52 protein-coding genes and 2 pseudogenes (1 of these 54 running past the window's edge) are annotated in these 57,671 nt (G+C 40.8%); 16 read left to right on the plus strand and 38 right to left on the minus strand.

From position 1 onward, the window contains the following. A pseudogene (locus BT147_RS15455) lies at positions 1-669 on the plus strand (hypothetical protein); the annotation flags it as partial. Between the two features lie 142 nt (positions 670-811). Here BT147_RS15455 and BT147_RS06265 read toward each other — a convergent pair. Continuing rightward, positions 812-1,714: a winged helix-turn-helix domain-containing protein gene (locus BT147_RS06265; RefSeq protein WP_072332349.1), complete on the minus strand. Its 903-nt coding sequence runs from the start codon at positions 1,712-1,714 to the stop codon at positions 812-814. 219 nt (positions 1,715-1,933) lie between these two features. On the opposite strand from BT147_RS06265, the gene BT147_RS06270 reads away from it, so the two are divergent. Further along, complete coding sequence (locus BT147_RS06270; RefSeq protein WP_072332352.1) at positions 1,934-3,721, plus strand: M3 family metallopeptidase; 1,788 nt, start codon at positions 1,934-1,936, stop codon at positions 3,719-3,721. A 167-nt stretch (positions 3,722-3,888) separates the two neighbouring features. On the opposite strand, the gene BT147_RS06275 is transcribed toward BT147_RS06270, so the two are convergent. Next, positions 3,889-5,340 carry a SulP family inorganic anion transporter gene (locus BT147_RS06275; RefSeq protein WP_072332355.1) on the minus strand — a complete coding sequence of 484 codons (1,452 nt, stop codon included), beginning with the start codon at positions 5,338-5,340 and terminating at the stop codon, positions 3,889-3,891. 130 nt (positions 5,341-5,470) lie between these two features. Here BT147_RS06275 and BT147_RS06280 point away from each other — a divergent pair, with 130 nt between their 5' ends. After that, positions 5,471-6,013, plus strand: a complete 543-nt coding sequence (locus tag BT147_RS06280) for a recombinase family protein (RefSeq protein WP_072332358.1) — start codon at positions 5,471-5,473, stop codon at positions 6,011-6,013. A gap of 51 nt (positions 6,014-6,064) precedes the next feature. On the opposite strand, the gene BT147_RS06285 is transcribed toward BT147_RS06280, so the two are convergent. The 7 genes from BT147_RS06285 to BT147_RS06315 all read right to left on the minus strand — a co-directional run bounded on the left by BT147_RS06285 (position 6,065) and on the right by BT147_RS06315 (position 14,123). Beyond that, the gene (locus BT147_RS06285; protein ID WP_072332360.1) at positions 6,065-6,481 is read right to left on the minus strand and encodes a pyrophosphohydrolase domain-containing protein; all 417 of its coding nucleotides are present in this window, start codon (positions 6,479-6,481) and stop codon (positions 6,065-6,067) included. Between the two features lie 20 nt (positions 6,482-6,501). After that, complete coding sequence (locus tag BT147_RS06290) at positions 6,502-6,888, minus strand: globin family protein (protein WP_072332363.1); 387 nt, start codon at positions 6,886-6,888, stop codon at positions 6,502-6,504. A gap of 235 nt (positions 6,889-7,123) precedes the next feature. Next, positions 7,124-8,155, minus strand: a complete 1,032-nt coding sequence (locus tag BT147_RS06295) for a ribonucleotide-diphosphate reductase subunit beta (protein ID WP_072332366.1) — start codon at positions 8,153-8,155, stop codon at positions 7,124-7,126. Positions 8,156-8,173: 18 nt separating this feature from the next. Continuing rightward, entirely contained in the window at positions 8,174-10,387 is a 2,214-nt protein-coding gene (locus BT147_RS06300) for a ribonucleoside-diphosphate reductase subunit alpha (protein WP_072332369.1), read from the minus strand. A 384-nt stretch (positions 10,388-10,771) separates the two neighbouring features. Next, the gene (gene trxB, locus BT147_RS06305) at positions 10,772-11,719 is read right to left on the minus strand and encodes a thioredoxin-disulfide reductase (protein WP_072332372.1); all 948 of its coding nucleotides are present in this window, start codon (positions 11,717-11,719) and stop codon (positions 10,772-10,774) included. A gap of 245 nt (positions 11,720-11,964) precedes the next feature. After that, positions 11,965-12,714, minus strand: coding sequence for a YheC/YheD family protein (locus BT147_RS06310; protein WP_072332376.1), 750 nt, complete (start codon positions 12,712-12,714; stop codon positions 11,965-11,967). A gap of 194 nt (positions 12,715-12,908) precedes the next feature. Next, positions 12,909-14,123, minus strand: coding sequence for a phenylacetate--CoA ligase family protein (locus BT147_RS06315; RefSeq protein ID WP_072332379.1), 1,215 nt, complete (start codon positions 14,121-14,123; stop codon positions 12,909-12,911). 124 nt (positions 14,124-14,247) lie between these two features. Here BT147_RS06315 and BT147_RS06320 point away from each other — a divergent pair, with 124 nt between their 5' ends. Further along, positions 14,248-15,009 (plus strand): YheC/YheD family protein, encoded by a 762-nt coding sequence (locus BT147_RS06320; RefSeq protein ID WP_072332382.1) that lies wholly within the window; start codon positions 14,248-14,250, stop codon positions 15,007-15,009. Between the two features lie 76 nt (positions 15,010-15,085). Here BT147_RS06320 and BT147_RS15055 read toward each other — a convergent pair whose 3' ends face one another. The 5 genes from BT147_RS15055 to BT147_RS06345 form a co-directional block, all read right to left on the minus strand. Next, positions 15,086-17,236, minus strand: coding sequence for an OmpL47-type beta-barrel domain-containing protein (locus BT147_RS15055; protein ID WP_072332385.1), 2,151 nt, complete (start codon positions 17,234-17,236; stop codon positions 15,086-15,088). Positions 17,237-17,448: 212 nt separating this feature from the next. Then, positions 17,449-19,107 (minus strand): glycerol-3-phosphate dehydrogenase/oxidase, encoded by a 1,659-nt coding sequence (locus BT147_RS06330; protein WP_072332388.1) that lies wholly within the window; start codon positions 19,105-19,107, stop codon positions 17,449-17,451. A 123-nt stretch (positions 19,108-19,230) separates the two neighbouring features. Then, complete coding sequence (gene glpK, locus BT147_RS06335) at positions 19,231-20,724, minus strand: glycerol kinase GlpK (RefSeq protein WP_072332391.1); 1,494 nt, start codon at positions 20,722-20,724, stop codon at positions 19,231-19,233. A gap of 55 nt (positions 20,725-20,779) precedes the next feature. Next, positions 20,780-21,490 (minus strand): MIP/aquaporin family protein, encoded by a 711-nt coding sequence (locus BT147_RS06340; RefSeq protein WP_072332393.1) that lies wholly within the window; start codon positions 21,488-21,490, stop codon positions 20,780-20,782. A 229-nt stretch (positions 21,491-21,719) separates the two neighbouring features. Further along, positions 21,720-22,280, minus strand: coding sequence for a glycerol-3-phosphate responsive antiterminator (locus BT147_RS06345; RefSeq protein ID WP_072332396.1), 561 nt, complete (start codon positions 22,278-22,280; stop codon positions 21,720-21,722). A 274-nt stretch (positions 22,281-22,554) separates the two neighbouring features. On the opposite strand from BT147_RS06345, the gene BT147_RS06350 reads away from it, so the two are divergent. Then, the gene (locus BT147_RS06350) at positions 22,555-23,958 is read left to right on the plus strand and encodes a protein kinase domain-containing protein (protein ID WP_072332398.1); all 1,404 of its coding nucleotides are present in this window, start codon (positions 22,555-22,557) and stop codon (positions 23,956-23,958) included. A gap of 55 nt (positions 23,959-24,013) precedes the next feature. Here BT147_RS06350 and BT147_RS06355 read toward each other — a convergent pair whose 3' ends face one another. The 4 genes from BT147_RS06355 to aceB all read right to left on the minus strand — a co-directional run bounded on the left by BT147_RS06355 (position 24,014) and on the right by aceB (position 29,138). Beyond that, entirely contained in the window at positions 24,014-24,691 is a 678-nt protein-coding gene (locus tag BT147_RS06355) for a uracil-DNA glycosylase (protein ID WP_286119130.1), read from the minus strand. 112 nt (positions 24,692-24,803) lie between these two features. Continuing rightward, positions 24,804-26,075 carry a M14 family metallopeptidase gene (locus BT147_RS06360; protein WP_143187935.1) on the minus strand — a complete coding sequence of 424 codons (1,272 nt, stop codon included), beginning with the start codon at positions 26,073-26,075 and terminating at the stop codon, positions 24,804-24,806. A gap of 145 nt (positions 26,076-26,220) precedes the next feature. Then, positions 26,221-27,507, minus strand: coding sequence for an isocitrate lyase (aceA, locus tag BT147_RS06365; protein ID WP_072332676.1), 1,287 nt, complete (start codon positions 27,505-27,507; stop codon positions 26,221-26,223). Positions 27,508-27,533: 26 nt separating this feature from the next. Continuing rightward, positions 27,534-29,138 (minus strand): malate synthase A, encoded by a 1,605-nt coding sequence (aceB, locus tag BT147_RS06370; protein WP_072332404.1) that lies wholly within the window; start codon positions 29,136-29,138, stop codon positions 27,534-27,536. Positions 29,139-29,363: 225 nt separating this feature from the next. Here aceB and BT147_RS06375 point away from each other — a divergent pair, with 225 nt between their 5' ends. The 4 genes and pseudogenes from BT147_RS06375 to BT147_RS06390 all read left to right on the plus strand — a co-directional run bounded on the left by BT147_RS06375 (position 29,364) and on the right by BT147_RS06390 (position 32,387). Beyond that, positions 29,364-29,690 carry an ArsR/SmtB family transcription factor gene (locus BT147_RS06375; RefSeq protein WP_072332407.1) on the plus strand — a complete coding sequence of 109 codons (327 nt, stop codon included), beginning with the start codon at positions 29,364-29,366 and terminating at the stop codon, positions 29,688-29,690. 64 nt (positions 29,691-29,754) lie between these two features. Continuing rightward, entirely contained in the window at positions 29,755-30,789 is a 1,035-nt protein-coding gene (gene arsB / locus BT147_RS06380) for an ACR3 family arsenite efflux transporter (RefSeq protein ID WP_143187936.1), read from the plus strand. A gap of 22 nt (positions 30,790-30,811) precedes the next feature. Continuing rightward, positions 30,812-31,231 (plus strand): arsenate reductase (thioredoxin), encoded by a 420-nt coding sequence (arsC, locus tag BT147_RS06385; RefSeq protein WP_072332413.1) that lies wholly within the window; start codon positions 30,812-30,814, stop codon positions 31,229-31,231. After that, positions 31,228-32,387, plus strand: a pseudogene (locus BT147_RS06390) (chromate transporter). Before arsC ends, BT147_RS06390 begins: the two are co-directional and overlap by 4 nt. A gap of 204 nt (positions 32,388-32,591) precedes the next feature. Here BT147_RS06390 and BT147_RS06395 read toward each other — a convergent pair. Continuing rightward, positions 32,592-32,963: an iron chaperone gene (locus tag BT147_RS06395; RefSeq protein WP_072332416.1), complete on the minus strand. Its 372-nt coding sequence runs from the start codon at positions 32,961-32,963 to the stop codon at positions 32,592-32,594. 185 nt (positions 32,964-33,148) lie between these two features. Here BT147_RS06395 and BT147_RS06400 point away from each other — a divergent pair, with 185 nt between their 5' ends. Genes BT147_RS06400 through queF form a run of 4 tightly spaced genes read left to right on the plus strand, consistent with a single transcriptional unit; the run spans position 33,149 to position 35,470 of the window. Then, a complete protein-coding gene (locus BT147_RS06400) occupies positions 33,149-33,853 on the plus strand; it encodes a radical SAM protein (RefSeq protein WP_353640706.1) in 705 nt (234 codons plus the stop codon). Between the two features lie 14 nt (positions 33,854-33,867). Next, positions 33,868-34,569, plus strand: coding sequence for a 7-cyano-7-deazaguanine synthase QueC (gene queC, locus BT147_RS06405; protein WP_072332419.1), 702 nt, complete (start codon positions 33,868-33,870; stop codon positions 34,567-34,569). A 4-nt stretch (positions 34,570-34,573) separates the two neighbouring features. Then, complete coding sequence (locus tag BT147_RS06410) at positions 34,574-34,960, plus strand: 6-pyruvoyl trahydropterin synthase family protein (protein WP_072332422.1); 387 nt, start codon at positions 34,574-34,576, stop codon at positions 34,958-34,960. Between the two features lie 27 nt (positions 34,961-34,987). Next, complete coding sequence (gene queF / locus BT147_RS06415; protein WP_072332425.1) at positions 34,988-35,470, plus strand: preQ(1) synthase; 483 nt, start codon at positions 34,988-34,990, stop codon at positions 35,468-35,470. A gap of 30 nt (positions 35,471-35,500) precedes the next feature. Here the strand turns inward: queF and BT147_RS06420 are convergent, their stop codons facing one another. The 4 genes from BT147_RS06420 to BT147_RS15235 form a co-directional block, all read right to left on the minus strand. Beyond that, entirely contained in the window at positions 35,501-36,211 is a 711-nt protein-coding gene (locus BT147_RS06420; RefSeq protein ID WP_072332428.1) for a 4'-phosphopantetheinyl transferase family protein, read from the minus strand. After that, on the minus strand, positions 36,208-36,891 hold the full coding sequence (locus BT147_RS06425; RefSeq protein WP_072332431.1) for a 3'-5' exonuclease: 684 nt from the start codon (positions 36,889-36,891) through the stop codon (positions 36,208-36,210). Before BT147_RS06425 ends, BT147_RS06420 begins: the two co-directional genes overlap by 4 nt. A 175-nt stretch (positions 36,892-37,066) precedes the next feature. Further along, positions 37,067-37,879 (minus strand): YitT family protein, encoded by an 813-nt coding sequence (locus BT147_RS06430; protein ID WP_083426441.1) that lies wholly within the window; start codon positions 37,877-37,879, stop codon positions 37,067-37,069. Between the two features lie 187 nt (positions 37,880-38,066). Next, positions 38,067-38,219, minus strand: coding sequence for a hypothetical protein (locus tag BT147_RS15235; RefSeq protein WP_143187937.1), 153 nt, complete (start codon positions 38,217-38,219; stop codon positions 38,067-38,069). Between the two features lie 237 nt (positions 38,220-38,456). Between BT147_RS15235 and BT147_RS06435 the strand changes: the two genes are divergently transcribed. Then, on the plus strand, positions 38,457-39,311 hold the full coding sequence (locus BT147_RS06435) for a cupin domain-containing protein (protein ID WP_177239711.1): 855 nt from the start codon (positions 38,457-38,459) through the stop codon (positions 39,309-39,311). Between the two features lie 101 nt (positions 39,312-39,412). Here BT147_RS06435 and BT147_RS06440 read toward each other — a convergent pair whose 3' ends face one another. Further along, positions 39,413-40,591, minus strand: coding sequence for a glycine C-acetyltransferase (locus BT147_RS06440; RefSeq protein WP_072332440.1), 1,179 nt, complete (start codon positions 40,589-40,591; stop codon positions 39,413-39,415). Between the two features lie 36 nt (positions 40,592-40,627). Further along, a complete protein-coding gene (gene tdh / locus BT147_RS06445; protein WP_177239713.1) occupies positions 40,628-41,668 on the minus strand; it encodes an L-threonine 3-dehydrogenase in 1,041 nt (346 codons plus the stop codon). Positions 41,669-41,888: 220 nt separating this feature from the next. Here tdh and BT147_RS06450 point away from each other — a divergent pair, with 220 nt between their 5' ends. After that, positions 41,889-43,427, plus strand: coding sequence for a DHA2 family efflux MFS transporter permease subunit (locus BT147_RS06450; RefSeq protein ID WP_286119136.1), 1,539 nt, complete (start codon positions 41,889-41,891; stop codon positions 43,425-43,427). A 264-nt stretch (positions 43,428-43,691) separates the two neighbouring features. Here BT147_RS06450 and BT147_RS06455 read toward each other — a convergent pair whose 3' ends face one another. The 12 genes from BT147_RS06455 to recA all read right to left on the minus strand — a co-directional run bounded on the left by BT147_RS06455 (position 43,692) and on the right by recA (position 55,759). Then, complete coding sequence (locus tag BT147_RS06455; RefSeq protein WP_072332443.1) at positions 43,692-44,558, minus strand: 2-oxoacid:ferredoxin oxidoreductase subunit beta; 867 nt, start codon at positions 44,556-44,558, stop codon at positions 43,692-43,694. Next, a complete protein-coding gene (locus BT147_RS06460) occupies positions 44,545-46,305 on the minus strand; it encodes a 2-oxoacid:acceptor oxidoreductase subunit alpha (protein WP_072332446.1) in 1,761 nt (586 codons plus the stop codon). Before BT147_RS06460 ends, BT147_RS06455 begins: the two co-directional genes overlap by 14 nt. A 254-nt stretch (positions 46,306-46,559) precedes the next feature. Continuing rightward, entirely contained in the window at positions 46,560-47,525 is a 966-nt protein-coding gene (locus tag BT147_RS06465) for a dipeptidase (protein ID WP_072332449.1), read from the minus strand. Positions 47,526-47,606: 81 nt separating this feature from the next. Continuing rightward, complete coding sequence (locus BT147_RS06470) at positions 47,607-47,867, minus strand: stage V sporulation protein S (RefSeq protein WP_072332452.1); 261 nt, start codon at positions 47,865-47,867, stop codon at positions 47,607-47,609. Positions 47,868-47,999: 132 nt separating this feature from the next. Then, positions 48,000-48,800, minus strand: a complete 801-nt coding sequence (locus BT147_RS06475) for a TIGR00282 family metallophosphoesterase (RefSeq protein WP_072332455.1) — start codon at positions 48,798-48,800, stop codon at positions 48,000-48,002. A gap of 64 nt (positions 48,801-48,864) precedes the next feature. Then, positions 48,865-50,403, minus strand: a complete 1,539-nt coding sequence (rny, locus tag BT147_RS06480; protein WP_072332458.1) for a ribonuclease Y — start codon at positions 50,401-50,403, stop codon at positions 48,865-48,867. A gap of 225 nt (positions 50,404-50,628) precedes the next feature. After that, positions 50,629-51,291 carry an ATPase gene (locus BT147_RS06485; RefSeq protein ID WP_072332461.1) on the minus strand — a complete coding sequence of 221 codons (663 nt, stop codon included), beginning with the start codon at positions 51,289-51,291 and terminating at the stop codon, positions 50,629-50,631. Beyond that, positions 51,292-51,534: a hypothetical protein gene (locus tag BT147_RS06490; protein ID WP_072332464.1), complete on the minus strand. Its 243-nt coding sequence runs from the start codon at positions 51,532-51,534 to the stop codon at positions 51,292-51,294. After that, a complete protein-coding gene (locus BT147_RS06495; RefSeq protein WP_072332467.1) occupies positions 51,515-52,990 on the minus strand; it encodes an AAA family ATPase in 1,476 nt (491 codons plus the stop codon). Before BT147_RS06495 ends, BT147_RS06490 begins: the two co-directional genes overlap by 20 nt. Next, positions 52,987-53,976: a metallophosphoesterase family protein gene (locus BT147_RS06500; RefSeq protein ID WP_072332470.1), complete on the minus strand. Its 990-nt coding sequence runs from the start codon at positions 53,974-53,976 to the stop codon at positions 52,987-52,989. Before BT147_RS06500 ends, BT147_RS06495 begins: the two co-directional genes overlap by 4 nt. Further along, positions 53,973-54,629 (minus strand): RecX family transcriptional regulator, encoded by a 657-nt coding sequence (locus BT147_RS06505; protein WP_083426430.1) that lies wholly within the window; start codon positions 54,627-54,629, stop codon positions 53,973-53,975. The genes BT147_RS06500 and BT147_RS06505 overlap by 4 nt, the downstream gene beginning before the upstream one ends. A 17-nt stretch (positions 54,630-54,646) precedes the next feature. Continuing rightward, entirely contained in the window at positions 54,647-55,759 is a 1,113-nt protein-coding gene (recA, locus tag BT147_RS06510; protein ID WP_083426431.1) for a recombinase RecA, read from the minus strand. A gap of 177 nt (positions 55,760-55,936) precedes the next feature. Between recA and BT147_RS06515 the strand changes: the two genes are divergently transcribed. Beyond that, positions 55,937-56,236 (plus strand): metal-sulfur cluster assembly factor, encoded by a 300-nt coding sequence (locus BT147_RS06515; protein WP_072332688.1) that lies wholly within the window; start codon positions 55,937-55,939, stop codon positions 56,234-56,236. A gap of 80 nt (positions 56,237-56,316) precedes the next feature. Here BT147_RS06515 and BT147_RS06520 read toward each other — a convergent pair whose 3' ends face one another. Further along, positions 56,317-57,671: the 3' portion of a DEAD/DEAH box helicase gene (locus BT147_RS06520; protein WP_072332476.1), read on the minus strand. Its footprint extends 265 nt past the window's final position; 1,355 of the gene's 1,620 nt are visible here — the last part of the coding sequence; the start codon falls outside the window, past its right edge; it ends in the stop codon at positions 56,317-56,319.

Here is a 57,671-nt window from a genome sequence, read left to right on the forward strand (position 1 = left end):
GGACCTCAAGGTACTACCGGACCTCAAGGTACTACCGGACCTCAAGGCCCTACTGGGACCTTTGCTACAGGTGATTTCCTATTCACATTCCAAGGAAATACCGGAGCAAGTGGAAGTGCTCCTGTCGGCTTTGGAGATACCATAAACTTTATATCCGACACACTGGAGATTGAAGTAACTTCTGGTTCAGCCAATGTGAAACTAGAAGCTCCTACTTTTACTAGTAATAATCTTCACATACGCAAAGGAGTAGCAGATGTTGTAGATCCAGATACACCGATAGTATTTGAAGGCACTCCAATTCAAAATGGGACTGACATCACTTATTCCCCACTTGTTAATCCGACTACTTTTACCTTAGCTGAGAATAAAGCATATTATATTTCATACAACGTATCATTCTCTAGACTAAACGATGAACCTCTATTTATAACACCAAGTCTAGTTTTAAACGGGGTTACTTCCATCCCTGAAAGTCAGTGCGCTTTCTCAAATGGCAGTCCGCCCTTAAACCTCGTTACTAGCATCGGTACCTCCTTTATTTATAATGCTGTGACTCCACCTAATGAATTGACTTTACAAGTTAGTTTTGCCACTGGTGCCACCTTTACTGCTCTTCCGTATACAAACATATCCTTTATAGAATTGGGCGGCGCTACGGGAGTATAATACAAAAATTCATTACACTCTAAACAACGTATTCATCATCGTTAGAGAGATCCAAGCGGTTGAAAGAAACAAAAACACCCCTCAAGTCCCATTACTCTCTGAAGGGGTGTTTTCTATCTGATTCAACACCAAAAAATCCTCGTCAAATCGGATAAGTAACTGAATTTAGTTTTTCGCGTAATTCAGACGCAAACTCTTTTCGCGTACTAAGATAAAACTGGCTCTCTCCGGTTAGATGAACACGAACAAGGCCGGCCGCTCTCAGTGTCATAATATGATGATGAATATTTCCTTTTGCTCCCCCTATATATTTCAAAACATCTGTAAAAGTATGTTTCTCTACAGAAAGGAACTGTAATATATCTAAGCGCTTTCGATCAGATAGGCTTTTTCCAATACGAATCAGCTCATCTATATTTGATGGTTCCGTTTTAAGTGGAAACCATACAAATATTTTTTCTCTCAAAATACTAAAAGTATGTAGAGGGCTAAAGTGAATAGATGGGATCATAATGACATGTTTTATATCTTTTATTTCAATCTGAAGTCCAGTGGCAAAGTGCTCAACTAGCTGGACGGAAGACATTTGTTCCTTTTGTTTATTGAAAACATGAACCGCTTTTTCTAGCTTATCCTCCATCTTTTCAAATTGAAAATACTGCTCATTCCATTTAGATAGAAAATAAACAAGCTGATTTCGTTGCTTTTCTAAATCTAATAATATCTGTAAATCTACTTCTCTGATATGCGGTGCTAATAATTCATACATTTCAGCCGCAGTTAGCCCTTTCAACCAGCTTAAAAATAACTCTATCTGTTGATTTTGGGGGCACTTTTCAATCAATAAGCAAGCAACATTCCCTAGCGCCAAATCTTCAAACTGCGCTAACTCTTTTTCAAATTCAGCTGTTAACCTCTCTTGTACGTCCGTAATCCACCCTATTCCTTTATCTAGATACTTTAGATTTGCTCTTCTTTTATATAAAAGAAGACTTAAAAGAAGTTCATATGCAATTGAATTTCCTGTTTCTACTTGATAAGTCATATTTACCCCCTAATCTTAGGTATTAAATAAATCATAACACAATAAGTGATGAGCAAAGAACGACAAAATGATTCAATTAGTATTTACATATGTTTATAGTTCAATTATTATTGAACTATAAACATATGTAATATTGTATAGAACTTATAAAATCAACAATCGACCAATGAAAAAGAGCACCTTTGGTATTTTCTTCAAAAAAATCTAGGAGGAATCATAATGAATTTTAGGTTAAACGAACCTACTTGTTGGAATTTGAATAATTTATATCCTGAACCGAAAGAAACTGCCTTATCTAGAGAATTAGATGAATTAGAAGTTATTTCGCATCCACTACTACATAACATGAAACACCCTTCCACTTCAAATCTGATTAAACCGGAAACACTTTCTTTATTATTCCAACTGATTAGACGAATTGAAAAAGCTGACTCCTATTATTATTGTCTTTCTGCTGAAACACCTAGACATACCGGAAACACCTTACTATATAACCGAATCTCTACACTTAAAGCGGGAGTTCGTTCTCTCAGGTCTGATTTAGGACGACAACTCTCCCTGATGACAGATGAACAATTCGCTGATTGGTCTATTCTTCCTGCTATTCGTCCATTTCTTTCTGATTTATTAACTCTCCGTAAGAACTGCCAAACACTCCCTAGCGATCTAGAGGACTTTGCAACAAAACTTGCCGGAGATGGACTTAAAGCTTTAGAACATATGTATATCCAACTTCGTAATAAGTTACAAATTTACATAGCAGATGGGGTTCATGAAACAAAGTTATCTTTTGGTGAAGCAAACAGAATAGCACTTAGTGACCCAAATCCAGATAGACAAAAACAAGTATTTCAATCTCTGAAACAAACCCTAGAACAAGAGTCAGACCTTTTCGCTTCTGTTCTAAACCAGATTACCAATCTTCGTCTAGCCCTTTGCCATGCTCAAAAGCGAAAAGATGTATTAGACGAATCACTGGAATTAAGCGGACTTTCCCGTGATACACTTGATACCATGTGGGGAACCATTGACAGTCTGCTTCCTAAACTAACTCGTTATCTAACCATGAAGGCGACCGAGTATGGACAGGAAAAAATCTCTTGGCATCAACTAAAAACTCAATCCCACGTTTCTACTCAGATTCCTTTCCCTGAAGCTATGGAGCAAATTGTTCAAACATCTAATCAATTAGATCCAGCAATGGGTGACTTCATACATCAAGCTGCAATGAATGGATGGATCGATGCTGTACCAAGTAAACACAAACAGCTAGGTGGCTTTTGCGCTCCCTTTATCAGTGATGGTGAATCCCGTATCTCCTTACATTATGATGGAAGCGTGGAGAGTGGTAGAATTCTAGCCCATGAATTGGGACATGCATGGCATTTTCGACAATTAGAAGATTCCTCCTCCATTGTTCTATTGGAAGATCGATTTAGCATGACCATTGCTGAAACATCTTCTATCTTCTTTCAGTTACGCTTTGTCGATGATATGATTCAAAATTCGAAAGATCGCGAAGAGAAAAAAGCATTACTTAGTTGGAAAATACAAGACAGCCTTATCTACGTGATGGGAATTCGTGCAGCTTACCTATTCGAAACTCAGCTCTATGAAAAACGGAGCTCTGGTCCTTTGAATGCAAGACAGTTAGAAGATATATTCATAGAGACTCAGAGGAAATCTTACGGAGATCAACTTAGTGAATATCAACCTTTTGAATGGATAAAAGCAATACAATTTTATAGACCCTATGTCCCCTTCTATAACTATCCATATACCTATGGTTATCTTTTTAGCTTAGGTCTAGTAGAAGTAGCCAAGCAAGATGGAAAACAATTTGCTAAAAATTTTAATCAATTTCTAAGAGAGACAGGAAAAAAATCAGTAGAAGATTTGTCACTTCAACACTTCAATATTAACCTTTCACATCCAGATTTTTGGCATCAATCGATCCAACGTATTGTAGACGATATCGAAGAATACATTCATCTATCTACAACATAACGAATCTGTGATTACCAGACAATATTTACAATGAAACAACCTCCTGTACACGTACTCATGAAGTATGATATAGGAGGTTGTTTCATTGTATTAAGTTTGATCACTGGATCTCGACTGTTGGCCACAAAGCAAAAAAGTTCGGATGTATTCAACTATAAATAGATCGATTATTCTCCACCCGCATTGTTGGAAACAGCCAACTTATCGACTAGCCTTCTACTAGATGTATTCAAGTTTCGGATCTCTACGGTATTATGTTTTTCACGAAGTTTTATAACCACTTTGTCAATCGCACCTACCGCAGAATCATCCCAGACATGTGAATGGGTAAAGTCGATTATGATGTGTGTATGTTGGACAGTAAGGTCAAATGACCTTATAAAATCTTCAGCAGAAGCAAAAAAGAGTTGTCCCTTAGCTATATACTGAATATCGGAATCAGATTGTTGCTTTGTGACCTGCATTTTAGAAATGTTAGAAGCAAAGAAGATAGCGCTTAAAATAACCCCTGCGATAACCCCTTTGGACAAATCATGTGTATAAACAACAATAGATACTGTCACTAACATTACGATTGCATCGCTTTTTGGAGCTTTTCTTAAATAAGAAAAAGAATTCCAGTCAAAAGTCCCGACAGACACCATAATCATAATCCCTACGAGAACAGCCATCGGTATCTGAATGACGATATCACCTAGAACAATGATGAGAAACATTAAACCCATGCCCGCTACAAAGGTAGAAAGCCTACCACGACCTCCAGATTTTACATTAATTACAGATTGCCCAATCATTGCACATCCAGCCATACCTCCAAAAAATCCTGTGATAATATTAGCTATACCCTGTCCACGAGCTTCTCTATTTTTATTACTATCTGTATCCGTCATATTATCTACAATTGATGCAGTTAACAGTGTTTCTAATAATCCTACAATTGCTAAGGCAAGTGAATAGGGAAAAATAATAGCTAGTGTGTTCATGTTAAAAGGTACATCAGGGATAAAAAAGGTAGGTAGAGATTGATTCATAGCACCTAAGTCACCGACAGTTCGCAAGTCCATATCACTAAATATAGCAACCGTTGTGAGGATAATGATGGCAATAAGCGGTGAAGGAATAGACTTGATATACCGTGGAATCACATATATCATAAGCAATGTAATCGAAACGAAAAGATAAGTCATGCTAGAAATGCCAATAAAGTGTGGGACTTGGGCCATAAAGATTAAGATGGCTAGTGCATTGACAAAGCCAATCATAACAGCACGTGGAATGAACTTCATCACCTTAGCTACTTTACATACACCAAACAAGATCTGAATAACCCCTGTCAGTATCGTTGCTGCTAATAAATAATTTAGCCCATGTTCTTTCACTAACGGAACCATGAGCAATGCCATCGCTCCCGTTGCTGCTGAAATCATTCCCGGTCGTCCTCCAACAAACGAAATGATGACAGCAATACAAAAAGAGGCGTATAGTCCAACCATGGGGTCTACACCCGCTATAATAGAGAAAGCAATTGCTTCTGGAATAAGAGCTAATGCAACCAAGATCCCAGAAAGCACATCTGCTCTTACATTGGAAAACCATTCTTTTTTAAGTTTTTTTACCACTTTCATTTCACCTTTCATTCTAAAATCCGATGATAAATTAGTATATCATTTTTCCCAAAAAAGAGCCATTTTGAGAAAAGATGATATGAATGATTGGATATAGAGATTATTTTACATAGGAGTGCATATCATGTTGATTGGATATATGAGGCCCTATCAAAACGATATACAGTGTAAACAACAACAGGACATCTTAATAAAGACTCAATGTGAGACATTTATTTTAGAAGAGCATGCCACTGCTAAGAATAGAGTCAAGCTAGTGGAAATGATAGACAACCTTGATTCAGGTGATAAGATTGTCGTCACTAAATTATTTGCTTTAGCGGATTCAACACGCCATCTCATGGAACTATTAGAAGTCATTGAGGCAAAAGGAGCTTTCATTTGGTCTATCTTTGAAGATATTGATACAAGCCACCGACCCAAGCATACATTGAGTGACATGGTAAAGCATCTTGTAACATTCCAAAGTGATATGATAAGTGAAAAAACGAAACAAGGTTTGCACGAAGCCAAACAAAAAGGAGTAACTAGTGGGAGGCCTAAAAAGCCTGATGAAAACGTTCAGCGTGCTATTCAAATGTATCAAAGTAAAAATTATAGCCTAGATGAAATAAAGAGAGAAACAGGCATTAGTAAATCTACACTATATAGGTATATGGAAAGTTAGAAATTAGCTGATATCATGACAACTATAATCCAAAAAAGAAAACAAGCCCCTTTAAAGGCTTGTCTGCTTTTCACTCTTCTTTTGCTCTATTTGTCGAAAAATCTCTTTCCGCAATAAAGGTTGGGGATCTTGCCAATGTTCAGGCTTCATCACTTTTCCATCGGATTCTCGATAACGTGGCTTCCCGTCCTCCCACAACTTCGACATGTTCGCACGATGCACGATGTCAAACAGTTCACCTGGGTCGACTCCCATCTCCACCAATGTCCCTAAAGAAAAATACATTAAATCAATCATAGCGTCCGCTTGATCTTCTAATGTTTGTGATTCAGCAAACTCCTGTAATTCTTCCTGCATAAAGCCAATTCGTTGCTTTACTCGATCTTCAGGAAGTAACTGCGGCTCTTCTGGTGCGGCGAGTCCAAAGGACTTATGCCATGATTTTACTTGTTTCCAAGATTCCCTCATCATTTTTCACTTCTCTGTCTCTACATTTTGGTTACTTGCCTCTGGATCACAAAATATTTAACCGAACGAGTAGTCCCCAGTATTATAGCTCGTTCCTCTACCCCAATATTAAACTTTTTCATCGAATCATCAAGATAGCTTATCATTTTCTCATAATCATCGGAGGTTATACGAGCCGAATGATTTCTCAAACCATCTTCCATCCAATGTTCTCTAGAACCCAATATACACGCAAATAGCGAAATCGTAAATCGCTTTACCTTCTGAACTTGGCACAATCGGAAAGTATGATGAAGCGATGGATCAATAAAAACACGGTCGATAAAATCGGAAATAATAGCCCTAATAACTTGGATGCCATATTTATCATACAAATTCATTCGTTGGTCGTCCAACCTCAGCTTCATACACCGCCTTCTCCAATCTATACGAAAAATGGGGCAAAATGTAATTATAGTATATGACAACCAACAAAATTGGACAATATTCCCTGTTGTGAAATATTTGATATCAACCAGTATTTTTTTCTATTTGGAACTCTGTATTTGAATTTTTTACGATGATGTTAAAGAATGATAAAAAATAGAAAGCCACTAGGAGCTCTATAGAAGGGGCTCCCAGTGGCTTATGAAATCCTGTATCTTACAAATCTCCAAAGTCGAGATTGCTTGCTTTTGTGTAATTGGTTACTTTTTGTTCAAAGAAGTCTGTTTTGGTAGCATTAAGGTTGGAGAAGCTCTCTACCCATTTCATCGGGTGCGTTTGAATTTCAGGATATAAAACCTCAAATCCTAGGCGGCTCAAGCGTTCGTTGGATAAGAATTTAATATACTTCTCCAACACCTCATTATTAATCCCTTGAATCTCGTTGTTGGTAATATATTTGCCCCACTCAATTTCATGTTCTACTGCTGTTCTCGTCATTTCGCGCAGTTCTTCAACAAACTCTGGCGTAAATAAGTCTGGATTTTCTTTGCGAAGCTCTCGGATCATGTTTTGGAATAAAACAACATGAGTTAGTTCGTCGCGTTGAATGTACTTGATGATGGTGGCAGTGGCTGTCATCTTTCCTTGTCTCGCTAATGCATAGAAGAAGGAAAATCCACTGTAGAAATAGAGCGATTCTAGCAAGAAGTTAGCCATGCATGTACGGATAAATTGATGATCTGTTTTTTGATCGACGAACTGTTGATACAAGTCAGCAATAAAGCGATTTCGCTTCATCAGATGCTCATCGTTCCGCCATTCGTCGTAGATGTTCTCCCTTGTATCAGGAGAGCATACGCTATCTAAAATATAGCTATACGATTGCGCATGGATCTCCTCCTGAAAAGCCTGCACGTTCAGCAAGGAAGAAACTTCGGGTGCTGTCACATATTCATGGATGTTAGGTAAATTTTCTCCTTGAATAGAATCAAGGAAGTTAAGAAATGAAATCGTTTTATCAAAAGCTCGACGTTCAGCTGGACTTAGTTCTTGAAACTCTTTCGCATCCGAGGCAAGAGGGATCTCTTCTGGAATCCAAAAGTTGTTTAGCATGGTTCGATATAACTTGTGAGCCCAATCGTACTTAATACGGTTCCACTCTCTCAGGTTGGTGGTATTCCCGTTAATGAGACGCTGTGTACCTCTTTGTCCGTCTTCATTAAAAATTTTCTTCCGCTCTAGTTGCATGTTTGCGCTCTCCTCTCGTTACGATGAACAACTTACACATTCTTCTATTTCTACGGATTGGTTGCGAATATAGTAAATGGTTTTCACACCATTTTTCCAAGCATCCACATAAAGCTCTAAAAATTCTTTCGCGTTTGTTTCAGGCGTGATATATAAGTTAAATGATTGAGCTTGATCAATATGGCGCTGCCTCATTCCAGCAGCACGGATACTCCAACTCTGATCAATTTTATGTGCTTCTTTGTAATACCAAGTGGTCTCTACCGACAAATTAGGAGCTGTTTGAGGAATAGATGCCCCCCGCTTTTCTTCCACGAAAAACTTTGCATACACTGGGTCAATTCCCGCGGTAGAGCCAGCGATCAAGGAAGTGGAACCAGTTGGAGCAATCGCCATGACCCAGGCATTTCTCATCCCATGCTCGGCCACTTCTCGTTGTAGCTCTGCCCATCTTTCGCTACTATAGCCACGTTTCTCAAAATAGACTCCTGTCTCCCACTCACTTCCAGAAAAAGCCGGATAGGATCCTTTTTCTTTGGCATGTTCCATCGAAGCCCGAATAGCTTGATACGCAATCTCTTCAAACAACCGATCTGCCTCTTCCACGTGATCTTCCGATTCCCACATAATTTTCTGTTGGGCTAGATATTGGTGATAACCGCTTGTTCCGAGACCCACAGCACGATACTTGTGATTCGTAACTTCTGCTTGCTTGACAGGATACATATTTAAGTCAATTACATTGTCAAGCATCCTCATCTGTACCGGAATAATTCGAGCAAGATCCTCGTAGCTATGCACTCTGCCAAGGTTAATAGAGGAAAGGTTACACACGACGAAATCACCAGGTTTTTGCTTATTAACGATGATTCCATCCTCAATTTCTTCACTCATCCACTCCGTTGCAGACATGTTTTGGCAGATTTCCGTACAAAGATTAGAGGAGTAAATCATCCCTTTGTGTTTGTTCGGATTGGCTTCATTCACTAAATCACGGAAGAAGATGAAAGGAGTACCTGTTTCAAAAGCACTAACCATAACCCGTTTCATAATATCGATCGCAGGAATCTCAATAGAATCAAGAGATGGGTGATTTTCACATTCCTGATAACGTTTCTCAAATTCAGCTCCAAAAAAATCTTCAAGCGAGTATCCCATCACTTCTCTTACTTCGTGTGGATCGAATAAACTCCATATACCCCGCTGTGCTACACGCTCCATAAATAAATTCGGAACGCAAACCCCTGGAAAGATATCATGCGCCTTTAAACGGTCATCCCCATTGTTTGTTTTTAAATTGAGGAAATCTAGAATATCGGAATGCCACACATCTAGATAAATAGCAAACGCACCTCGACGAACGCCTAACTGGTCAACCGCCACAGCCGTATTGTTGTAATTTCGAATCCATGGAATCACACCGCCTGATGCACCTTTATGTCCACGGATTTTAGAACCTTTTGCTCGGACTTTTCCTAGATAAATTCCAACTCCGCCACCATACTTGGAGACTTGAGCCGTTGAAGAGTTTGTCTCATAGATAGACCATAAAGAGTCATCCACTGTATCGATAAAGCAAGAAGAAAGTTGATGAAGAGGCTTACCAGCATTCGCTAATGTTGGAGTAGCAACCGTTAATTCAAGTCTGGATAACACCTCATAAAATTTTTCTGCCCATAACACAGGGTTCTGCTCCTTAGAAGCTAAGTGCATAGCGATAATCATAAAGCGCTCTTGAGGTAACTCCATTACTTTCTGTTGAAAGTTACGTACTAAATACCGATCTGTCAGAACTTTCAAGCCAATATAGTTAAAGAGTTTATCTCGTTCAGGTTTCATAACAGTAGACAAGTAAGCAATCTCTTCTGCACTATATTTCTCCAATAAATATGTACCGTACAAGCCTTCCTCAGTTAGAGTACGAATTAGTGAATAAAAGTCTCCATACTTCTGAGAAGCATCAAATTGACGGTTTTCACCTGCTTGTCGGTAGAGAAACATCACTAAAAAACGAGCAGCCACAAACTGCCAGTCTGGTTCCTCCACACTCGTTTTTTCAACCGCTACTTGAATCAGCAACTGAATTTGCTCTTCTAGCGACATATTTTCTCTTAGCTGTAATCGAGTATCTTCTTCTAAGCTAGTAAAATCGAGGTAATTAAAGTCACGTTCCACCTCTGTTAGCCAATTTCCAATTTTCAGGTTTACCTCTAACCCCTTTATTTCAATCATACATCCACATCCGATCCATATATAGTGACTATTTGAGTATACCCGACACTATATATTGTGCAAGCTATTTGAGAACCCAAAAAAATAAGTTATGATTCATTATCTCGGAATTTCCAATTTGAAACGCTCAATCTCTCCATGTTGCGCACATTTTTGCGAGTTGACGAGAGTGAAAAAAAGAAACCATTTAGATAGTTAACTAGATATATAACCATAAGTATTTATTTTATATAAAACACACAAAAAATCTTATAAAAGAAACATACTCAAGGGCTATCCTAAAGTAGATTTTCTCTTTAAGATAGCCCTAGCTTATTCAAGTATGAATCGCAATGATATAGAATAACAGCCTAGTAAATCATTCTTCATAGAACGGTTATCATTTTATAAACTCTTGCTCCAGTCATCCACTTGGCTGCCCTCTATAAATCGCTCACAGTCTAGTGCCGCCATACAGCCGGTTCCAGCCGCTGTAATCGCCTGACGATAAACATGGTCCTGTACATCACCACAAGCAAATACTCCAGGAATATTCGTGCGTGTGGTGCCAGGTTGTACTTTAATATAGCCTGTTTCATCAGTGTCTAGCTGATCTGGTAAAAAGCTTGTATTTGGAGTATGACCAATCGCCACAAAAATCCCATCTGTCTCGATGACCTCTTCTTTGCCTGTCTCGTTATTTTTCACTTTTAAACCCGTAACACCTTGATCTCCCTTTACTACTTCGATAGGAGTACAGTTCAGACTCCATGTGACCTTCTCATTTTCTCTAGCACGCTCCTGCATGATCTTGGATGCTCGAAGCTCCTCCCTACGGTGTACCACTCGAACTTCAGAGGCAAATTTCGTCAGAAAGTTCGCTTCTTCCATCGCGGAATCGCCACCTCCCACAACAATAATTTTCTTGTCGCGGAAAAAGAAGCCATCGCAAGTTGCACATGTGCTTACACCCATACCAATGCTTTCTTTTTCATTGGGAATTCCTAATAGTTTAGCAGAAGCACCTGTGGAGATAATTAATGTCTCCGTCTCCACTACTTTCTCTTCACCCATATGTAATGTAAATGGCTTGCTAGTCAAATCGACTCGATTCACCCACCCGCGTTCAAATCGTGCACCAAAGCGCTCTGCTTGTTTACGCATATTCTGCATCAACTCTGGACCCATAACCCCTTCAGGGAATCCAGGAAAATTTTCAACTTCCGTTGTAGTGGTTAATTGTCCACCCGGTTCTGGACCCTCAATCACAAGCGGATTCATGTTTGCACGGGCTAGGTATATCGCTGCCGTTAATCCCGATGGACCCGTTCCAAGTACAACTACTTTGTTCATTTGAAAGCCTCCATTTTCATCTAAATTCACTTAGATTATACTATATATTATTAAATAATAACTCTAGTTTATCAGTAATCCATCATTATGGATAGTCTCACTACGTATTTATAGTATGGATTTTCAAGGGCCGATCATACCTTCGAAGACGTATAGATTAAGCGGGAGCGATAGTAGTCTTTTTCTTTGTAGAATTTTATCCTACTTGTGAAGAAAAAAATAAAAAGCCCACAATGGGCTTCATATTATCTAGCTCTTCTACGATTCACTAAGATTTTTTTGTAGACAGTAGGATTCAGTCTTTTAAATAGTGAACTTCCGGGGGTAATATTTACTTCATATATCCAAATTTTACCATTTGGAGTAATAGCTAGATCGACACCAAACTCTCTCCAAGAAGGATACGCTCCAGAAATCGATTTTACCGATTCAGCAGCAATCTGTTCAAGTTGATTTTGCGTTTCTACAGATTGTTGTTGAGAGTAACCTAGTTTGGAACGTAATAATGTGGGAACCAAGATAGTAGTGCCTCCACTCGAACCATTTGTAACAACTCCTAATGATGGTGCTTGTTTGCCAATCAGCCCCATGCAAGTCCATTTTCCATCTATTCGAATGAAATGTGCCCTAATATCAAAGGCGCGTCCTGATTTCATAACACTATTAATTCCTTGTTGCACAAGATATGTTCTGCCTTTCATTTTTCTGGCTAAAATCCGATTATATGCCGCTTGAACACCTGAAACAGTCGCTCTCCCTTTTAAATCTCGATCCTTAATGAGGAATTGGCCATTTGCTAGTTTTTCAACCCTCATGACGCCTTTTCCTTGGCTTGAATCGTTTGGCTTCACATATATCAAATTATACTTCTGACACATTTGTTTAAGGTTCTCAAGAGAGAAACGAAGTGTTTCTGGAAGATGAGAAGCAGTCGTAGAGTTCCGACGAAGTATTCCATAATTGCCAATCTTACTTATCACTTTCCCGTACCTCATAGTTCATCCCCTCTTTCTGAGATAGTATAGGTTATGCGAAAGAGGATGAAACTCTTGTACACTAGCATATTCTATTGATAGATAGGTTTTTCATTAATAGTTAGATAGATTCGAACGTTAAATTAGAGAAACAAAAAAAACCAAGGATCGAAGAATGTAAAAACACTCTTCGATCCTTGGTTTTTTGACAGGAACTAATTACGCTCCCAGTATTGATGGTGGATTACTTTCTTCTTTACACGATCCGTTTGAAATTGCTCTGGATCTGTTACTACCTTTACTTGAATTTCACTCAGGATTCCATTTCGAATCATGATCCCGATCTCAGGAATTTGATCTTGTATATCCAGTTGGATTTGTTTACGAATACAGTCCGTGATAAAGGGACTGTCAATCCAGACCAACAGCTTATTACCATCTACCTGTATCCAAATAGTAGCCTTATCCAGATACCGGAATGCGGCCTCCTCTATATCATAGAAACTAATTTTCTCACCATGTTTCCATTCTGTACCGACTCGTTTTACAAGCGATTGAAAGCTAAAAAACGTTTTATCTGCTATATGTATTGGTTTAAAACCACGAATCACATCATAGGTAACAAAACGAACAGCAGGAAATGTTTTTCTAGAAAATGATGTAAGCACTAGAACCCGTTCATCTTCCCTCAGTAAGTCTGCATCCAATCCAACTTCTTCAGCTCTTATTCCTTCAGGTACTAGGTCTTCTACAAAAAGATAACACCCATGCTCATGCGAGTAATAGGCAATAGTTCCAATTTCGATCGATCCCACCGTATCCATGATATCTTGCCGGTCTATGCGTAAACGAGAAGCCACTTTTTTCTGCCACTCAGCACTAGCCACTTCCCCTACTAATATAACTTTCTGTATCCCAAATTGCTCTGGATGATCGGTAGCCGATAGAACACTTTCTAAAATGGATGGCATTGTATACAGACAATCAGGTCGAAATTGCTTTAGTAATCTCACATGATCTTGTACAGGCAAATGATACGGAATATCTTCACAAATTAATCCTACATTCTTAAAAACCTCTATGGCAGTATTTGCGGCATGCCCTGTGCCCATATCGGACATAGCTGTTCGAATGGGTTTATCTTGGAGAAAACGGGTATAAATCTGTACTTTTTTATCCAAATAGTACTGATCATCTTCCCTTGAGTAAGCAATTTTTTTCCTTTTCTTCGAACTGGTCCCGGACGTTTGATAAATCTTCCAAGCTGGATGAAAATCTTGATGGTAATAGTGTTTTTCTAGAATCCCTCTCGTAATCAACGGCAATTTCAACAGACTATCTGGTTTCATAGAAGGTAAGTAATCCTCATACCAGGGAAAATAAGTAATCATTTCATTTATTTTCGTTTGTAATTTCTCTTTTTCAATCATCCTCACCACTCACTTTCTATCAAATTTCGTTTAAATCATTATATGAATTTGTGTCAGGGCGAATTCCTTCTGCCGTGAACAATTCTGAACTTGTACATATATTGGTGCAAAGGGGTGAGGTTCATTGAAAAGATATTCATTTCGTTTGTCTAGCAAATGGACTAAGACACTAGCTTTATCAAAAAGCAATCATCTTAAAGCTAATATTCCGACAACCGGAATGTGGAGTAAAGAGAATCTCCAAGACTTTTTAACAACATATCAAATGGTGTATATAAAACCAGACCACGGTTCACAAGGAAGAGGAATTATTCGAGCTAGCATCAAAGAAGGAAAGTATGAAGCGCGCTATGAGAAGAGTACTAGGATTTTTTCAAATTTCAACCAATTATATAAGTTTATAAGTAAATATAAAGGAAAAGAAAAGTATTTAATTCAACAAGGAATAACGATGTTAACCCACAAAAAATCTTCTTTTGATTTTCGAATTATGGTTCAACATAATCCCAGCAAGCAATGGGAAGTAACCGGTATAGCTGGACGTGTAGGAAATAAAAAGTTGGTCGTAACGAATGGAAGTAAAGGAGCTACCATTAAACCCATTGCAACTCTTCTAGCACCCTATGTTCCTAATGGGAAATTACAAACATATATACGCCAACTAGAAACATTTAGTGTATCTATTGGGACACATCTACAAAATGTATACCCAAGCATTAGAGAAATCGGACTTGATATCGCACTTGATTCCAATCTCAAACCATGGATCTTGGAATTTAACACCAGTCCCGGCCTCCATCCTTTCGCAAGATTACCTGATAAGCGAGCTCTTTATAAGATGATTCGTTATGGGAGAACCTATGGTCGTACCAAGTACCTATATTAAAGGAACCACCTTTTTTCAAAGGTGGTCCGATCGTTTGTTTCAATCTAATGGGGAGGCTATACTCAGGCCTGCCCGTTTACTTATTTTGTACTAAAAGTGCCTCCAAGATGAGGGAAACATCCTTTTTAGCATCTTTATTGATCCAATCGGGATTTTTAGATGCTACATCTACTACTTTCCCAATTGAAACAAATCCATTTGCTTTATAAATGGTTCCTAGAATCCAATTCCCTTTTGCATATTCCTCATGTGCAAGAGTGAAATATTTTTTCGCTTGATCCGTATGTTGTAAAATAAGTTTTTCCAGCTTGGGATTGATCCATTTGCTGTTTTTTACATATTCATATAAAAAATCTACATCCACTTTTGCCACAGGAATCGCGGCAACCTGGGCTTGTTCCATATTTCCTACTGAATCAATAGAGCGAAATGACAATGATTGCGATTGCTCTCCATTCAAAGATATGGGAGCTAAATACTCCTCCCAATTTTCCTTTCCCTCAAAGCGGTATTCTACTTTCTTCACTGCCGTATCATCTGTTGCTGTTAGAGTAAGAGTGGCTTGATTTAGATAAGTCCCAGTCGATAGCTTGGTCCCTTCTACGGAATAAGTAGTAACAGGGGGTTTTACATCAGAAGGCTCGCCTGGAAGTGGCTCGATCGGTACACGATTAATCGTGACAGCCTTTGAATATACAGCCGATTTATCGAGACGAAGACGGAGGGTAGCCGATCCTGTTGTGGATGGTTTTATTTTCATCGTAAGATTGATTTTCGCTTTTCCTGCTGCATCTGCCTGGATATCAAACGGAGCACTATATCCATAAGAATCTGGCCACGTACCGTCTGCTTTTTTCAACATAGCTACTTGCGTACCGCCTGCTTGATAAATCCCTAGATCTAAACCAGATAATGTCTGACCCGGTGTTACATGATCTACCGTAACACTCAGCCCAAATTCTTCACCATCAGGTAAGACGGATTGATGAGTAAGGGTATAAACGGGTTGAACTGGAGCTGCTTGTGAGGAACCATACGATCCAGGTTTAAAAGTACTAGGGTCCCACCATTTATAACCTGCTTCAGGTGCTGCCCAAGGCTCTGTCTGAGGTTCAGTCGAGGCTGCTGGCTCTTCCATCGGCAGTGTAGGTGTTGGCTGATCTAACTGGAGTCCTTCTACCTGATCCAAGCTAGTATATGTTTCTTTTTTTGCCAACCAATTAACGGTATTTACTAGCAATTTTGCATCATCTTGCTCTTTAAAACCATCATAGGTAGTCTTCTTTTTTCCATTTTCCTCACGTAGATATTTAGGAGTAATATCTTCAACTGGAGAAGAATCACCGATAAAAGCAGCTTTTCCTTGTCCTTTTTTCGATATCGCCATATAAGGACCTTCTGCTACTCCACCACCCATATAGACTCCCTGGTCAACTGAGTGCGCCCATTTAGCATTCGTGGTTGGCAGATATACAAGTCCTTTTGCTTTCTTAGGATCTGTAATCATCAATGTGGAACCTGCATGCATTGCTACATTTGAAACCCCAGAAGTAATCCCAAAGCTTTGTTCAGGAGCTACAACATGGTTTGCCGTCACATCCCCAATTGCATTATATCGGAAGCGAATACCAAACTGATCGTTCAGCCAGTCCGTACTTGTGACATCCTTCATCGCTTCCGAATTTTTCTCCTCGTCACTCATCCCCTTTGTTGGATTTCCAAATGCTCCACGTCGATAGCCATTCATTACCTCGGAACCATCCCAGCGGTTCTTATTACGGTCTGCATTATAGTGATCCCCTATGAAGAAAATACTACCACCTTGCTCTACATATTGTTTCATAGCGGCTTGTTCGGTTTGTTTATATGGGATGTTTGCTTCACCGATAACCAGTACATCGTATCCCTTTAAATCGGTAAGTGTAATCGGAGCTTTCTTGCGCAATTCTTTCACATAGAAACCATCATTAGCAAGTCCATTTGCAAAATCTGAAAACCCACCATCAATTACCCAGTCAGCCGCACCAGCGGTTTGTCCATGAGTATTATCAAATAATACCTTTTTCCCAGCATTCCCATTTACAACCTTTGGACTGATAAATGGGGCAGGATCAGTTGAACCCTCTGCGTGAACAGACGTTTCATTCCAAAAATAAAGTGGAATCGATACTGTCAAGATTGCAAACGAAAGGACAAGCTTTGAAGATTTCCTCAACAAGCTTAGCATAATACTCCTCCTAAAATTAGAAAAATTATGACTACACATTCCCCTTAGATCGAAACAAACAATCCTATCATAACATGAAATCAAACATATAACACGAAATTATCAATAATTTTATACCTTTTATATCGAAAATTTACACTTTATAAACTACTAATACTCATTACGAAAAGCCCTCCATCGTTATCAGCAAATGGAGGGTGAAACACATTTCATTAAATCGCTTCTGTAGCATATTTGATTTCTTGTTCAAGATGTTGCATATGATGCTCTGTGGTCTTCTCATCCCAACTTAATTTCTCTTTCATGTATTGTAGGACAAGCTTTTTCCATTCCCTAACCCACGCTATATCAAATAATAAACTACCTGTTCTACGAATAAAGAAGTCAGCTGGAGTGGCTACCATTTCGTATTCCATTCCGTATGCAAGCGCTCCATATACTTCCGAAGAAAGATGATATTTTTTAGCCTCTTGATCGCCTTTGTTTATGATTGCATACACTTGATCGATATTGCTACCGTAGCGGTTAGCTAGACGTGATGCTTCTTCTCTAGACAATCCTATTTGAACCCCTAGTTCTATTTTTCCTTCAATAAATGCTTTATAGCCATTAGAACCTCCTAGATCCCCGCCAGAGAGAACCATTTTCTCTGTATGGCAGTCTTTGAAGCTTCTTCCCTCTTCTTTTTCAAGCCCGGAGCCAACTAAATCAACTACTCGTTCAGCCATCTTACGATACCCAGTCAATTTTCCACCAGCAATCGTAATCAATCCTGATTCAGAGTGGAAGATCTCATCTTTTCGAGAAATCTCAGATGGAGATTTTCCTTCTTCATGAATGAGGGGCCTCACTCCTGCCCAACTTGATTCTACATCTTCTGCTGTCAAACCAACAGAAGGGAACATATGATTAGTGGCAGCAATAATGTAGTCTCGATCTTCTTTTGTCATCCTAGGATGGGTAAGATCTAAATGGAAATCAGTATCTGTTGTTCCGATATAGGTTTTACCATCACGTGGAATCGCAAAAACCATACGTTTATCATGGGTATCAAAATAAACAGCTTGACCGAGTGGGAATCTCTTTTGGTCTACAACAATGTGTACACCTTTTGTCCAATGCAGATACTTCCCTTTTTTAGAACCATCTTGTTCGCGCAATTCGTCTACCCACGGCCCTGTAGCATTTACAATCTTTTTCGCGTAAATGTCGAACTTCTTACTAGTTAATAGGTCAATCGCATTTATACCGACTAACTTACCATTATCATAGATAAGACCTTCTGCTTTTACATAATTAAATGCTTTCGCACCATATTCAGATGCTTTTTTCATTACTTCTAACGTAAGCCTTGAATCATCAGTACGATATTCTACATAGTATCCAGAACCCTTTAAATCCCCCTTACGAAGAAGGGGTTCTTTCTCGAGAGTTTGCTCTAGGTTTAGCATCTGACGACGCTCATTTTTCTTTACACCTGCTAATAAATCGTAAATCCAAATCCCAATCGAGCTGGCTAACTTACCATAAGTTCCACCTTTTACGATCGGTAAAAGCATCCATTCAGGTTTGGTAACATGTGGTGCGTTTTCATACACAATCGCACGTTCTGTACCTGTCTCTGCAACAATTCCAAATTCCAATTGTTTCAGATAACGTAATCCCCCGTGAACTAGCTTTGTGGAACGGCTTGATGTTCCTGCCGCGAAATCCTGCATTTCAATTAACACTGTGTTTAATCCTCGTGATTGAGCATCCAGCGCAATCCCGGCACCCGTAATTCCACCACCAATTACCAATAAATCGACCTTCTCTGAGGATACTTCTTGCAACTCTTTTGTACGCCCATTAACAGAAAAAACAGTACTCACCCTCAACTACCTCCCTTTTTCTCAAAAAGGAAAAACCACACTACCCTAACACAAATATGTTAGGGTGATGTGGTTGATCTCCTCATCTCATCCATTTATTAACTTGTTCAATTTGTTCCGAAATTATTTAAATGTACGGGTAGAGCTCACAGCTTTCACCCAACCATTATACAGCGTCTCGCGAGTCTTGTCATCCATATCCGACTCATAGTCGCGATCCACATTCCAGTTTTCAGCAATTTCTTGCTTGTCTTTCCAGAATCCAACCGCAATCCCTGCCAGATAAGCCGCACCTAACGCAGTTGTTTCTAGAATGACTGGTCGCTCAACTGGTACACCTAGAATATCACTTTGGAACTGCATTAAGAAGTTATTGGCAGTGGCTCCACCGTCTACACGTAGCTTCTTCAACTCAATCGAAGAATCCGCTTCCATCGATGCTAATACATCTTTGGTTTGATAGGCAAGAGACTCTAGCGTTGCTCTTACTAAATGAGACTGATTGGTTCCTCTTGTGAGGCCGAAGATTGCACCTCTTGCATCACTATCCCAGTACGGCGTTCCAAGACCTACAAAAGCTGGTACCACATATACACCCTCTGTAGAGTCTACTTGTGTAGCAAGTTCTTCTGTGTCGTTAGCTGACTTGATTAATTGTAATCCATCACGAAGCCATTGGATCGCAGAACCAGCAACGAAGATACTACCTTCTAATGCATATTCCACTTTCCCGTCAATGCCCCATGCGATGGTTGTTAATAAACCATGCTGAGAACGAACCGCTTGTTCCCCTGTATTCATCAGCATGAAACAACCTGTTCCGTAAGTGTTTTTCGCCATTCCTGGTTCAAAACAAGCTTGTCCGAATAGAGCAGCTTGCTGATCTCCAGCAATCCCTGCAATCGCGATCTCTTCACCAAAGAACAAGGACTTCTCCGTCACTGTATATACTTCTGAGGAAGAATGAACCTCCGGAAGCATGGACTTCGGAACAGTTAGGATTTCAAGTAATTCATCATCCCATTGCAAATCATAGATATTGTACATAAGTGTACGTGAAGCGTTGGTATAGTCGGTCACATGTGCCTTGCGACCTGATAACTTCCATACCAACCAAGTATCAATCGTCCCAAATAACAAATCGCCATTTTCAGCTTTTTCTCTTGCCCCTTCTACATTGTCCAAAATCCATTTTACTTTGGTGCCAGAGAAGTAAGCGTCAATTAGCAAACCTGTTTTATTGCGGAATAACTCATTATGACCTTTTTCTTTTAGCTCTTCACAAATACCAGCTGTTTGTCTAGATTGCCATACAATCGCGTTGTAAATCGGCTCTCCTGTGTTCTTATCCCATACAACAGCTGTTTCTCTTTGGTTTGTAATTCCGATGGCAGCCACTTCATGCGCAGAAACAGGATGCTTAGCTAGGACTTCAGAGATAACGCTTTGTACAGACCCCCAGATCTCCATCGCGTCGTGCTCAACCCAACCAGCTTGCGGAAAGATTTGTGTAAACTCCTTCTGTGCAGTACCTACTATCTTACCTTGTTTATCAAATAAGATTGCTCTAGAGCTTGTCGTTCCTTGGTCAATGGATAACACATATTTCTTTTCCAATACAAACACCTCATTTATCTGTATTTTAATAGGATAACCTAGGCGTACTTATCTATTAAATAACGAAACCGTATGCAACCGCTGCCAAGATCGCTCCAACAATCGGTCCAATTACTGGGACCCATGCATATCCCCAATCAGAAGATCCTTTACCGGCAATTGGTAGAATCGCGTGAGCAATACGAGGTCCCAAATCACGCGCTGGGTTGATTGCATATCCAGTTGTTCCACCAAGCGACATACCGATCGAAACGATTAAAAATGCTACTGCCATCGTTTGTAGTCCATCAGCAAATACTAGGCCTTTTGCCCCGAATGCTAATAAAATGAAAACGAGAACAAATGTACCGATTGCTTCACTCATAAAGTTCGCAAACGGACTCCTGATCGCAGGACCTGTAGAGAATACTGCTAATTTATCTGCAGGACTTTGTGTTTCCTTCCAATGTGGTAAGTAGTGCAACCATACAAGAACGGCTCCTAAGAAAGCCCCAATCATTTGAGCTACAATCATCGACCCCACTTTTGCCCATGCTAGCTTTCCAGCTACGGCAAAACCAATTGTTAGCGCAGGATTTAAATAAGCTCCACTATAGTGGCCTACCATGTAAGCCGCAAGCATTACAGCAAAACCCCAACCAAATGTAATAACGATCCAGCCCGAATTCTGGGCTTTTGATTTGTTCAAAACTACCCCCGCTACTACTCCATTTCCTAAAAGGACTAGAAGCATAGTACCAATTAATTCTGCTACAAAAATAGACATTTGAGATGCCTCCCTAGTATTTGGTAGTAATGGGATGAGTGTAAAATACAGATTATTTAAACATCAGAACGAAAGAAAAAAGACTCACAACAAAACCCTTCATCCTTCTTCATCCAGAAGCAGAAGACTTTCCGTGACTCTCCTCATCTCATCACTACTACTATTAACTTGTGAAAACGATTTCATGGACTATATTAAATGATTATGTTGCCTATGACAAGCCTTTTATTTAGAATTTCATTTTCCAAAGTTTCTCACTTGACGTTGTAGCCGCAACAGCTCCTGCTTGAATCGCCTGCTTTACTTCCTCTTCTGTCCGAATCAATCCCCCAGCGAGTGCTGGTATACCTGTATGTTCTACAACTTCACGTATAATATGTGGCATAATTCCAGGTAAAACTTCAACAAAGTCGGGTTTAAACGACTCGAGCAATCGATAACTTGTATTTAGAGCATGAGCATCTAAGAGAAAAACCCGCTGAATCGCGATCAGTGATTTCTTTTTGGCCACACTTACCACAGGAGTTCGAGTTGAAATAAGTCCCGCGGGTCGAATCGTTTGACAAAGAAACTCAGCAGCATACTCGTCACTGCGCAACCCCTGTACGAGATCCACATGTAGCAATACTTTTTTCTTATGTTGATTTGCCAAATTCATTAATGCCTGCAATTGAGCTACATGGCTATCCAAGAGAATAATATATTCGAAATTCGTCTTCATGAGCCTCTCAAATTGCTTAATATTCTTCGCAGCAGGCAGGATTTTTTGGTTTTTAAAGTGGTGATTCATCATTTCCCTCCGAAATTTATATGTATATTACCAATTTCGCCTAGGTAAAAGGATAAAATACCTCATACTAATGCAAAATGGACTTCCTTTTTGTTTGTTTAACAAACTAGTTTTAATACATTTGTTATAAAATTACCATTCATTTTCATGTTATCATATCTATATATAGGTAAAATTAGTTGATCACATAACGATCCCTTCTAGTAAACAGAGAAGTACATGATACTCTTTCATGATTAGATAAATAGATTTCCTGAGAGGAATAGATATATAGATGGAGACAGGTCATAAATTAGACAACCGATATGAGCTGGTGGAACAGATTGGTGGCGGTGGAATGGCCACCGTATACAAAGCGATTGATTTAGTATTAGAGCGTTTTGTTGCTGTAAAAATCTTAAATCACTCGTTGTCAGATGATCAAGCATTTGTAAATCGCTTTGTTTTCGAGGCACGTGCTACCGCCAAGCTCTCACATCCACATGTGGTAAAGGTGTTTGATGCTGGAGTAGACTCTCAAAATTACTATATCGTAATGGAACTGGTGGAAGGGCAAACATTAAAACAATACATCTCTGAGCATCGTCCCTTAGAGGAAATGGAAGCTGTACATATTATGAAACAAATTTGCCTTGGACTTGCCCATGCCCATAATCAAGGAATCATACATAGAGATATCAAACCCCAAAACATTATCTACTCTACTGAAGATGCTACCTATAAAGTGGCGGACTTCGGAATATCTCGTGTTATGCAAGAGACAAACTCATTTACACAGACAGGGAAAGTAGTTGGGTCTGTTCATTATATGTCACCGGAGCAAATTACCGAGCAACCAGTCAATTTTGCCACTGATCTATACTCATTGGGAGTTGTATTTTTCGAACTCCTAGCAGGGCGGCCTCCTTATCGTGCGAAAGAAATGGTTATGGTAGCACTCCAACATATTAATGACCCAGTCCCAGATCTGAAAAAATACAATGCTGCCATTTCTGATACATGCATTCAAATTATCGCTAAATTACTCGATAAAAACCCAGACAATCGTTATCAAAGCATAGGGTATCTATTAGATGAATTAGATAGCCTATTGCCTACTGGGCATCAAAAGCTACAAACTAAGGACCTCCGCTCTTCAAAGAAACAGAAGAAACACGATCGCAAGCGATTTACATTTCTTCCTTCTCTGTTAGGAATCATCATGATTAGCATTATCGTGATGATTGGATACTCATTGTTCTCAAACCAAGCATCAACGGCGAACAAAACAGAACAACCATCCACTAATCATCCGGTAAACACAGAAAGCCAAAAAATACCTAGGTGGAAAAAAGAAGAACCTAAGTATTTTATAAATGACGTATTCCTAAAGCACTCTATAACGGGAACGAATGGGGATTATACTGTAAAATTAAAGGTATCTCAAAAGCTAGCTCGTCCGGCCATTTACTACAATGTGTATGTAGTTGGAAAAACTACCTCCGATATAATCATTACTCGTAAAAAGGTCCCTATTCAGTTGAAATCCAATAAAAAAGATACTGATATAACCTTTTCAGTTAATATATCCAAATCTCATATTCCTCCTGAGGGCATTTTTAAAATTGAGATTTTTTGGTTAAGTGATGAAAATGATTACCGTAGAGACCGAATCGAAAACTTGTTAGAGAAGTTTTAGAGTATAATAGAGCCAATTCTGATACATGAATTGGCTTTTGTTTTTTGGTTTCTACTCATATAGTAGGGATAGACCAATCGATTGGATTCATATTGCTTTCTTGTAAAAATTGATTGATGTGAGAAAATGGCTTAGATCCAAAAAAACCTCCCCTTGCCGATAATGGGCTTGGATGAACAGACTCTAAAATCAAGTGATGATTCCTGGTGATAAACTTCTTTTTCGTCTGAGCAGGCTTTCCCCATAATACAAACACAATGGGTTGCTCCCGCTCATTACATTTTTGAATAACAGCATCCGTAAATCGTTCCCAGCCTATCTTTTTATGTGTTAGCGGTGTACTTTCTCTCACTGTCAAAATTGTATTCAACAAAAGCACACCTTGCCGCGCCCAGGATTGTAAGCACCCGTGATTAGGGGCGGAAATACCTAGATCTGATTCGAGTTCCTTATAAATATTTTTTAATGAAGGAGGTACCTTAATTCCTGGTTGAACCGAAAAGCTTAGACCATGAGCTTGTCCCGACCCGTGATATGGATCTTGACCTAAAATAACGACTCTGGTATCAGCATACGAGGTAAACTGAAAAGCGGAAAATAAATCTTCCTGCTTAGGATATATGGTATGTGTTTTCCTTTCTTCCTCTACTCTCGAGAGCAATTGCGTGAATTCATCGTGACGTATCACATCGGCTAATACTTGATCCCAATCATTTTCAAAATATACTTCCACTATGATCTCTCTTTTCTTTATGTATGTTGTCATGCATTTATAATAAATCGAACAAATGTTTCTGTAAATAGAGAAGCTGTATCCGATTAAAAAGGATACAGCTTCTTACATGTTATTTAGATGAACAAGATTTCCCAATCACAGAGTATGGACAAGCTGCTTTATCTGCTAGATAGAGTACAGCCGCTTTATTACGAGATGTTTCTCTAGCAATTGCCTCGTCAGGAGGATAAAACCCTGGGAAAGAACTTTTTGGGTACATTTCAAAAGTAAAGGCAAATATCTTATGAGCCCCATAAGCCCAGTCAGTCATTTCACCATCTGCTATATACAACTCACTCGATTGTTGCGGAGTATATCCGTTTGTACCTGCCATGGTCTTTGCCATCGTTTCAAATACATTATGATCATCCTGCGTCATATCGCTTGGGACCTCAGCATACGTGTAACCGTATGGATACAAAATGAGCTCACTATACGTATGGAAGGTTATTAACGCTTTGATTTGTTGCTTCCCACCCACTACTCGACCGTTAATGAAGTCACGCACGGCTGCAGTCTCAGGAGCAGAGAATGCCGAGGACCCGCGATAAGTCTCACTTGATTTAGACCCACTTGATCCTCCACAACATCCCCATTTGTACCCGTAGTTCCGATTTAAATCGGTTCCTACATAAGAACTTCCTGGGTTGGATTGGCGGTTCTTACGCCAATATCTATAGTTACCAGTAGCAACATCATACTCCCCACCATCTGGATTGACATTAAAGACAATGTAAATTTCGCGCCCATTTACGAGGTCCGTAATTTGCTTATTACTTCCATATTCCTTCGTAAATAGATCAAGTGTATACAATGCCATCTCAACGGTTAGATGCTCTCGTGCATGATGCAATGAGGTATAAAGTACTTCTGGTTCATTCTCATCCGCTTGCACATTGTCGCTAATCTTTACCGCCCATAATTCTCTACCCTGATAAGAACGACCAATGCTAAACTTCTGCACGATATCTGGATAAGCGAGTGCCGCAGCATCGATTTTGGCAACCATTTCATTATAGTTGTGATAACCTGAATCCGATGACGGGAAATCCTCTGGATAAAAGTTTATTTCTTCCTTCACAGAAAACCCTTTTTGCTTGATGCTTTTTATCTCCTGAGGAGTTCCCACTACCTTTACATAATCGGGACCTACCTCTTCAATCGCAACACCTGTGGAAGATACAGCTGTACGCTGCTCTTTTGTTTTCACATTCGATACCTTGTAAAACCTTGTGCCTAATTCGTAAATAGTGGGGCTTTTACTTTGACTAAACCCAAGCACCGGAAAACAAGCAACGATCAACACAACAATCGACACCAGAGAAAGCCATTTTTTATTCATGCTATAAACTCTCCTCATCATTTTGATAAACAACCTTCTTAAAAATAAAAATAATCAGATAATTAATGAAATTATTATTCTATGGGGACAGAAAAAAGAACAGCTCGATACAAAAGTAATCGGCTGTTAATACAAGCTTACCTATTTAAGCAGTAAACTGCTCTTCTTCTGTTGATCCTGATAAGGCAGTAGTCGATGAGGTACCTCCTGAAATAACCATTGAAACCTCATCAAAATAACCAGTTCCTACTTCACGTTGATGGCGTGTTGCGGAGTAACCTAGTGGTTCTGCTGCAAACTCCTCCTCTTGTAATTCGGAATAAGCCGCCATCCCTTGTTCGCTATATCCTTTTGCTAATTGGAACATGCTATGATTCAAGCTATGGAAACCCGCAAGTGTAACAAACTGAAACTTATAGCCCATCTTGCCAAGCTCCTCTTGAAATTTCGCTATCGTAGCATTATCTAATTTTTTCTTCCAGTTGAAGGAAGGAGAACAATTGTAGGCTAAGAATTTCCCAGGGAATTCCGCGTGAATTGCCTCTGCAAACTGTCTAGCTTCTTCTAGATTCGGCTCTGAAGTCTCACACCAGATCAGATCCGCATAAGGCGCATATGAAAGCCCCCTAGCAATAGCCGTTTGCAAACCCGGACGAATTCGGAAAAATCCTTCTGGAGTACGTTCTCCTGTTAAGAACTCAGCATCACGCGGATCAATATCGCTGGTTAATAACTCTGCTGCATTTGCATCTGTACGTGCAATGACAATCGTCGGTACACCCATAACATCTGCCGCTAAGCGTGCAGATACTAGGTTACGAACTGCATGTGCTGTCGGGATCAAAACTTTGCCGCCTAGATGACCACATTTCTTTTCAGATGCCAATTGATCCTCGAAATGAACGCCCGCCGCACCTGCTTCGATCATGCCTTTCATTAACTCAAATACATTTAGCGGCCCACCAAAACCTGCTTCTGCATCCGCTACAATCGGCGCAAACCAATACCGCTCACTTTTCCCTTCTACGTGCTCTACTTGATCAGCACGTTGCAATGCTTGGTTGATACGTTTGACTACTGAAGGAACCGAGTTAGCTGGATACAAGCTTTGATCTGGATACATATGGCCAGATAAGTTTGCGTCTGCCGCTACTTGCCATCCACTTAAATAAATCGCTTTTAAACCTGCTTTCACTTGTTGAACAGCCTGGTTTCCGGTTAGCGCACCTAGTGCACGCACAAACGGATCTTGGTGCATCAGGTCCCACAAACGTTCAGCGCCTTTCTTCGCAAGCGTATGCTCAATCACTAACGAACCACGAAGCTTTAACACCTCTTCCGCCTGATAAGGGCGCACAATTCCATTCCAACGAGGATTTAGTTCCCACTCTTGTTTAAGTAATGTAAGCTGATCTTGAAATGTCACGATCATCCACTCCCTTTTATCATTTTGGTTTTTCACGTTAAAATCTCATAAGCTGGTACTGTTAAAAATTCTTCAAACTCATCCCTGAGGGTCAGCTCTGAAAACAACTGAGTTGCCTCCTGATAGCGACCTTTTATATATCGTTCTTCACCTAGTTCCATTTTTATCTTCAGCAACTCTTCCTCGAGTAACACTTGGAATAACTCAGCCGTTATTTTCCGTCCGTCTTCTAGTATCCCTTTATCATGATGAATCCACTGCCAAACTTGTGCTCTCGAAATCTCAGCAGTTGCAACATCTTCCATCAAATAATTAAGGGCTACAGCTCCAAAGCCGCGCAACCATGCCTCCATATATTGAACACCCACTCGGATGTTCATTCGTAACCCATCTTCCGTGATTGTACCTTCAGGCACAGCTAGTAAATCACTAGCCACAACCTCTACATCAGGTCGCTGTTTGAAGTATTGATTTGCAGTTGGCATAATCCGGTCAAATACTTCCTTCGCAATAGGCACTAGGGCCGGATGAGCCACCCATGTTCCATCGTGTCCATCTGATGCTTCTCTCTCTTTATCTGCTTTTACCTTATCCATCGCTTCTTGATGGAGCGATGGATTCCCCTTAACAGGTATTTGTGCCGCCATACCACCAATCGCCGGAGCATTTCTTCGATGACATGTTTTCACAGTTAATAAGGTATAATCCCTCATAAAAGGAACCGTCATCGTAACTTGGGATCTATCTGGTAAGATAACATGAGCTTGCTTGGATAACTTCTTAATGTAACTGAAAATATAATCCCACCGACCGCAGTTTAATCCCGCAGAATGATCTCGTAATTCATATAAAATCTCATCCATTTCAAATGCAGCCATAATGGTTTCAATGAGCACCGTCGCTTTAACCGTACCTCGAGGAATTTCCATATAATCTTGAGCAAACACAAATACATCATTCCAAAGTCTAGCTTCTAGATGACTCTCCAGCTTAGGCAAGTAAAAATAAGGACCCGTACCACGGGCAAGCAATTCTAGGGCGTTATGATAGAAGTAAAGCCCAAAGTCAAACAAGCTAGCAGGGATTGGCTTCCCATCAATGAGGAAGTGTTTTTCATCAAGATGCCATCCTCGGGGGCGTACGAATAGAACAGCCGTTTTTTCCTGCAATTTATACTCTTTGCCCACCTCATTTACAAAATCAATCTGGCGGCGAATCGCATCTCGAAGATGGATCTGCCCTTGTATACAGTTCTCCCAATTTGGAGAATTAGAGTCTTCTAGGTCAGCCATGAAGACTTTGGCTCCCGAATTAAGAGCATTTATCACCATCTTTCGATCACTAGCTGGTCCCGTAATCTCAACACGACGATCTAACAAATCACTGGGCAAAGAGGCGATGGACCAGTCCCTTTCTCGAACATTTCGGGTTTCAGACAAAAAATCGGGTAACTCGCCTTGATCTATTCGTCTCTGACGATCTACTCTGTTATATATCAGTTCATCCCTACGCTGAGTGAAACATTTTGCTAGCTCCATAAGAAATGAAATAGCATTGGGAGTAAGTATTCGGTATTCTGTTTCACTACAACCTGCTAAAACCGTTACTTCCCCTGGAAGTGCAGACTTTTGATTCAACTAAGTCCCTCCTCTATATAACCTTCTGTTGTATAACAATATCGCTTTTTTCATAATCTATACTAACACAGTATTCTGTTATATAACAATATGTATTTAGAAAATTATTTGTTACCTTATTTTTTGTACAATTACATACTCTTGCTTTTGGTTGCCATACTCCTTTCTTATACATTTGACAAGTTATATAATCATATGCTTATATATGAATGAGGTGATGAATATATGTTGGATTGGGAGCAGTTAGCAGAATGCCATAAAGCCCTAGGAGATAAAACCCGTTTGCATATCCTCTCCCTACTGAAAGTAGAAGAGTTATGTGTTTGTGAAATCGTGGAGGTTCTTCAAATCACACAACCTGCCGTCTCACAACATATGCGGAAGCTCAAAACAGCAAAGTTGGTAAGAGAGCGGCGTAATGGTCAGTGGGTATTTTATTCCTTAGATGGTTCCATCTATCCATTCTTTGAATCGATTGTACAGACATTTCCTGATGTACGAAACGAGATAGAAGAGTTAAAGAAGAAGGGACTCCGGGTTCTTTGTAACTAATTTTGAACCATCACCTTACATTCATCTATCACGAAACGAAAGGTTTGATTCGATGAGTGGAATTATGAGAAATCTCTCTTTTTTGGATCGGTATTTAACATTATGGATTTTCCTTGCTATGGGAATAGGAATTGGATTAGGTTATTTATTTCCTAGTATGGTCAAGACATTGACTGAATTCCAAGCTGGAACGACTTCCATCCCTATTGCTATTGGATTAATCCTAATGATGTATCCTCCACTAGCTAAAGTTCGTTATGAGGAACTAGGTCAGGTCTTCCGTAACGTTAAAATCCTTGCATTATCGCTAATCCAAAACTGGGTAATCGGTCCTATCCTAATGTTTGTATTAGCCATTTTGTTTCTCAGAGATCAACCGGAATACATGGTTGGCTTAATCCTCATTGGGTTAGCTCGATGTATTGCAATGGTTATTGTTTGGAATGATTTAGCGAAAGGCAATCGTGAGTACGCCGCTGGACTAGTAGCTTTTAATTCTATCTTTCAAATTCTTTTCTATTCCGTATTTGCTTACTTTTTTGTTACGGTAGTGCCTAAATGGTTGGGCCTAGAGGGTGCTGTCGTAAATATCACGATGGGTCAAGTGGCTGAAAGTGTGTTAATTTATCTAGGTATTCCTTTCTTCGCTGGCATGATTACTCGTTTTTCATTGGTCAAAGCCAAAGGACTTAAATGGTACGAAACGAAATTTATCCCTGTGATTAGTCCAATCACATTAATTGCCTTACTGTTCACTATTATTGTTATGTTCTCGCTAAAAGGCGACCTAGTTCTACAATTACCCCTTGATGTCGTACAAATAGCCATTCCACTATTTATTTACTTTGTAGTAATGTTTCTCGTTTCCTTTTATATGGGGAAGAAAGTGGGAGCGGACTATTCGAAAACAGTTTCTCTCTCCTTTACGGCTGCGAGCAATAACTTTGAACTAGCAATTGCAGTAGCTATTGGGGTTTTTGGAATTCATTCAGGAGTAGCTTTTGCGGCTGTCATCGGACCTCTTGTTGAAGTACCCGTACTCATTGGCTTAGTGAACGTTGCTTTTTGGTTTAGACGAAAATACTATCAACAACAGTAGAAATCATAAGGAGTCTTAAGATATGAGCAAAAAGCTGATCTACTTTCTATGCACAGGGAACTCTTGTCGTAGCCAAATGGCAGAAGGATTCGGCAAAAAATATTTAGGTGAGCGATTTGACGTTTACAGTGCTGGAATCGAAGCACATGGCTTGAATCCAAATGCTGTAAGAGCAATGGCAGAAAAGGAAATTGATATTTCTCACCAAACATCCGATGTAATCAGCTCAGAAATTTTAAACAGAGCGGATTATGTCATTACCCTCTGTGGGGATGCCAATGATAAATGCCCTATTACTCCGTCTTATGTAGCCAGAGAGCATTGGGGCTTTGATGATCCTGCAAAAACTCAAGGAACGGACGCGGAGAAATGGGTAGTATTTCAAAGGATTCGAGATGAAATCGAAGCACGTATTCGGCGGTTTTCTGTGGAAGAAAAATGAAAAATATACTTGAAATTTTAAGGGTGGCAACACGTCTAGGTCTCACATCTTTTGGAGGACCTATTGCTCACTTAGGATATTTTCGCGAAGAGTATGTTCATCGTAAAAAATGGCTGGATGAAAAAGCATATGCTGATTTAGTAGCGCTTTGTCAATTCTTGCCCGGTCCTGCGAGTAGTCAGGTTGGTATCGCCATTGGAATGATTCGGGGAGGATTCGCCGGAGCGGTAGCTTCATGGGTTGGATTTACACTCCCTTCGGCGCTCTCTCTCCTCATTTTTGCCTTTCTATTCCAGAAATTTCAGATGCAAGAGGCAGGTTGGCTTCATGGGTATTAATTGTTGCAGCGGCAATTGTTGCACAAGCCATATGGGGAATGGCGAGAAGTTTAGCGCCAGATCGCCCACGAATAACCATTGCCTTTCTTGCAACTGTAGTTGCAGTCACTTGGCAAACCGCTTTAAGCCAAGTGACTATTATCGTGTTGGCGGGACTTATTGGGTGGTGGATATTGCCCAGAAGGTCGGTTTCGGAACCATCATCATTGCAGATTCCCTTGCGCCTTCGAACTGCTTTGTTTGCCTTGGGGTTATTTTTTTCTCTCTTGCTCCTCCTTCCCTTGCTACGACAAATCTATTCAGACCAGTGGTTAGCGATATTGGATAGCTTCTATCGAGCGGGTTCATTGGTATTTGGCGGTGGTCATGTTGTTCTTCCTCTGCTCCAAGCAGAAGTTATCGCCGCTGGGTGGGTAAGTTCGGAACAATTCATTGCAGGTTACGGAGCAGTACAAGCTGTCCCAGGCCCCCTCTTCACCTTTGCCACTTACTTAGGAGCCGTCACCAATGGGTGGGTAGGAGCTCTGCTTGCAACAACATCTATCTTTCTCCCCTCGTTTTTATTGATAGTTGGTGCACTACCATTCTGGGATTGGATTCGTAGAAAGCCAAATCTTCAAGCAGTATTTAGTGGAGTAAATGCCGCAGTAGTAGGGATTTTACTAGCTGCCCTCTACGATCCTGTATGGACAAAAGCCATTCAAACTCCCCACGATTTTAGCCTTGCTTTAACCGCTTTTGGATTGCTAACGATTTGGAAGCTGCCTCCTTGGATGGTTGTACTGTTTTCGATCGTATTTGGAGCTATTTTTTTCTAGGATTTCCTGAAAGAGCACAGCACTCATAGGAATGTTCTACACTTTCTATCGAGTATCTTCCTTGAATGATCTTTTGAAAACTCAGCTCTGTTGATTCTCATTCTCTGGAATGACACCTTAAGCATAGATTATCGCATAAATAAAAACCCATCTAAAATGTGATTCTCCACTTAGATGGGTTATGCTAGTTTCTTCTATCCTGCTCTATTTTCTCCAAAAAGCGGAGCAGTCTGCCTTATCTACAATGTTATACTCTATGATCTTCTCGAGTAAGGAGAAATCAATTGGATCATCCCACCGAATTCGTACTAATTGCTTTGTATGTTCATAGCCAGCACGTTTAATTTCATCGGAAAAACGATCGATTACTACCTTTTCAGGGGAAAACGAAAAGTGATGCTTGGCCACACTAAAACCGATAATAAATGTTCCATGATCGGTAAACATCGGTTGATTCCACGCGATTCTAGGTACTAGATTAGGGAATCTTTCAATGACCCAATCTAACACTTCCTCTAATCGAGCCTGATTTTGTTGATTCTCAATCGTAGCTAGATAATCTGCAAACGTTTCCATTGCTTCCTCCTAAGTAGAAAATACGTTATTCCAAAAAGCATCCGGTTTCTTCTCTACTAATCTCGATCGAAATACTCAAAAATATGCATTATCAAGTCAGAAACTGAATTAATCCTGATTATCCAGTCGAATTATGATATGATTCTGTAGAATGTCTATAAAATAGGACAAAGTGAGGTGAGAACTTGCAAGCTACCTATGAATCAACCAAACTTCCTATGGTAGAAGTATTTCAAACTGTTGAGGGCGAAGGAATGCGGGCGGGATTTCCCACTGTTTTCGTTCGTGTATTCAACTGTAATTTGCGTTGCACTTGGTGCGATACACCCTATAGCTATGCGCCAAGCACACCTGAATATCTTGCTACCATTTCAGAAATCCTAAAACAAGTAGAGCAATATCCAGCTAAAAACATTTGCCTAACTGGCGGAGAGCCTCTTATGCATGGACAAAAGTCATTATTGCTTCTTCAGGCGCTAGCGGAGCTAGATCATATTGTTGATATCCATATTGAGACCAATGGTGCGATTGATCTAACCCCTTTTCAAGAATGGCGGCAAACCCACCCACAAGGCCATAAAGTTCGATTCGTCATGGATTACAAATTACCTGCTAGTGGTGAATCGGAAAAAATGAATCTTCTTAATTTTGATCTCCTCCAAGCTAACGACGAAATCAAGTTCGTCATTGGAGATGAGGTGGATTTCCATTCAGCCCTGATCATCGCGAAGCAACATGTAAAACAAGGCATCCCGATGTTTAGCCCTGTATGGGAATCCATGCCTCCACATCGTCTAGTTGAATTAATGCTAGAGCATCAGCTCACTGACATCAAACTAAACCTACAAATTCATAAAGTCATCTGGGACCCAAACCAGCGTGGCGTATAACACGGAGGCCTCTTATGAAGAAAAAAGCAGTGATCGTTTTAAGCGGCGGTCTAGACAGTAGCACATGTATGGGCATCGCCGAGCATCAAGGATATGAATTATATCCGATTACCTTCTTCTACAATCAACTTCATCAACGTGAAGTGGAGCAAGCAAAGTGTGTGGCCGCTCACTACGGAGTAAGTCAAAGTCATAAAATAGTCGACCTCTCTTATCTGGGCCAACTAGGGGGCAGTGCCCTAACTGATTCATCCATCCAAGTTCCCACAACGGGGATTGATGAGGATGAGATCCCCGCCACTTATGTACCTGCACGAAATCTTATTTTCTTATCGCTGGCTACTGCCTATGCGGAGGTAATCGGTGCTAAAAAGATATTCGTTGGAGTGAGTGCTGTAGATTATAGTGGATATCCTGACTGTAGACCGGAGTTTATCCAATCGATGTCAGAGACAATCAATCTAGCTACTAAGCTGGGTGTAAGCTCTGATGCAGAAGACCGTCTCTCCATAGAAGCACCCCTTATTCATCTAAATAAAGGGGAAACGGTAAAATGGGGGCTGGAATTAGGGGTTCCTTATCACCTTACCACCTCTTGCTATCAGGGTTCTGAAGAGGCATGTGGGGTTTGTGATAGTTGTCTCCTTCGTTTAAGAGGCTTTACGGAAAATGATGCGAAGGATCCGATTCCCTACGCACCGCAGGTTTTGAGGTGAGCTTATGCATGGTAAATACACATTAACCAAATACTTTTGGATCTCTTGTGCACATAGTGTGCCTGGTGCCGGCAAATGTGAAAGAATTCACGGTCATAACTACAAAGTTACGTTTTGTGTTGATGGAACAAAACTGGATGAAAGCCAGATGCTGATCGATTTTCGTCAAGTCAAACATGTAATTGAAAAAAAATATGACCATCATCTACTAAATGACTTTCCAGAGTTTAATCCAGAAGTAGGTGGAGCTGCACCATCAACAGAAAAAGTGGCAGAAATTTTTTTCTGTGCCATCGAGCAACTTTGTGAGAAAAAATCAAACCAACCAATCCTTCGCTGGGTAGAAGTCCAAGAAACCAATGAAGCATTTGCCCGTTTCGAACGAGCTTAATTAACGCATGGAGATGAGGATAATATAATGGCTCAACATGATCTAGACTTACAATTACTCGGACAAAAAACAAACTATCACTTCGAATACAACCCAGATGTACTGGAGTCATTTGATAATCGACATCCTGACACTGACTACTTTGTAAAATTTAATACCCCGGAGTTTACCAGCTTGTGTCCCATTACCAACCAACCTGACTTTGCAACACTCTACATTAGTTATGTACCTGATCAGAAGTTGGTTGAAAGTAAATCGCTAAAGCTATACCTTTTTAGCTTCCGAAATCATGGCGACTTTCATGAAAACTGCATTGTGGTCATCATGAAAGATCTAGTCAAGCTACTTGATCCTAAGTACATCGAGGTTTGGGGAAAGTTTCTACCTCGTGGTGGAGTCAGTATTGATCCGTATGCAAACTATGGCAAGCCTGATACTCGCTGGGAAGCAATTGCCGAGCAACGCCTAGCACAACACGATCTCTATCCTGAGACGATTACCAATCGGTAGAGAAGAAAAACCTAGTGATCTATGTGATCATTAGGTTTTTTCAAACTTACATATTTCATCGTATTGGATCTCTTTTACTTCATAAATGGGTTCTGTTCCCTGCTCTGAACATAGTGCAGTCGATATCATGCAATCCTCTTTAGGATGAAAGGTATAGAAGTGATATTCACCATCAAATTCTCTATGATGATTGAGAGGCACAGTAAAAGATAGCGGCTTCATTGAAAAGCCTTTGCCCTCTGCCTTCATCACTGCCTCTTTTCTAGTCCAAATCCAGTAAAAGTGTTGAAGCCTCGTTTCAAGATCCTCCGGCTTTTTAACAAATGCCTTCTCTTCTTCTTGAAATACTAGAGGCATTACTTCCAAGTGATCCTTGAATATGTTTTCAACATCAATCCCGACTTCACCAGCTAGTGTAACCGCACAAGCAACAAGACCGTCTGTATGGGTTAAGTTAAAATAGATTTGCTTCTTATCTTGCAAGTTCGGAGTGAGATATAGCTTTCCATACTTATTTTCTTCGAATCGTATATCTGCCGATTCTATTCCCAAATATTGACCTAGAAGCCCCTTCAACAACATTCTTCCCAACAAGAATTCTTTTTTCTTATGATCAACTAGATAAGAGTTTCGTTTTTCTTCTTCTTTTTGATCTAAAATAGCTGTAAACTTGCTCAATTCATCGGAATGTATAGCGGAGGGAATCTTAGTCCAATAAATTTCTACGGTGTTGTTATTCATTCATTTGATCCTTCCTCTATGAGTTGCTCCCCGATGGATAGAACCAGCAGACGCAACCCCTCACAATCACTAGTAGCCCGATGACTTGGAATATACTCAATGTCTTTCTGCCTTAACGCCCGTGTTAAAGAGACAAAGCATTCATCCCGATGTAACTGCTTGTACATTTTCATCACACACCGCGGATCGTAGCTAATCAATGGCAATTGATACTTCTTACAGGTTCTACGAATCATCATGATATCCGCATCAGAGGCATACATTAATACCGTCTTCCCTTGGATAATGCTACCTACTTCCGACCAAATTTCAGACCATGTAGGAGCATCTTGTACCATTTCATCTGTAATACCATGGATATCCGTGGTACGTTTTGGAATAGGCTGAGAAGGCTTCACAAGCGATTCAAATAAAATCGCTCCTTTCGCATCCGTGATACCGATCTCGATAATTTCGTCCTCCCGCCCCCCTCCTGTAGACTCCGTATCCAGTACTAACCAATCCCGTCTTAGATACCATTTCCGAAATAATTGCTTACTCTGTTCATAATCTTTTTCTATTTCTTTACATTTTTTCTCATAACATATTAGACAAAGATTCACTTCCTCCATCCGTGCACGTTTCTTGCAGCGTTTACATCTTTGAATTTTTGGTTCGTTTTGTGTTTGATTTTGTTTCATATGAGTAAATTTCCCCTTGTGCACAATCCCAAACGAATGTTTACCAGTGTGTATGTATATTCTCTTACTACTATATCCTAACAGGCCCTCCTTACACTATCAAATAAATGGGCAAAAAAGACTACCTTGCCCAGCTAAAAACCTACTATATGATGAAATAATTTGAGGTAAAACATTAGTGAACAGATCGCTTTTTAAAATGTCCTCCTCTTACCTCATGAATATTACCAACAGCAAAAAAAGCTTGTGGATCTATATCTTCTACAATTTCCTTTAGCTTTGCTTCTTCGAGGCGTGTTATAACACAAAAGATTACCTTTTTGTACTCTCCTGTATACCCACCTTCGCCACTCAAATAGGTAACCCCTCTCCCCAAGCGATTTAGTATACAGCTTCCTAGTTTCTCTGGTTCTTCACTCATAATCCATACAAACTTGGTTTCATCAAACCCTTCGATGACAACGTCGAGGAGTTTAAATACGATGAAATAAGCAATAAACGAATACATAGCACGCTCCCAACCAAACAAAAACCCCGCACTTCCCAAAATAAACAGGTTAAAGAACAAAACAATTTGACCGACAGAAAAGGAAGTCGTCTTATTAAAAAGGATCGCAAGAATCTCAGTTCCATCTAGTGATCCCCCGTATCGAATCACTAATCCAACTCCAATCCCCACAATAATACCACCAAAAATGGATGCTAGTAGGGGGTCATTTGTAAGAGGAGGAACTGAATGAAGTGAATAGGTGCCAATCGACATAACTGCCACACCCAACATGGTGGAAAACGCAAACGTCTTTCCAATCTGCTTGTACCCCAAGAAAAAGAAAGGGAGATTCAGTACAAATAAAAAAACACCTAACTTCAGACCTGTTAAATAAGCAAGCATCATAGAAATACCGACAATTCCCCCATCAATTACCTGATTGGGTAACAGGAAAATCTCTAATCCGACAGCAACTAACATAGATCCAAATAAAATCATGATAATACGCTTGAAAAGATTGGTTTTTTTCAACTTTTTACGATTCGGTTTTTCTAACTGAGGGGATGCAAACTCCAACAGAACAGTCTCCTTTTTGTATAGAATTCGTTGGATAGTATCCCCTGTTATTGATTGGTTATGTTAAATTCATCCAAAGATTGTACAAAAAGCAATCCAACCCGTACACCTATTTACTCGAAGGACCTACCCGAATGATCACAATGGTACTGACCCGAACATGTGATGGAATTTGCACGTGTAGAACAACATTCTCCGCGGCAGAGTTTCCATGATTATGAACAGTGAAGGTACCCGTTAATGCATCATTTAGCCCGAGCATAGTTGTTGAAATGCCCCTATGGTAACAGGGAAATCTCCCGAACTTGTGGTTCCTACTACATACATACTTCCCTCTCTACATATATCCCTTTGATTACCATTTGTAGGAATGAGAGAATCTGTTTTATATGTCATTTATAGATGGATCGCTTTAATCAGAACCTTTTTCACATCACATCATATGTATATATCAATCCTATTAGGCAAATGGATGACGACTGGTAAGGAGATGAGCAGATTGTACTATGAATACTTAAATCAACCCGTGTCCATCAATTATCTAGAATCATTAGACAACGTACTTATAGGTGTCAAAAGATCCGCTACTTCCATCGCTTTTTACAAAAAACTAGCCAAAGCCGCACCCGATCAAAAATACAAGGAAGATATCTTGCAAGCGATAGAGAAAGAAAAAGGACTTTGGAGAAAATTTACTCAATTATATATCGATCTAACAGGAAGACACCCTGTATATGAAACAAAAAAAGTTACCTTTCTCACATTTGAAGGAGGACTAAAAAAAGCCTTTGAACGAGCCATGAAGGATTACGAAGAATATCGGAATAGTTATGTCCACACACAATACTTGCCTTATCAAGATATTTTTTTAAAAGCTTGTGAAAACGAAGCCGATCAGGCAAAGCGATTTCAGGCTTTATCGGAGATAAAACAGCGCAATATTCCATTAAGAGATTATGGAAAACAACCCCTTGTTATCAATATTGATGTAGCAGCTAAGCAGAATAATGCTTTTCGAACCACTCTGTGGACAGGAAATTATTTACAAGTGACATTGATGAGTATCGATGTAGGAGATGACATCGGTGTAGAAATGCATCCTGACGTCGATCAATTCTTACGAATTGAAGATGGAAAAGCGCTAGTTCAAATGGGAAATCAAAGAGATGCATTGAATTACAAAACAGAAGCGTACGAAGATTATGCTATTATGGTACCCGCTGGTACATGGCACAATATTATCAACACGGGAAATACGCCACTCAAACTTTATTCTATTTATGCACCACCTGAGCATCCCTTCGGTACAATCGATAAACAAAAACCCAGTCATGCACATAATGATAGTCCATGAGATTATTTTACATTTTTAAATTTTATATAATAAGTAAAGAAGCATTAGATCGACTGTCAACCTAATGCTTCTTTACTTATTATATAAAAGATCGCTATTTTCTAAGAAATAACCCCTAACTCTTTTCCTACCTTTTCAAAAGCGTCCAGTGCTTTTTGAAGATCTTCTTTGGTTTGACTAGCTGTTACAATCGTCCGTACACGTGCCTTCCCTTTTTGGACAGTTGGGAATGCGATTCCTTGGGCATATACACCCTCTTCGAACAATGCATCCGAAAATTTCATCGTGAGGGCATCATCACCAATAATGACTGGTGTAACAGGAGTTTCACTATGACCAGTGTTAAAACCTAATTGAGAAAGACCGTCTTTAAAGAAGCGCGCATTATCCCAAAGTCGTTCCATGATCTCAGGCTCTTCTAGCAATACGTTAACTGCTTCCAAACATGCGGCGGTGACTGCTGGTGGATGCGAAGTGCTAAATAAGAACGGACGAGCACGTTGAATCAAATACTCACGCAATACTTTAGGCCCAGCTACATAACCACCTAACACACCAATTGCCTTGGATAAGGTGCCAATTTGGATGTGTACACGACCATTTAGATCAAAATGATCAACCGTTCCACGGCCATTGCGCCCCAATACACCACTCGCATGTGCATCATCTACCATGACAATAGAGTTATACTTCTCTGCCAGCTCTACAATTTGTGGAAGCGGGGCAATGTTCCCATCCATACTAAATACGCCATCCGTTACAATCAAGCGCATTCGTGCAGATTGCGTTTCTTGTAATGCTTTCTCTAGATCTTCCATGTCCACATGCTTATAGATTCGGCGTCCTGCTTTTGTGAGCCGAATGCCATCGATAATACTGGCATGATTTAGCTCGTCACTAATCACTACATCTTCAGCAGATAGAATCGTTGCCACAACCCCGACATTTGCAGTAAATCCAGATTGGAACACTAGGGCTGCCTCTGTATGTTTAAACTCAGCCAATTTACGCTCAAATTCCTCATGGAGAGAAAAGGTACCCGCAATCGTACGAACAGAGCCTGTACCAGCACCAAATTTTTCTACTGCCTCAATCGCTGCCTTACGCAAACGAGGATGCGTCGTTAATCCTAAATAGTTATTCGATGAAAGTTGAATGACTTCTTTACCACGAATCACAACCCGAGCACCTTGCTCTGATTCGATTTCTGTAAGCGGACGATACATACCTGCATCTTTCCAGCTTTGAATTTCCTCTTCCAGATGTGCAAATGGATTCATGCTTACACCTCTTCTATTATCATATTATCTATTTCATTATAGAGAAAAAACAACTTTCCCACTACGTCCACTTTTCATTAATTCAAATCCCTCTTCAAAATCATCTAAGGATAATCGATGTGTAATAAGTGGCTTCAAGTCTACTGCTCCTGACTCTAAGAAAGAAGCAGTTTGTTGCCATGTCTCATACATGCGACGTCCTGTAATCCCTTTTACTGTAATTCCTTTAAAGACAATGTCATTGGTTATATCTAATTCAATCGGACGAGTAGGCAAGCTTAAGATGGAGATTCTTCCCCCTGGAGTTAACATCTCAAACGCCTGTTTCATCGCGATCGGATGTCCCGACATCTCCAATACTACTTCTACACCCTCTCCACGCGTGATGGCTTGAGTAGCTTTCACTGGGTCTTCTTCATGGGAGCGAATCATATGCGTAGCACCCATCTGTTCGGCAAGATTCAATCGATATTCATTTACATCTAGTGCAATTACTTTAGAGGCACCCGCAGCTTTTGCAACTGCCACCGCCATAATACCAATCGGGCCGCATCCTACTACAGCGACACTACGCCCCGCTACCTCTCCAGATAAAACCGTATGAACCGCATTTCCCATCGGCTCCATTAATGAAGCGATTTCAAATGGAAGACTTGGGTCATTTACCCATAAATTAGATGCAGGAAGGGCAACATATTTCGTAAAGCAACCATCTCTGTCTACCCCGATGATTTGGGTGTTCAGGCAAACATGGTAATCATTCCGTCGGCACGCCGCACAGTGACCACATACGATATGGGTTTCTGCGGATACATGATCACCTACTTGCAAATTGGAAACGTTTTCACCCACTTCTACTACCACTCCACCCAGTTCATGACCAAATACATAAGGTGGTTTAATCCGACTCTGTGCCCATTCATCCCATGTATAAATATGGACATCTGTTCCACATATACTGGAAGATTTTACCTCAATTAATGCTTCATCTGGCCCAATGGTTGGGATCGGTACTTCACGTAATTGTGCTCCCTCACCTCGATGATGTTTAACTAGAGCGCGCATAGTTCCTTCCACTACGGACACTCCTTTCCTTATTCTAATTCGTTTTCATATAAGATCATGAATCATTATAAATGATTTAAAGCGATATGGGTAGTAGCAACTGTCTTTTTAGAGCGGACAAAACTCATTGATTGACCCAGTCGGGACCAGATTGGTATAATGAATTTCGTTATTCGAAAGATATGTAGTAGTTTCCTGCATAAAAAAATAAAAATACGTTGGAGGAATCACCTTGAATGGGAAAAATAAATTAGTTCTTCTAGCCATGGCACTTGGCATTTTAATGGCTTCACTCGATAACACGATTACCTCTGCTGCAATTAATACCATCATTGAAGATATTGGCGGGTTTGACCGAGTAAGCTGGGTATTTACCGCTTATGTGCTCGCTTCCACCAGTACCATGTTAGTTTTCGGTAAAATGTCTGATATCTTTGGGCGGAAATTACTATACTTAATAGGAATTGGGTTGTTTCTCACTGGATCTATCCTATGTGGATTCTCTCAAAATATCGATCAATTAATTTGGTCACGTGTCCTACAAGGGATTGGTGCTGGCTCACTCATGCCAATTAGTTTTACCATTATCTTTTCGTTGTTCTCTGATCCGAAAGAAGCATCAAAGCTCACAGGAGTATTTGCCGGGATTTTCGGGCTGTCTTCAGTAGCTGGACCGCAGTTAGGAACGTGGATATCCTCCTCTTTGGATTGGCGTTGGTGTTTCTTTGTAAATATACCTGTTGGTATCCTAGCATTTGTCATTCTACTATTTGCCTTGCAAGAGTCCCGTTCTCAAGTACGACCTAAGATTGATTATTTCGGAACTGTCTTTATTATTATTACAACCGTTTCATTTATGCTGGGAGTAGAGTGGGGCGGAAAAGAGTACGCATGGGGATCCTGGCAGATCATTGGTCTATTTGCCCTCTCTGTAATCTTTGGAGTCGCCTTCATCATAGCCGAGAAGAGAGTTGCAGAGCCGATCTTGCCACTCCATCTCTTTAAAAACAAAGTAGTACGTGGAACCAGTCTCATGTGCCTGTGCCAAGGCGCCATTCTATTTGCCGCAATTACGTATCTACCTATCTTTGCTGTGGCTGTACTCGGAAAAACAAACTCTAACAGCCTACTCACTCCTATGATGTTTTCATTGATGGTTGGAGCGAGTGTAGCAGGTATCTTGCAAAGTAAGGTCTCGTTCCGTACTTTATCGACAATCTCGATGGTATCCGCTATCGGAAGTTGCATCGCACTAACCATGTTGTCCCATACTGCATCCTGGACTACTATAACACTTCTGATGATCGTATTGGGTGCCTTTGCACTTGGACCCTTGATGAGTACTGCTCAAAATGCTATCGCGGCTAATGTAGAGTCTCGTTATCTAGGAATCACTAGTTCAATCATCGGTTTCTGGCGCAATATTGGTGGTGTATTAGGAGCTTCCATTATGGCAACGATCGTAAATAATCAGCTCCAACATAAAATACAAGATGGTGCAAATAAGTTAGGTATTCCATCTGATAAAGTAGATCAATTAGCAAATCCAGAAATTCTTATGCATTCTGGTGGACAAGTCCCTCCTCAAATTCAACAGTTTCTACGTGATGCTCTTGAACTTGCTATCAATAACGGCTTTTATCTCACAGTCATCTTCTCTATCGTCGGGCTACTTGCTGCGATGAGTGTTGGCAAAGGAAATTTTGTAGAAACTCGCTTTAAAAAGCAAAATGAAGCAGCAGTGGCTACCGCAACCAATAAGGACGATTAGTCCAGATCATACTAAATGGTATTCTTATCTTCTCTGCTGCTACATAGGGTGGATGGATAGGAATACCTTTTTACTTTTTCCATGGCTTCTTAGCTTTGTTGCTAGAGAAGATATTGTGTATTTTTGTTTGTATAGCAAACTAGTCTAATTATATATGGAATTTATGAAGTGACTATTTATGAAAATCTCCATAAAAATAGGACCTCGAATTTTTTCGAGATCCTATTTTGTCTATATGAGAAAGAAAAATGAGGACATAAGACCTTATGCGAATTCAGCCATGAGACGGTCAAACTGCTCTTCTGAAATATTGAGATCTTGTTTTGCCAACCCTTCTTCTTTAAAGCCCTTAATCATCGCTTCATACGGTGGACGCTCTTTGTTTTGATAAAGAATTCCGGTTACCAAGCCATTGTGCTCCATCAATGTTTGCATAGCTTGTGCTCGGTTAGCATTATCATATCCCTCTAAGGTATCTAGGTTTACGATATTTTGCTTAAACCATTCGTAGGTATTAATTTTGTTATATGTTACACATGGGCTATACACATTGATTAAGCTAAAGCCTTTATGCTTTAATCCTTCTTCAATCACGTGAGTAAGTTGTTTCAGGTCACTGGAGAATGATTGTGCTACAAAGCCAGCATTTAAAGATAGTGCCAACTCCAATGGAGAAATGGCTTGTTCAATCGATCCTTGAGGCGTACTTTTGGTCTGGAATCCTTGTGCACTACGTGGAGAAGTTTGTCCTTTTGTCAAACCATAGATTTGGTTATCCATTACGACATAAGTAACATCCACATTACGACGGATCGCATGTACCGTATGACCCATACCAATGGCAAAACCATCCCCATCTCCACCTGATGCTACGACTGTTAAGTCACGGTTCGCTAATTTTAGCCCTTGAGCAATGGGGAGTGCACGACCGTGTACTCCGTGTAAGCCATATGCATTTACATAACCAGAGATTCGACCCGAACAACCGATTCCTGAAACGATTGCTACCTCTTCTGGCTCCAAACCTACATTAGCAAACGCGCGTTGCATAGCTGCGAGTACTGAGAAGTCCCCACAACCTGGACACCAGTTGGGCTTCACTTTGTTGCGGAAATCCTTAAATGTTGCCATGAACTAACAGCTCCTTACATGCGTTTGTAATTTCAGCTGGGTAAAATGGATTCCCATCATACTTACCATAGAATTCGATTTTCTCAGCCATTCCTACATTCATCTTAATTAAGGAGGTCAACTGACCTGTTGCATTGTTCTCAACGACAAGAACTTTTTTCGCGTTCTTCATTTGTTCCGCCAATAAATCAGTAGGGAAAGGCATTAACTGACGTATATGCGCTTGGTTTACTTTTAAACCATCTAGTTCAAGGCGTTCGATCGCCTCAGCAATGGTACCTTTGGTTGAGTTAAATCCAATTACCAGAAGATCTGCTTCTTCATGAGGTGCATCAACTGCTATTGGATTGGTATAGCCGATATCTTGGCTAAGCTTTCCTAGACGTTTATCCATCATGTTAATCCGGTTTTCAGCACTTTCAGAAGGACGACCTGTCTCGCTATGCTCAACACCTGTAACGTGATGAATCCCATTTTTAGTACCTGGAAGCGTACGACGAGAAATGCCATCCTCCGTAAGCTCATAACGTGGGAACAATTCTGAGTCCCCTAATTGCGGGAGATCTGCATCAAATGGAAGTAGCTTTCCGCGGTCGATTTTAACTCGATCATAGGATAACGGATCCACCGTCTGTTTCCCGAGAGATACCGCTAGGTCCGTTAGAATAATAACCGGACATTGATACTTCTCAGCCATATTAAATGCTTCAATCGTATCGTAGAAACACTCTTCAGCAGAGCTTGGAGCGATTACGATTTTAGGAATCTCTCCGTGAGTACTATATAACATAGAAAGCACATCGGATTGCTCTTGCTTAGTTGGTAGACCGGTACTTGGACCACCACGTTGGGTATCCACGATCACACACGGGGTTTCTGTCATACCAGCAAGTCCAATCGCTTCTGTCATCAATGAAAGTCCTGGACCAGCAGAAGCTGTTAACGCACGCACACCACCATAGTTGGCACCGATGGTCATCGTAATAGCGGCCAATTCATCTTCTGTCTGAACAACCGTTCCACCGAACTCAGGAAGTTTCCGAATCAGGTATTCCATAATTTCAGATGATGGAGTAATCGGATATGCAGCCATCAAACGAGCTCCAGCCGCAACAGCTCCAAATGCAATCGCATCATTACCAATCATGTAAAGACGCTTTTGACCGTCCGAGGTTGCTAATTCAAAATCAGGAAGATCATCAATTGTAAGTTCTTTCACATAGTCACGGCCACGTTCGATCGCTTCCATGTTCTTATCAACGACTTTTTGTCCCTTTTTCAAGAAGCGTCCTTCGATTACCTCACGGAACGCAGCAAGTGGCAATCCGAGGAGAGCTGTCGAAGCACCTACCGCCACCATATTTTTCATCTGAGCCATGCCAACTTCTTCAGCGATTTTCGTGAATGGTACCGCTAATAAGTGAGCTGTGATACCTTCAGGCAATGCAGGATCAAACTTTTCATCCGCCAAGATGACTCCGTTTCTGATTAACTCGTGTGCATTAAGATCGATCGTTTCTTGGTCAAATGCAACCAAAATATCGAGGTCATCGGCGATCGAACCGATTGGATCGGTACTCATACGAAGCTTAGTATTCGAATGTCCACCTTTAATCCTAGAGGAAAAGTGGCGATACGCATATAGATGATAACCTTGTCGGTTTAATGCAGTCGAAAGAATCTCACCGGCACTGTCGATCCCTTCACCTTGCTGTCCGCCCACTTTCCACGAAAGCTGCTTAATCATGAACTCATCTCCTTTAAACTCCCAAACACAACGATTACAATATCATTTATATGTTAGATTCTAGATCGGCTCTTCACAAACGAAAAAATACAGTCCATTTTTGTGGTGAGTCGTCTAACGCATTTTCATTTATCATTCTAGACCTGCCCACCTGAAAAAGCAACCGTTTCCCTTCTAAAATTGTTCACATTCGGTTTTGCTATACCAACAAATCACTAAAATTAATTCATAAAAACGTATATTTATACAATGTGTTATGAAAACGCTTTACTATAGAATACATAACTGCTTTTCCATGCCCATTTTTCTACTAAATCAGATGGATAATATTGCAATAGCATGTGGATAAACTGAGAGTACTGTTTTGTCGTTTCTAAACCAGTTACTTTTTCTTCAATTCCATCAAAATCAGAACCAAACATGATGTTATCTGCCCCTCCCAGTTCACAAATATGTTCAATATGCCGTATGACATGACTTATATTTGACTCATTTGCTGGTTGATAAACAAAATACGGGACAAACGTCACACCAATCATACCATCTTTCTGAATCAATGTTCGAATTTGATCATCCTCCAAATTTCGCACATGTGGACATAGAGCGCGTGTATTTGAATGACTCGCCATCACCACTAAATCCGTGTGCTCCATCACATCCCAGAAACTTCGGATGGAGAGATGAGAAACATCGCAAATCATCTTTAGTTTTTTCATCTCTCCCAAAACTTGGTGGCCAAATCGAGTAATCCCCCCATTGCGTATTTCTTGAATTCCATCCCCTACTTCATTTGCATAGTTCCACGTAAGACCCATGGAGCGCACTCCTAGACGATGGAATAATCGCAAATAGGCAATCTCCCCTTGAAGAGCGTCTGCGCCTTCTAGAGATAAGATTGCCCCAATCCGAGTATGGTCGTCTTTTTCACGAGTTACTCGTAAATCATCCAACTCCTCTCGATTTGTAATCAAGGTCATCTTCGATTGATCCTGTAGCACCTTTTGATAAAAAATGTCAATTTGCTGGGCCGCTGCTAAAAATCGTTGTCCTACTGGAATTCGAGGTGGAACGAAAACAGCAAAGTTTTGCATGAAGCTATTTGTAGAGCATAGACCATAGTACGAAACATCTAATGCCGAATCTTCCTCATAAAAATCGTGTTGATCGGGAGAATTCCATAATTTTAATAGAACATCACAATGCCCATCTATAATCCACATGTACGTCCCTCCAAGCTCAATAAAAAAATAAACCTGTCTATTATAAACAGGTTTTTACTAAAAGTTATATACGAATCTGAGTTAGCGAGGTTCTACGATTAGTTTGATCGCCGTACGCTCTTCTCCATCGATTACGATGTCTGTAAATGCTGGAACGCATATGAGATCAATCCCACTAGGCGCCACAAATCCTCGTGCAATCGCAACAGCTTTTACTGCTTGATTAAGTGCACCCGCTCCAATAGCTTGCATTTCCGCTTGACCGCGTTCACGCAAAACACCAGCGAGTGCGCCTGCTACAGAATTCGGGTTGGATTTTGCTGAAACTTTTAATACTTCCATGACTGTACCTCCTCGATGGTTATGAGTGAGTCCACTCCTAATATATTCGACTAAGTTTTAAAAATTCCTTCTTAAAAATGTAGATAGAAATGAAAAATCAGAAAGAATTTTATTTGAAAACTACCGAAGTTATTAATGAAACCACGGTGAGTCTTCGTCAATTCGAATCCTTTGAATTCGTCTAGCCTTTTTAGTCGAAGTATCAAAATCCAGAAGAACAGCATTTAACTGAAACCTACCGCCAGCTACTTCGAAACGAACGGGTAGTTGAGTAAGGTAGCGACGAATGACCAACTCCCTATCCATCCCAATAATTCCATCATAAGGACCCACCATTCCCACATCTGTTAGATAAGCTGTGCCTTTAGGAAGGATTCGTTCATCTGCTGTTTGTACATGTGTATGCGTGCCAATCACCGCAGATGCCTTTCCATCTACAAACCAAGCAAAAGATTGTTTTTCAGAGGTAGTTTCAGCATGAAAATCAACCAAAATATAGTGTTCTGCAGATATTTGTTTATACATTTTTTCAAAACTTTTCATAGGGCAGTCCAAGGTGAGAGGAGACATAAAGCTACGCCCCATCAGATTCATAACCGTAACTTTCCCCTTCGGGGTCGAAAGAGTGGTAAACCCTTTACCAGGCGTTCCTTCCGGATAGTTGGCAGGTCGCACCAAGTGTTCCTCGCCCTCAATAAAATCAAAAATCTCAGACTGTCCCCATGTATGGTTACCTAATGTTAAACAATGCACCCCGAGAGATCGAAACTCTCGAACGATCTCTTTCGTAACTCCTCTGCCATTATTCGCTGCGTTTTCCGCATTTACAACGATCACATCAGGTTGATAAGTGTTTTTTAATTGTGGTACGTACGTTTGAAGAGTCTGTCGACCAAGCCGGCCCACGACATCTCCTATCATTAAAATTCTCATAAATTTAATATTTCCTCCAACCTCATTCAAAACTTAAAAAAAATAAAGCGGCGTTCCAGCCACTTTATTTTGCATACTCTACCGATCTTGTTTCACGGATTACTGTTACTTTGATTTGTCCTGGATAGTCTAGCTGACTTTCAATCTGTTTCGTAATCTCACGAGCAAGGCGACTTGCCTCTACATCATCCACTTCTTCAGGTCGAACAATGATGCGGCATTCACGTCCTGCTTGAATAGCGTATGATTTTTCGACGCCTTCAAACGACTCACAGATCTCTTCTAGTTTCTCCAGTCTCTTGATATACGCTTCTAGCGTCTCACGTCGTGCTCCTGGACGGGCTGCCGATAACGCATCAGCTGCACGTACTAACACAGCAATTACACTTTCAGCCTCACAATCACCATGATGAGAAGCAATACTATTGATTACGACAGGATGTTCACTGTACTTTTTGGCCAACTCTACACCAATTTCTACATGGGAACCTTCCACTTCATGGTCAATTGCTTTTCCGATATCATGCAAAAGACCTGCACGCTTCGCTAAATGAATGTCTTCACCTAGTTCAGCCGCTAACAAGCCACAGAGATGCGCCACTTCCATCGAATGTTTTAGGACATTTTGTCCATAACTTGTACGGAATTTCAATCGGCCTACAATCTTGATCAAATCAGGGTGGATTCCATGAACACCCGTCTCAAAAGTAGCCTGCTCCCCGTATTCTCGAATTCGTTCATCCACATCACGGCGGGATTTCTCCACCATCTCTTCAATGCGAGCTGGATGGATTCGACCATCCGCTACGAGTTTTTCGAGTGCGACTCGCGCTACTTCACGACGAATTGGATCAAAGCCAGACAGAATAACTGCTTCTGGCGTATCATCAATAATGAGATCGATACCAGTCAATGTTTCCAAAGTACGGATATTGCGCCCTTCACGCCCAATGATTCGTCCCTTCATCTCATCATTCGGTAAGGTAACCACAGAGACCGTTGTTTCCGCCACGTGATCCGCAGCACAACGTTGGATACAAAGAGACAAGATATTACGAGCGCGTTTATCTCCCTCTTCAAGAGCTTGTTGCTCCATATCCTTCACAATTTGAGCCGTTTCATGACGCATTTCGTTTTCTACTTTGGTTAGAATCAACTGTCTTGCTTCGTCTGCAGTCAAGTTCGAAATCCGTTCCATCTCACGAACTTGCTTTTGATGCAGGTCTTCGATTTGTTCCACTCGCGCTTCTAATTGGCGTTCTTTGATCGCTTGAGCTTCCTCACGACGTTCTACACCATGTTGCTTTCGTTCGAGCGTCTCCTCCTTCTGTGCAAGACGACGCTCAAAACGTTGTAATTCGTTTCGTTGTTCACGAATTTCTTTTTCTACATCCATCCGAAGTTGATGGGCCTCATCACGTGCTTCAAAAATCTTTTCTTTTTTGGCTGCTTCCGCATTTTGATGAGCCTTTTCAACAATTACCTGTGCTTCCTTCTCAGCACTTCCGATGCGGGCTTCTGCAGTCATTTTTCGAATCCAGTAGCCCACCCCAAATCCTGCCAATAGTGAGGCTAAAAGCAGAATGATGGATTGAATTTGCATCCGCTTTCACCTCCTCTTTTCTTTTATTAAAAAACAAGACCGATCATTTCGGTCCACTAAGCTCGTCCCTTTGTTGTTTGCTCTTTACCAAGTTAGGCTGTATAACCAGCAAATTGATCATTTCATATGCATCATCATAGGAACTCTTAAAACCGAGTACATCTCTTTCGAAGTCATTCCTCAAAAAAGATATAACTTGATTTTATTATTTATAAATTACCATTGTCAAGGAGAGGTGAGAAGCACCAACTCCGACTTCCCACCATGTAGGCGCACTTCATAGACTTGGTCCGCTGATTCGGTTAAATCGCTATTATGGGTAACAAGGATGATTTGTCTGCCATATGTTTGCGATATGAGCTGGAGAAATTGAACCATGGGAACTACATAGTCCTTACTTACATGTTTGCCAGGTTCATCTAAAATTAACGGCCCTTCCACACGGGGTTGAATCGTAGTAATGAGTGCAATTCGCAGAGCAAGAGAAATAATATCAACAATTCCTCCCCCGCGAGAGTCTTGAGGCTTGTTCTTTACCTGTAGTCCATCCCAATCGGTTACAACAAAAAACTCCGCACTTGGATTTTTGCCAGCTTCCGACAATTCAATGATAAAAGAAAATGCAGGACCAAATACCATTTGCAATGCCCTTGTTACTAGTAACTCTAGCTGGGCTTTTGCTTGCTGCCTGGCATAGTCAGAAGCTTTTTGAAACAGAATTCGAACTTGATCGAGTAATTCTTTTTCCTCTTGGTAGAGTTGCCAATGTTTTTCCACTTCATGAAGCTGTTCTAAAAGAAGATCTTGTTTCCCCTTCCGTTCAGACCACTCTGTTTCATACTGCCTTACTATTTTCTCCAGAGCTTCTAGAGAGAGGTCCGTATCCATCTAAACCAACTCCTTAGGTAGGAGATCATTTACTTCTTGGATCCCTCTTTGAATCTCCCTCTCCAGACGTCCTATCTCTTCCTCTAGCTCTTCCGGTTTTACTCCTAACTGCTCTAACTCGTTTAACAACTCCGCCTCTTGCTTCTCTAGATTCTCTAATTTCCCTTCTGCCCGTGTTCTCTGCTCTCTAGCCGCTTCAATTCGGACCTTTAGCTCTTTCATCTTATCTTCCAGTTGTAGCATATACATCCCCTCCTAATTCGCTCATCAGATGTTCCATTACATCTCCATGAATCTGAGAGCCACATGTTGGACACTTCTTATTTACTCGAAGTAACCTTACGTATTCCTCGGTTAAATATTTAATCTCTTTTTCTTGGTCTGTGCAATACTTTCGGCCTTTCATCACTCGTTGATGAAGGTGGACGTATTTTGATTGTTGTTCACGATATAATTCCATTTGTTTTGTATGAGTTTCTAATTTAGGCCATAAAATGCGATAGACTTGATCAATCGCCTCTGTTTTTGTTAAGATCGCTAATTGCTGTTGTTTTTGAGAGTAAAGAGACTGATAGATTTTCCATCTGTGCTCCAACTGATCCCTTTTTTCATTTTCATGAATCATCTGCTGAAAACGCTCTGCGGCTTCTCCAAGCTTCTGATTCCTCTTTAAAACCTGTATCGTTTTCTCATGCTCAGATTTTACATTCTTATAACGATGATATAGGCGGTAAAGCAGTTTGAATCGAGTAGACAAATCCATAATCTCGGCTAAACGTGCTTCTGCTTCTGGAGATTTTTCAAGATGGACAAGTTGTTGCTGGCACTGGCGCTTTTCGCTTTGATGATTCTTCCATCTGATTCGTCTTTGTTGTAGTTGTATATGCTGGAAAGCCATCATCTCTAACTCTGTTTTTTTTATCTCAGCATGTGGGAGTGGTGATAACGATTCTATTATCCCAGCCCAATACACTTGCTCTTGTTTCGCTTCTGTATAAAGATGAGCTGTCTTTCGAAGTTGCTGGAGCCTATGTTGCAACTCTTTGATTCTAGCAATCTTCTTCTTGCTTTCGTCTAGTTGGCGACGTAAATCAATTAAATTCTCATAAGGCTTCAACTGTTCGAGAAGGGATTGCTTGTTTTTCTCTGTCCTTCTTCCCTCCTCTAAAATCGCCTTCCGATCACTGTTTGCCTGCTTTAAAGCTACATCAATAATTTGCGCACCACTGATAAACCCTAACATTTTTGCTTTCGTACCGGGCGATTCCGAGAGTAAAAAAGGCCCGTCCAATTGACTACCAAACTGAAGAAGGATCTCTTGTGCAGCATCTAATTTCACAGGTGTCATTTGATGGATTTCCGTAATTTCATGTGGAACTTCTGAACCAAAACCCTCAAAAACCAACTCTTGTTCGTCCGGTTTGCGTAAAATATAGCGATTAATCGAACCTGTACTACGTATTCGTTCAATCTCTGTACCGTCATCCATCGTAAGGTTTACTAGGCACTTAGTGGTTCCTGTGCGAATATAATCAGCCCCACGAGGCACATTAAACAACACCCAACGTAGCGCTCGTAAAATAGCGCTCTTCCCATTATCAGATGCACCTACAAATACGTTTAGGCCAGGAGAGAGCTGTACGACCGTATGCTCATGAGATTGAAAATTATGGATCTCTAGCTTCCGAAATTGTTTCACGCTCCCTCTCCTTCCCGCATCTCTTTTGCTTTGCTAATTCTTCGTAAGGCATCCAGCCTTACTGATTCCTGAATTTCATCGTTATCTGCAATCGTTTCAATAATCGTATCTACATTTAGTGTCTTTAGCTCTAACGCAGCATCTACTTGTCTCGTAAACTCCGCCCAGCGCTCTTCCTGATATCTTGCTTTTTCAATGTGACTCCGGTCTAATATCTCCTCGCCTAATTGTGCAGAAGTGAGTGGAATCACGGTAACATCAATACAATCTGTCAGTGTAAGCAATACCACTTGAGGTGTTCGCCGCATCTCAGATAAATGATTGTTTACCCGTGCGATCGCCCCTGGGTTTAACACATATCTTCCTTCCCGATGCTGAACCGGAAATCCTGCATGATAATGCCCTGTCAAAACAACATCTACATCGCTGTCTAGCTCCCATAATTGCGAAATCAAAGTATGAGCCACACTATCAGGCAACGGGCGATCAACCAACATACTATGTACCATATGAATACAAAAATGAGCTTCCATCTCATTCTTGACCGCATAATCAAAGGAAATCTCGCGCTTATCTAAATCATAGTGGAAAGGCTGTCCACTTAGTTGTACCACGATGCCATCTTTCTCTAACTTAATACGATTTCCTTCGTGCACGAGTTGCAAGGTACCAAATGCATCCAACAGTCCTAACATCGTACGTGGGAGCGTAATCGGGTTATGGGCATATACATCGTGATTCCCTGCAATCGCATAGACCGGCACTCCAAAACCACGAAACAAACTAGCAAAATCTCCTACTACTGCTGGGGATAGATTCGGATGATCAAATACATCCCCACCATGTAACACATAATCTACTTGATGTATGTTGGCAAGTTCGATGATCTCTTCCATTTTTCTACGGATCGTGGATGGAAAATCATCCTTTCGACTTCGTGGTGAATTCCCTCGAATGTGGGTATCCGTAAAATAGAGTATCTTCACAAACGATCCCCCTTTTCTTGTCGATGAATGGACCGGAAATGTCTTAAGATTGGGTAGACAATACCTGCAGAAAAACCGCGCCTCATTAGGTATTGTCCTAGTTTCCGTTCTACTTTTGGCCAGAGATCGTCTTGGATACGAGAATAGCGCCTCTCGGCAAGGGTCATTGCCAGTTGGCGCTCTTCATCTTGTTCAATGTAGGATAGTGCCTTATCAATCCAATGATCCGCCACACCTTTTTGCTTTAATTCTTGACGTAATCGAGTAGACCCCAATCCCTTCAGCCTCTGCCGCTCCTCAACCCACGCCACAGCATACTGCCCGTCATTGAGATAACCTTGTTGCACCAATTCCTCCGTAACAGCTTGGATATGCTCACGAGAAAATCCTTTTTCTAAGAGATGTTGGTGAACTTGGTGAACAGTACGAGGACGAAAGCCTATATATTTAAAAGAGATTTGACGAGCACGATTCTGTTCCTCAGCAAGCAACCAGTGCTGGCAATCAGCTTCATCTACATCCATGCCCTTATGTAGTCGGAATTTAATTAACACATCCTCATGGATAGAGAGTGCAAACTCTCCATCCACATAAATGTGATAACGTCTACCCAATGCCGATTCCTTTTCGATTCGGGTGATATTCGAACCCACTTTCTTCACCCGCCTTTTTAATCTTCTTGGTCAAGACCTGCTGCTAAAGCTGCCGTAATAATCGGGTCAGAGTCTGCTTGTTCTTTTGATTTACGACCGCGCTGTGCACTTTTTTCCTCTACTGCCGGAGCTGGTACCTGTGCAAGAGGTAACTCATAATGGGTACGAATTCGGTTTTCGATCTCGATAAACAATGCAGGGTTTTCTTTCAAGAATAACTTTGCATTTTCGCGACCTTGGCCCAAACGCTCCCCTTCAAAGGAGTACCAAGCACCACTCTTATTTACAATATCCAATTCTGTGGCAATATCAAGCGCACTACCTTCACGAGAGATTCCTTCTCCGAACATAATATCTACTTCAGCCGTTTTAAATGGAGGAGCTACTTTGTTTTTTACCACCTTAATCTTCGTACGATTCCCTACCATGTCCGTACCCTGCTTAATTGTTTCAGCACGACGAACTTCAAGACGAACACTTGAGTAAAATTTTAACGCACGGCCACCTGGAGTAACCTCAGGGTTGCCAAACATAACCCCTACTTTTTCACGAATCTGGTTAATAAAAATCGCGATGGTCTTCGATTTATTAATAGCTCCAGAAAGCTTCCGAAGTGCTTGTGACATCAAACGAGCTTGAAGACCTACATGGGAATCTCCCATCTCTCCTTCAATCTCTGCCTTAGGAACCAATGCTGCTACGGAGTCGATTACGATCACATCAACGGCCCCACTACGAACGAGTGCTTCTGCAATTTCCAAAGCTTGTTCTCCTGTATCCGGTTGAGATAAGAGCATCTCAGAGATGTTTACACCTAACTTTTGAGCATAGGCCGGATCTAGTGCATGTTCCGCGTCAATAAATGCAGCTTGTCCACCCATTTTCTGTACTTCTGCAATCGCGTGCAGAGCAACCGTCGTCTTACCTGAAGATTCTGGGCCGTATACCTCAATAATTCTTCCACGAGGGAATCCACCAATTCCCAGTGCGATGTCTAATGCAAGGGCTCCGGTTGAAGCTGTCTCTACTTGGGAAACTGATTCTTCACCCATGCGCATAACGGAACCTTTTCCGAATTGTTTTTCAATTTGTCTAAGTGCGATTTCTAAAGCCTGACGACGATCTGACAATGCGCCCACTCCTCTGTCCTTTTATGTACTAGTATTATCATACCTTGTTTTTCATTTACTGCCAATACTATTTTACGAACATCCATTCGTTTTTTATTTTCTGTTTGGCTATGGTACATTGAAAGAAGGAAAGAAATTGAACATCGATGGGAGGCTATTATCTTGAATCAAGAAGCAATGAAAGAAGCTATTTTAGATGAATTAGAAAACGTACTTGATCCAGAACTTCATATCGACATCGTAAACCTTGGGCTTATCTATAACCTTGAAATCGATGACAAGCAAAAGGCTACCGTCACGATGACACTGACAGCAATGGGGTGCCCTCTCTCTGCTACTATCCACGGTATGGTCACGGAAGCGGTCATGAGAGTAAACAACGTCCAAGATGTGGAAGTCAACATCATCTATGATCCTCCTTGGGACAAAAGTCGCATGTCTCGCTATGCCAAGATTGCTCTCGGGATTGCAGACTAGGCATTACCATTCATCAAAAATTCCATATTACATATAAAAAAGGAACCATCCAACAAGATGGTTCCTTTTTTATGGTTACCTTACCCTCTAGGTCGGACTGTACGCTCAGAAGGAGGAGTGCTCGTACGCGGACGTGCAGGTTCCATGTTCACACGTGCACCGTTGATTTTAGACTGACGAAGTGCTTCATAGACGAATGGAGCTACATCTTCTGGCACTTCTACAAAGGAGAAGCGGTCATAGATATTAATTCGTCCAACCTGGCGCAAAGCAATTCCTGCATGATCCGCAATGGCTTGTGCCAACTCTTGTGGACGCATATTTACATTACGCCCCACATTGATAAAGAAGCGAACCATACCTGGCGAAGCACCTGTTTCTCCAAAATTATACCCTGCATCAGGGCCTTTGGAGAAACGCTCTGAGAAGGACAGGTAAAGCGCTGCGGCCGCTACCTTCTCAGTGGAGTATTTCTCACTCAATTGTCCTAACATCTCTTCGAACAGGCTAAGATCCGTCTCAGCTTGGATTACTTCCCCTATTTGAGTCATCCAAGTCTGCTGTTGTTTCGTAGCAATTTCTTCTAGAGTAGGGAGTTCTTTTGATTTCAAACGGTTACCCGTTTCCTCTTCAATCGTGCGCAATTGCTTCATCTCACGTGGAGTTACGAGAGTTAACGCAACACCCGCACGACCTGCACGACCTGTACGACCAATACGGTGCACATAGCTCTCTACATCTTGGGGAATATCAAAGTTAATTACATGCGTTACACTTCCAACATCAATACCCCGTGCCGCTACATCAGTAGCTACAAGCAATTCAATCTCACTATTACGGAAAGCGCTCATCACGCGATCCCGTTGATATTGTTGGAGATCTCCATGTAGTCCTCCAGATAGATAGCCACGTGCCTGAAGTGCTTCTGCTAACTCATCTACACCTTTTTTCGTTCGACAGAAGACAATTCCTAAATTAACTTCCTCACTATCTAGAATTCGGCAAAGCGCATCTATTTTATGATTCTCAAGTACCCGGTAGTATACTTGCTTAATCATAGGTACACTCACATCGCCCCGATTAATCGTAATATACCGTGGTTTGCGCATATACTTATTCGCTAATTGGCGAATAGCAGGAGGCATAGTAGCTGAGAAAAGAAGAAGCTGGCGGTCTGTCGGTACAAAACGTAATACCGATTCGATGTCCTCAATGAAACCCATATCTAGCATCTCATCTGCTTCATCTAAAACAATTACCTCAATTGCATCCACCTTTAGTGTCCCACGACGCAAATGATCTAGTAGCCTTCCCGGAGTACCAATAACAACATGGACTCCCTGCTCCAATGCCTTTACTTGTCGTCCGATAGATTGTCCACCATAGATTGGAAGTGTTTTAATCCGACCTGGCCGACCGATACGCCGTAATTCTT

The sequence above is a fragment of the Thermoactinomyces sp. DSM 45891 genome, assembly GCF_900119485.1.
Classification (GTDB): Bacteria; Bacillota; Bacilli; order Thermoactinomycetales; family Thermoactinomycetaceae; genus Baia.

Bases quoted from the DNA above. Each gene is read 5' to 3' on its own strand.
- BT147_RS06265 (WP_072332349.1), bottom strand. From the start codon at position 1,714: ATGACTTATCAAGTAGAAACAGGAAATTCAATTGCATATGAACTTCTT.
- BT147_RS06270 (WP_072332352.1), top strand. From the start codon at position 1,934: ATGAATTTTAGGTTAAACGAACCTACTTGTTGGAATTTGAATAATTTA.
- BT147_RS06280 (WP_072332358.1), top strand. From the start codon at position 5,471: ATGTTGATTGGATATATGAGGCCCTATCAAAACGATATACAGTGTAAA.
- BT147_RS06285 (WP_072332360.1), bottom strand. From the start codon at position 6,481: ATGAGGGAATCTTGGAAACAAGTAAAATCATGGCATAAGTCCTTTGGA.
- BT147_RS06290 (WP_072332363.1), bottom strand. From the start codon at position 6,888: ATGAAGCTGAGGTTGGACGACCAACGAATGAATTTGTATGATAAATAT.
- BT147_RS06295 (WP_072332366.1), bottom strand. From the start codon at position 8,155: ATGCAACTAGAGCGGAAGAAAATTTTTAATGAAGACGGACAAAGAGGT.
- BT147_RS06300 (WP_072332369.1), bottom strand. From the start codon at position 10,387: ATGATTGAAATAAAGGGGTTAGAGGTAAACCTGAAAATTGGAAATTGG.
- trxB (WP_072332372.1), bottom strand. From the start codon at position 11,719: ATGAACAAAGTAGTTGTACTTGGAACGGGTCCATCGGGATTAACGGCA.
- BT147_RS06310 (WP_072332376.1), bottom strand. From the start codon at position 12,714: ATGAGGTACGGGAAAGTGATAAGTAAGATTGGCAATTATGGAATACTT.
- BT147_RS06315 (WP_072332379.1), bottom strand. From the start codon at position 14,123: ATGATTGAAAAAGAGAAATTACAAACGAAAATAAATGAAATGATTACT.
- BT147_RS15055 (WP_072332385.1), bottom strand. From the start codon at position 17,236: ATGCTAAGCTTGTTGAGGAAATCTTCAAAGCTTGTCCTTTCGTTTGCA.
- BT147_RS06340 (WP_072332393.1), bottom strand. From the start codon at position 21,490: ATGTCTATTTTTGTAGCAGAATTAATTGGTACTATGCTTCTAGTCCTT.
- BT147_RS06345 (WP_072332396.1), bottom strand. From the start codon at position 22,280: ATGAATCACCACTTTAAAAACCAAAAAATCCTGCCTGCTGCGAAGAAT.
- BT147_RS06350 (WP_072332398.1), top strand. From the start codon at position 22,555: ATGGAGACAGGTCATAAATTAGACAACCGATATGAGCTGGTGGAACAG.
- BT147_RS06360 (WP_143187935.1), bottom strand. From the start codon at position 26,075: ATGAATAAAAAATGGCTTTCTCTGGTGTCGATTGTTGTGTTGATCGTT.
- aceA (WP_072332676.1), bottom strand. From the start codon at position 27,507: ATGATCGTGACATTTCAAGATCAGCTTACATTACTTAAACAAGAGTGG.
- BT147_RS06375 (WP_072332407.1), top strand. From the start codon at position 29,364: ATGTTGGATTGGGAGCAGTTAGCAGAATGCCATAAAGCCCTAGGAGAT.
- arsB (WP_143187936.1), top strand. From the start codon at position 29,755: ATGAGAAATCTCTCTTTTTTGGATCGGTATTTAACATTATGGATTTTC.
- arsC (WP_072332413.1), top strand. From the start codon at position 30,812: ATGAGCAAAAAGCTGATCTACTTTCTATGCACAGGGAACTCTTGTCGT.
- BT147_RS06395 (WP_072332416.1), bottom strand. From the start codon at position 32,963: ATGGAAACGTTTGCAGATTATCTAGCTACGATTGAGAATCAACAAAAT.
- queC (WP_072332419.1), top strand. From the start codon at position 33,868: ATGAAGAAAAAAGCAGTGATCGTTTTAAGCGGCGGTCTAGACAGTAGC.
- BT147_RS06410 (WP_072332422.1), top strand. From the start codon at position 34,574: ATGCATGGTAAATACACATTAACCAAATACTTTTGGATCTCTTGTGCA.
- queF (WP_072332425.1), top strand. From the start codon at position 34,988: ATGGCTCAACATGATCTAGACTTACAATTACTCGGACAAAAAACAAAC.
- BT147_RS06420 (WP_072332428.1), bottom strand. From the start codon at position 36,211: ATGAATAACAACACCGTAGAAATTTATTGGACTAAGATTCCCTCCGCT.
- BT147_RS06425 (WP_072332431.1), bottom strand. From the start codon at position 36,891: ATGAAACAAAATCAAACACAAAACGAACCAAAAATTCAAAGATGTAAA.
- BT147_RS06430 (WP_083426441.1), bottom strand. From the start codon at position 37,879: ATGATTTTATTTGGATCTATGTTAGTTGCTGTCGGATTAGAGATTTTC.
- BT147_RS15235 (WP_143187937.1), bottom strand. From the start codon at position 38,219: ATGCTCGGGCTAAATGATGCATTAACGGGTACCTTCACTGTTCATAAT.
- BT147_RS06440 (WP_072332440.1), bottom strand. From the start codon at position 40,591: ATGAATCCATTTGCACATCTGGAAGAGGAAATTCAAAGCTGGAAAGAT.
- BT147_RS06455 (WP_072332443.1), bottom strand. From the start codon at position 44,558: ATGGCAACATTTAAGGATTTCCGCAACAAAGTGAAGCCCAACTGGTGT.
- BT147_RS06460 (WP_072332446.1), bottom strand. From the start codon at position 46,305: ATGATTAAGCAGCTTTCGTGGAAAGTGGGCGGACAGCAAGGTGAAGGG.
- BT147_RS06465 (WP_072332449.1), bottom strand. From the start codon at position 47,525: ATGTGGATTATAGATGGGCATTGTGATGTTCTATTAAAATTATGGAAT.
- BT147_RS06470 (WP_072332452.1), bottom strand. From the start codon at position 47,867: ATGGAAGTATTAAAAGTTTCAGCAAAATCCAACCCGAATTCTGTAGCA.
- BT147_RS06475 (WP_072332455.1), bottom strand. From the start codon at position 48,800: ATGAGAATTTTAATGATAGGAGATGTCGTGGGCCGGCTTGGTCGACAG.
- rny (WP_072332458.1), bottom strand. From the start codon at position 50,403: ATGCAAATTCAATCCATCATTCTGCTTTTAGCCTCACTATTGGCAGGA.
- BT147_RS06485 (WP_072332461.1), bottom strand. From the start codon at position 51,291: ATGGATACGGACCTCTCTCTAGAAGCTCTGGAGAAAATAGTAAGGCAG.
- BT147_RS06490 (WP_072332464.1), bottom strand. From the start codon at position 51,534: ATGCTACAACTGGAAGATAAGATGAAAGAGCTAAAGGTCCGAATTGAA.
- BT147_RS06515 (WP_072332688.1), top strand. From the start codon at position 55,937: ATGAAAGAAGCTATTTTAGATGAATTAGAAAACGTACTTGATCCAGAA.